We start from the raw sequence: 53,622 nt of genomic DNA on the forward strand, positions 1-53,622 counted from the left end.
CCCCCCCCCCAACGACAAAACCCGCCCTGTCTCAACGAGACCGGGCGGGTTTTGCTTTTAAAACGTGTACGCGACGCAGCACGCGCGCTCCTGCGATAACGGCAGGAATGCTGGCTTACTTGCCGAGCTTACGACGCTGCACGCGGGTACGGCGAAGCATCTTGCGGTGCTTCTTCTTCGACATGCGCTTGCGACGCTTCTTAATGACGGAACCCATCGGCTCGACCTCGCTATTCGTTGACGGAAATTTCTTTTCTTGCACAATGGCGGCGTACTCAATGCGGCCTTACAACCGCCGAGATGTCACGCCCTTTTTCCTTCCGCCTTCACAGCTAGATACTTCATGACTTGAAGACGATAGGAAACAGGGGCGCAGCACAGCACCATGTACTAATCGGATTAATCATAGCGGGGACATATGCGTTCAGGTCAAACAGCCCCGCTTAAAAGGCAGAAAAAATTAACCCGCGTTGTAGAAAGAGGAGTCCAGGTATTCCTTGACTGCGGACTCATGGACGCGGAAAGAACGGCCCACGCGCACTGCCGGCAGCTCGCCAGCGTGAACCAGGCGGTAGACGGTCATCTTGGATACGCGCATGATGTCAGCAACTTCCGCAACGGTCAGAAAGGTGCCTTTATCTGCATTCTGCATTAGTAAATATTCCCTTCAGCGCACGCGACGCGCTGCAGGCTTCCCCTCCTGCAGAAAATCGTGACACGCACGTGCTTTTCATATCCTACCGGTAGGCAAGGTGCCGGTGCGATTTTTGATAAAAAATAGGGGCATTGGCGAATGGTGTGACAGTTGTGACTAACCCATCGTCCCTGCGTATCGGATTAGCTACTGCCGCTGACCATTTCCAATGCCCCAAATATTGGGGTTACTTGTACACCCGCCTCTACTCGGCGAAATGCTTATTTACCCATCTCGTTGGCCTTGTCATAGCAAGCCTGCAGCGCACGATGCACCGCGCGACGAATGCCTTCTTCCTCGAAAACTCGGGTGGCCGCAGCGGTTGTACCGCCCGGAGAGGTGACATCGGCACGCAACGCAGTCGGGTCCGCGCCTTCCTGCATCATCATCTCGGCTGCACCAGCAGCCGTAGCCGACGCCAGACGCTTAGCCTGATCACGCTTGAGGCCCAGATTCACACCCGCGTCGGTCATCGCCTCGACGAACTGGAAGAAGTAAGCCGGACCGGAGCCCGAGACTGCAGTGACTGCAGACATCAGCGACTCATCGACAACCTCAACGCTGCCGACCTTCTTCAACAGTTCGACAACCTCGTCGGTCTGGCTCTCCGTGACAAAGCGGCCCGGCGCGACTGCACAGACCCCCTTGCCCACCAGCATCGGGGTATTCGGCATGACGCGGATCACCGGAGTACCGACAGCACAGACGCTTTCCATCTTGTCCAGCGTGATGCCAGCCGCCATCGACACCACAATGGTGTCGACCTCAGAGTCATCGAGCACGTCGGCAATCTGCTCGAGCATGTCGATAATCAAGTACGGTTTTACGCACAAGAACACCACGTCGGCACCGTCGACGGCCCCTACTGGGTCGTCGGCATCGACAATGCCGTAGGTCTCCTTCAGACCGGCCAGGCTCTCCTTGGTGCGCCCCACCACATAAATCGAGGAGGGCGAGACACCACCGTCGATGAGACCACCGACGAGTGCGCTACCAATCTTTCCGCCACCAATTACAGCAATTCTTGTCATGGACGCTAAGTGTGCCAAAACTGGCCCACACATGCGAATGCAGGGACCGGAAAACTACGCTTCCGACCCCTGCATCAGGTGATGATTATTCTGTTGACCCCACTACAACTGGAAGAGAATCCAGGGGCCAAATGTCAGCGCCAAACCGACAAGTCCTGCGAGAATCGGTGTCAGTTTGTCCTTCTCACGGCGCAGGTAGTTCGCCATTCCCGCGAAGCCACCAGCGACCACGAGAGCCATGATGACAACCACAATCTTTGGCAGCGACGACCAGGCCATGGTGAAGCCCAGGAACACCAATGCACCAGCAATCAGACCCACGAAGACCTGGATTAGCAGCAACGGCACCGAGAGGGAATTGTCCTCGGCGTAGCCATCGCGCGCGACGGCCTTGCCCTTGGAGCTCTTGGATTCTTCACGCTTAACGACGTCCCGGGGCTCCGCCTGCTTCTCGTCAGCTGCGGCCTGGGTCGGTGTGGTCTCGACCTGTGCAGCCTCAGTGGGGGCGTCCTCGGCCTGCTCGATATCGGCCTGTGCGTCTTCTGCCTGTGCAACTTCAGGAGCGACAGCGGCTGCCACTGCCGCCTTGGAAGCGGCACCGGTATCGGCGTCAGCGTCGGCAGCCTCGAAGGTAGCGGTTTCCTGAGCAGCTTCAGCCTCAGCAAATTGTTCACCGTCGACGTCATCCGATTCAGCGGATGCCTCGGACTCTTCGTCGACATTGTCCTGGACAACCGGAATGGAGGCAGTCGGACGGTCGTCGTAAGCGTTGGAACCGGTGAGTACCGCACGAGCGACTGGCCCCGGCTCCCCAAGCTGCTGCGACTCGTCTGCCATGTCACGCAGTTCGGTGAAGGTGTAGGTAATCTCCGAACGCTCGGAGTTGACCATGACCGGACGGGGTTCCATCGGAATTGCCAATGGCACCGCAGGGGCTGCTGGCTGCGCAGTTGGTGTGCTCTGCGCGGCTTGCTCCTGCTGCGGAGCTGCCGGTGCAACCGGTGCAACCGGTTCTTCAGCAACTTCGGCAACCTCGTCAGCTTCGGCCTCAGCGACCTCGGCGTCAGCTACTTCGGCGTCAGCCTCAGCTAATTCCGACTCCTCTTCTTCCTGATCAGCAGCTTCAGCCTCGGCCTCAGCTTGAACCTCATGCTCCGACGAATCCGCCCCTTCAGCAACTACCACTGGCTCAGCGACAGCCTCCGAGTGCTCCGGAGCTTCTACCTCCGGTTCGGTTGCCTGCGCTTCTTCGGCGGCGTTGGCCGCAGCTTCGTCGGCAAGCAAATCACTCGTAGTCGTCTGATCGTCGTCTGCGTTGGAAAGAGCGTGAGCACCACGTCGCGGTTCGTCGGCCTTTACACGAGGGATTGAGCCGGTGAGCTCCTGAACAGACACACCGCCTTCTTCAAGGCTGCGTCGACGGCGGCGCCGCGGTGGTTCAGAGGGGGCTCCCTCCTTCTGCCGCCGCGCCAGCAGTTCGGCAACGGTGAGCTTTTCCTCGCTCATCTCAACCCTTTCCGTATAGGTCACTGTCCAGTCGTCGGAAGATAATGCCCTCACGCAGCGCCCAAGGACAAATCTCGACCTTCTCTAATCCCAATGCTCGCATACTAGCCTCTGCAACGAGAGCACCTGCGACAATTTGGTGAGAACGATTCGCACTAACACCCTCAAGTTCAGCACGGTCAGCCGCCGTCATGCGGGAAATAAACGCAATCAACTGGCGCAAACCAGCGGCAGTCAGAGTGCGCTTAACCCGGGGACCAGCAGCGGAAGGCGCCGCACCGGTCAGGCGAGCGAGAGTGCGGAAAGTCTTCGAGGTGGCGACAGCCAAGTCCGGCTCACCAAGCGTACGCAGATGACGAGCTGGCTCAGCGAGCTCAGCATCAATGTAATCGCGCAGCAGGTCAATCTTCTTGCGCTCCGGCGGATCGGTCTCGAACCACTCGTGGGTCAACCGTCCCGCACCGAGCAGCAGCGAGTACGCGGCCTCCGGATCTTCATCAGTACCCGACGTCAGCTCAAGAGAACCGCCACCGATATCCAGGTTGATTAGACGACCAGCAGACCAGCCGTACCAGCGCCGTACTGCCAAAAAGGTCAGACGAGCCTCATCCTCACCGGAGAGAATCTGCAGCTTAATGCCAGTTTCTTTCTCAACGTGGGCGAGAACCTCGTCCGCATTCGTGGCATCGCGAACAGCTGAAGTGGCGAAGCTAATCATCTCTTCGCACTTCATCTGCTCAACCAATTCCTTGGATTCAGCGACGTAGCCCGTCAGCTTGTCAATGCCCTTCTTGGACAGGTTGTTGTCCTTATCCAGGTACTCGACCAGCTTCATCGTCGACTTGGAATCGCTCATCGGAGTCGGATGTCCGCCCCGGCGGGCGTCCACCATCACCAAGTGGACGGTATTACTACCTACATCTAATACACCTAATCTCACTCTTAGTAGGTTAGACGGTCTACGGTGTATTGGTGTGAATCAACCCCACCCCCGCCCCGGTCGTGGACCGCAACCGTCTCCCGCTGAAGTCGCCTATGACTTTCCCCGCGAGTGGTTCGAGTTCGCCCACCCGGAGGACCCAGAACATATCATCACCTGCGACCTAACCTGGTTGATGAGCTCCTATCAATGCGCTTTCGGCACCTCCGCTTGCCAGGGCATCGACTCCGCGAACGCGGATGTCGGATGCTGTGGCCATGGCGCCTTTATCACCGACGAAGAAGACCGCGAGAGGGTTATTGACGTCGTAAAGCGAATGGAAGGCGACTCCGCAGAGCCCCAGTGGTGGCAGAACCGCCCCGAACAAACTCTGAAGTGGCTTGAAACCTACGAAACCGACCCCTCCGAACCGTTGGAACCGTGGTTAGTGTGGGACGAGCTTGACGACGAAAACGGAGAGCCTGAGCCTGCTCTGAAAACGAAGGTCGTGAAGAATGCCTGCATTTTTGCCAACCGTGACGGATGGCGCAATGGTGCGGGCTGTGCCATCCACCAATGGGCGATGGCCAACGACATTGACCCCGTAAAGGTCAAGCCGGATGTGTGTTGGCAGGTGCCGCTGCGCCGACTGGAGGACTGGGAGGAACGCCCGGACGGCCAGGAGATTCTGCGCACGACCATTACCGAATACGATCGTCGTGCCTGGGGCGATGGCGGCGAGGACTTTGAATGGTTCTGCACGGGCGCGCCGGCCACACATACCGGTGGCGAGCCGGTGTGGCGCACGCACAAGTCCGAGCTAATAGAGCTCATCGGCGAAGAGTGCTACGAAATTCTGGCGGAGCACTGCCGTGCCCGAGAAATAGCGGGCGCGGCCAAGGCTTTCGGGCCGAGTGGCTACCCACTGCTGGCGATTCACCCGGCCACACGCGCAGCGGCCGAGGGGCTGGCGCCGGACGAGGTTTAAGTCGGGGTTTCTCAGACCGACGGCGGAGATTGTCGGCAGCAGTCTGCTGAGCTAGTCCTCGAACTTGTAACCCAAGCCGCGAACGGTGACCAGGAACTCCGGCGAGGAAGGATTGCGCTCGATCTTGGAGCGCAGGCGCTTGATGTGTACGTCCAGCGTCTTGGTGTCGCCGACGTAGTCGGAGCCCCAGACGCGGTCGATGAGCTGGCCACGGGTTAGCACACGACCACGGTTGCGCAGCAAGTACTCCAGCAGGTCGAATTCCTTGAGCGGCATTGCGACATCATCGCCGTCAACGGTGACTACATGGCGCTCGACGTCCAGCACGACCGGGCCGCCGCGCAAGACCTCCTCGTAGATATCCTCGACATCGTCGGAGTCGTCGTGGCGACCGCGGCGCAGCACAGCCCGGATACGGGCAATAAGTTCCCGAGAGGAATACGGCTTGGTCACATAGTCATCCGCACCAATTTCGAGGCCGACGACCTTGTCAATCTCAGTGTCACGGGCGGTCACCATAATCACTGGGACAGAGGACTTTAAGCGGATGTTTTTGCAGACCTCGGTGCCACTCATACCTGGCAGCATGAGGTCCAGCAGCACAATGTCCGGTTCTGCCTTGGAGAATTCTGCAAGTGCTTCCTGGCCGTCAGCGGCCATCCGCACCTCGAATCCTTCGCGCTGCAGCAGAAACGCAAGCGGCTCCGCCAAAGCCGTCTCGTCTTCGACAATAAGTACCTCAGTCACGGATTACTTCATTCCTTCCTTGGAATCCTTGTTCTGGGAATCCTTATCCTTGCCACGGGTTTTGCCCGTACCGCGCTGCGCGTTTTTCTTAGCCGCAATTTTACCCGCAGGCTGGGTGTGGCCGATTGGCAAACGTGCAGATACATCGCCATCATTCGACGCGGAACCGTTCTTTTCCATCAGCGGGAGCTCAATGGTGAAGGTCGATCCTGTGCCCAGCCGACTCCACAGCTTCACGGTTCCCTTGTGATTCGCTGCGACGTGCTTAACAATTGCCAAGCCCAGACCGGTACCGCCTGTCGCCCGCGAGCGTGCCTTATCCGCACGGAAGAAGCGCTCGAAGATACGCTTCTGATTCGCCTGGGAAATGCCGATACCGCGGTCAGTGACGCGGATAGCGACGGTGTCGTTATCCTCCTTGACCGCAGTCACAGATACAGGCGTGGCCTCTGGCGAGTAGTTGATCGCATTTGAAATCAGGTTGGACACCGCGGTGATCAGCAGGCTGCGTTCACCTTCAACCACCAAATCCGGCTCACAGTCAACGGTGATTTCAATACCCGCCTGCTCCGAGAGCATCTGGTTACGACGCACAGCTCCTTGGACAATCTCTTCAACCTTCACGGGAGACATGTCCGGCAGCGGCTCTGCCCCCTGCAGCTTCGACAGCGAGATGAGTTCCGTAATCATGGTCGACATCCGCTTGGACTCCTGCGTCAGGCTCTCACTAAAGTGACGCACGGCAACCGGGTCGTCGGTAGCTTCATTCAGCGCCTCGACCAAGAGGCTGATGGCCCCCACCGGAGTCTTGAGCTCGTGGGAAACGTTAGCCACAAAGTCACGTCGCGCGGCCTCCATACGGGCCTGTTCGGAGACATCCGCCGCATAAATCACCACAAAACGGTCGTCCACCAGTGACAACGGAGTTAGCTGACAGCGGACAATTGTGTCCGGCGCCCCCGCCCGGCGCGACGGCAGCACCAGCGTTAGCTCCTGGTCCTCCTGCGAGTCAAAGACCTTGAGCGCAGCTTCCCAGCCCACGTCATTGAGGCGGCGCTCATAGACCAGCCCTAACTTGTGCGCCATGGAGTTCGACAAAATCAAATCACGTGAGATGTCAACGACCACCACACCCGTCGGAGACTTCTGAATGGCCAGGTGCATGACCTGCGCCATGGTGGTTATTGAACTTTCCTCGTCGCTCTTCTGACGCCGAGCGGCGTTATAGGCACCCGAGACAACTCCACCAAGAATCAGCACAGCTGCCATAACCGCAGCACCTAATAGAGCGGCGATAATGATTTTTGACACGGGTCTTACCCTAAGCTCTTTTCACAATCCGCGCGCGCTGAAAATCAGTGCGCTAGCTAGCTCTAAATAGACCAAGGAGCACAGCCCCACTTGGCTGCGCCCCTTATCGGCCTATCAAACACCTACATTTTTACTTGTTGCCCTGAGCAGCAACAGCAGCAGCACCTGCAGCTGCAGCTTCCGGATCCAGGTAGGTGCCACCCGGGTTCAAAACCTTGCCCTCAGCATCAAAGTCGTAAACCAGCGGGATACCGGTCGGGATGTTCAGAGCGGCAATGTCCTCGTCCGAGATGTTGTCCAGGTGCTTGACCAGTGCACGCAGGGAGTTACCGTGAGCTGCCACCATGACAGTCTCACCGGCCTTCAGACGCGGCAGGATTTCCTCTTCAAAGTAAGGAATGAAACGCTTCACGACGTCCAGGAGGCACTCCGTGCGCGGAACCTCATCCAGGTTGGCGTAACGCGGGTCATTAGCCTGCGAGAACTCGCTGTCATCCGACAGCTCCGGCGGCGGAGTGTCGTAGGAGCGACGCCAGGACATGAACTGGTCCTCGCCGTACTTCTCCTTGGTCTCTGCCTTGTTCAGACCCTGCAGAGCACCGTAGTGGCGCTCGTTCAGACGCCAGTCACGGATAACCGGAATCCACAACAGGTCAGCGGTATCCAGGGCAATGTGTGCGGTGTTAATTGCGCGACGCAGCAGCGACGTGTAGAGAACCTGCGGCTTCAGGCCTGCCTCTACGAGCATCTCACCGGCACGTACTGCCTCAGCGCGGCCCTTGTCGGTCAGTGCAACGTCGACCCAGCCCGTGAACTGGTTGGATGCGTTCCACTCACTCTGGCCATGACGGACAAGAATCAGTTTTCCATTGCTCATACCCCTAATTGTGCCCCAAAACGGGAAAGCCCGCCGTTCGTTGCCCCGCTATGTGGGTTGCTACCCCCGGCTACTCAACCATGTGGCGGAACTGCTCCAGATTGGCCAGGTTTTCCCCACGGTCAACCCGCCACTCCCACTCGCGCTTAATTGCCGATGCAAAGCCGCGTTCGAGGATCTGGTTGAAGTCCCCATCGGCCGTCTCGAGCAGCTGACCGAGGAGGCGGTCGAGGTCATCGTCGGAAAGCTCAGCGGGCAGTTGACCGACCAGGTAGATGTCGCCGGCGGCGTCGATGGTGTAACCGATGCCGAACAGACGACGGTTGCGCTGTAGCAACCACTTGTAAACGGCCTCGTGGTTTTCTTCGACCGCGCGACAGACGAAGGCTTCAACACGCAGGGAGTCCGGTGCCGGGATGAGGCCGACGACAGTCTTGAGCTTCTTCTTACCAGGCAGGACCACCACGGCGGCATTGTCTGCAATACCATGCTCGACACCGAGGCGTTCCAGCTGCTCACCGAGGGATTTCAGCTGTACTTGGATGTCCGTGCTCATCGTGAATCATCTCCCTGCTTTTGTGGCTACGGCTCTGGCGGTACTGAAGCTAACGAAACCTACCGGGAGCCGCCCGCATCCCGGATAGAGCCGGGACAATTTTCCTTTTGGAGTTCGGTTCGATGATAGACATCGGCCAACCGATCCACGGTCTTTTGCCAGGAAAACTCCAGGGAGTGCTCGCGTGCCTGGGTGGCCAATTTAATGCGTAGCTCGTCGTCCTCCACCAGGCGACCGAGGGCATCGGCCCAGGCTGCGGGCTCGTGACCGTCGACAAGCAAACCGCTGACCCCATCGTCGACAGCGATGGAGAGTCCGCCGACATTCGCCGCGACAACGGGAGTACCGGTGGCCTGAGCCTCCATCGCCACCAACCCGAAAGTTTCGTTGTAACTGGGCACGGCGACAATATCTGCGGCCTGGTAGAGCTTCGCCAGGTCCTGCGGCGGGCGCGGGGGCATGAACCGGACCAGGTGGTCGATCCCCTCTTCCGCGGCGAGATTGGTGAATTCGTCGGGCGCATGCAGCCCAGAACCGGAAAGTCCACCGCAGATAATCACTCGGACATTAGTGGCGGGATGGCGACGCATGAGCTCACCGACACCCCGCAGCAATACCTGCGGGCCTTTCAGCCGCTGCAGCCTACCGACGAACAAAATGACCTTAGTGTGCAACGGGATGCCCAACTCACGACGGGACCGCTCGGTGGCACGATCACTGCCTGGCGAAAAGAGCTCCACGTCCACCCCGGGCGGCACGACATTGATGCGCCACGGGTCGGCATCGTGGAGATCCGCGAGCTGCTTAGCCTCGGCATCGGTGTTGACGATGAGCCGGCACGCATTGTCCACAATCTGCTGCTCACAGATACGCCGAGACTCCGGCTCCGGCGTATCTCCCTCCGCCAGATGGAGATTCTTCACTGCCGCCAGCGTGTGCGCCGTGTGCACAAACGGAATGTCAAGCAAATCCGACAGCAGCCACCCCACTTGGCCAGAGAGCCAGTAGTGCGAATGGATCAGGTCGTATTCAATCCCCTGTTTGCGGGCGAATTCAATGACCCCACCGGCAAAGGCCGGCATCTGCGTAGCCAGGTCTGACTTCTCTAACCCCTCATATGGACCAGCCACAATGTTGATGACGCGGAAGTTCTCACTGACCTGAATCACCGGCCCATCGCTGGAACGCGTGGCGCGGGTGAAAACATCCACCTTCACACCGCGTCGCGCCAGCTCCTCGCATGTGCGCAGCACGTAGACATTCATGCCACCAGCGTCTCCGATGCCCGGTTGCTCCAGCGGAGAGGTATGCATGGAGATCATCGCGATGCGGTTCGGCCACGCCGGGGTGTTAGAGGTGGCCGCGTCTGCGCCCGCCGTTGCCGCCGGAAATGTTTCGCTCATACTGCCCAGAGTGCCTACGCCAGGGGCAACCCCGCAAATGAGTACCTCAAATACGTGTATCGGAATTCCGGCAACGCAGTGCGACGTACGGCACAATAGAGGTCGATACCTACTACGTCGTAGGTTATTATCACCTCACGACATAGTCAGGTGCTAAACAAAAACCTAGGAGGACCCCATGGCCGATACATCCAGCTCACACGCTGCAAATGACTCCGCCCCAGCTCACGGTTCCACACCCAACGCTGCGGTTTCCAAGGCCTGGCTGAACCTGTATCCGGAGTGGACCCCACCCCACATCGACTACAACTTCGACACCCTCCTAGACGTCTACCGCCACACTCTGAGCAACCACCCGCGCCGCAAGGCACTGACCTTCTTCGGTCGCTCCACCTCCTATGCCGAGCTAGATGTCAAGGTTCGCAGCGTTGCCGCCGGCCTGCGCGCACTCGGTGTACGCAAAGGCGATCGCGTGGCACTGCTCATGCCGAACTGCCCGCAGCATGTCATCGCCTACTGGGCAGTTCTGCACCTCGGCGCTGTTGTCGTAGAGCACAACCCCCTCTACACCGCCCACGAACTGCGCCACCCGTTCAACGACCACGGCGCCCGCTTTGCCATCTGCTGGGACAAGATCGTCCCCGTACTTGAAGACCTTCGCAGCAACACCCCGCTCGAGACCATCATCGCGGTCAATATGCTGCAGGACCTGCCGTTTGTCATGCGCACCGCCCTGTCGATCCCGCTGCCGAAGCTCCGCGCCGCCCGCGCTAAGCTGCACTCCTCCGCACCGCAGGTCATGGGTTTTGACGCTTTGCTTCACGACGCCGTCGGCGGAGACGGCCACAACCTCCAGGCCGATGAATCCATCACTGCCGATGACACTGCAGTGATGATGTACACCTCTGGCACCACGGGCTCGCCAAAGGGCGCACAGTTGAGTCACCAGGGGTTGGTAGCGAACATTCTGCAGGGCAAGGCCTGGGTGCCGGGCCTTGGCAAGGAGCGGGAAATCTCCCTCGGCGTTCTGCCGATGTTCCATGCCTACGGCCTGACCATTGTCACCAACTTGTCCATGCTGATTGGCGCTGAACTGGTGCTGGTGCCGGCACCGGAGATTCCGCTGATTATGAAGGTGATGAAGAACAATCGCCCGACATGGGTGCCTGGTGTGCCGACTCTCTACGAGAAGATTGTCGAAGCCGCCGAGCGCGATAATGTCGACCTCTCCGGCGTGAAGTTCGCCTTCTGCGGTGCTGCTACCCTGCCGGTTTCCCTTGTGCAGAAGTGGGAGAAACTCACTGGCGGGCGTCTTGTCGAAGGCTACGGCCTCACCGAAACGTCACCGATTATCGTCGGCAACCCGATGGACGGCAACCGCCGCCCGGGCTACGTTGGCCTGCCATTCCCTGACACCGAGGTCGCCATCGTTGACCCCGAAGATCCCACCAAGCTCCGCGCTGACGGCGAGGAGGGCGAGGTCATCGTCCGAGGCCCACAGGTTTTCGCCGGTTATCTCAACCTCCCGGAGGCAACGGAGAAGTCCTTCACCGATGGGCCTGCTGAGCTTCCCGCTGGCGATCGTTGGTACCGCACCGGCGATGTCGGAGTCATGGAGTCGGACGGCTTCATCAAGCTGGTTGCCCGCATCAAGGAGGTCATCATCACCGGTGGCTTCAATGTCTACCCGGCCGAGGTCGAGGAAGTACTGCTCTCCCACCCAGACATCACCGATGCCACGGTCGTCGGCCTCCCGAAGAGTGACGGCTCCGAGATGGTCGTGGCCGCCATCACCCTTGCTGACTACGCCCGACTGGATTCCGACGCCTACCGCGACCACTGCTACGACAACCTGACCCGGTACAAGGTGCCGCGCGCATTCTTCCACCTGGAGGAACTTCCTCGCGACCAGATGGGCAAGGTCCGCCGCCGCGATGTCCGCGACGTGCTGCTCACGCAGCTGGAGCAGAAGGGCCAGAGCGTCGATTCGCTTTCCCACCGCAAGCACCATTAGTTCACGGTGGTTTTGTAGTTGGGATAGGGGCCTGAGTAGAGCGGGCTCCTATCCCTTTAAGGCGGACCCCGGCTCCCCCCCCCAGACTTAGTGACTAGGTTTATGACAAAAAACTGAGGGTGAATAATATTCACATGTCATAAACCTAGTCACTTTCTCTATCCCCGCCATTGGGAGAAGGCCCGGGAGCGCAAACTGAGGACTACCCGGCGGTTCTATCAGCCCCAGCGCCCCGGTCAGCCCCATCACCCCCGTTAGTCCCATCAGGCACGCTAGCCTCTCCAGTCCGCCCCCACTGGCCATCAGCCACCCGCCGCGGGCCTAGTCGATGCTCACGCCGACCCACACCGGCTCGGGCACCAGGGTCACGCTGAAGGCCTTTTCCACACCAGCGCGCACATCGCGCGCCAAAGCCACCAAGTCGGCGGCGGTCGTAGGCGTACCGTCGCCGGACTCCCCGCGGTTGGTCAGGGCAAGAGTGTGCTTAGTCGACAGTCGCGCGGGCGCACCGTCACCGGGGTAGCCCTTGGGGAACCCGGCGCGCTCGATAAGCCACGCCGCCGAGAGCTTCACGGCTCCCTCGTGGCCGGGGCCAGCGGGGAATGCGGGCATATTCGCGGCCTCATCGGCCCCACGCAGCGCGGCAACCTTTGCACGCACGGCCTCCACCGAGTTCTCCGGAATGATCGGGTTGGTAAAGAAAGAACCCGCCGACCAGGTATCGCGGTCAGCATCTTCGAGCACCATGCCCTTGCCCCGGCGCAGCTCAAGCACCTTTTCGCGCACCAGCGCAGCCGGCCTGCGAATCTCGCCAGCCGCAGCCTCGGCCTCGTCGACGCCCAGGCGCCGCGCCAGTTCGCCATAGCGAAGTGGCGCGGACATGCCATCCACACTGAGCTCGAACCGCACGGCCAGCACCACTGCCCGTGCGGTGAACTTCAGGTTCGAGTAGCGGTAGGAAAGGTCGAGAGACTCCGGTTCCACCCACTCGACCGAGCCGGTTGCGCGGTCGTAAAGCTGCACCGCGTCCAGGACCTGCGACACCTCAGCACCGTAGGCGCCCACGTTTTGCACCGGAGTGGCTCCGGCCGATCCCGGAATACCCGACAGGCATTCAAGGCCGCCAAAACCTGCGTCGACACTCATCTCCACGACCTCGTCCCAGACCGCACCGGCCTCGGCCTCCACGATTGCCGACACGGACTCCAGCCCGTGTCCGCGAGTGCTCATGGTCACGTTGTCGGCCTCGATCACCACAGCCACCAGCGGCTCGAGTTCATCGGCCACCACCAGGTTGGATCCGCCTCCCACGATGAGGAGGGGCACGTTAGCGTCGTCAAGCGTGCGTACAACATCGACCACAGCGTCCGTCGTGTTGCACCGCACGACCGCGCGTGGCACCCCGCCAAGGCGGAGCGTCGTCAAATCCGCGAAAGCGGTATGCGTGCTGAGCTCCACCCCCTCTAGCCCCGCAAGCCCATCGATGGCTTCTTCCATGTCGGAGGTCAGGTGAATTGGGTTCGGCGATTGGTCGAGATTTTCCACGCCCCTAGCGTAGTGCAAATTACGTATCATCAAGCGCATGACTACGACTAACACGCACACCGTCAACTTCGACCAGCCGATTGAGAAGGTTTACGAGGCCCTCACCGACGCCGGTTTCTGGGAGAAGGTCGCAAACCGTTTCTCGGCAGCTGACGGCAAGGTGGAAAAGTTCGAGACCACCGACGCTGGCACCACCGTCGTGATTCGCCAGACCGTCTCTGCTGACAAGATTCCGGCGCAGGCACAGAAGTTCGTCAAGTCCGGGGTCGGCATGACGCGCACGTTCGTCATCAGCCCGCTTAACGACGACGGCGCGACCTCTACTTTGACCACAGAAGCTTCGGGCGTACCGGCGTCCTTCAGTGCGTCCCAGAAGCTCACCGCCCAGGGTGAAGGTTCCGTGCTGACCACCAACTCCGAGTTCGCCATCAACGTGCCGCTGCTCGGTGGCAAGCTCGAGGAGAAGGCAGCTCCGTACCTGGAGCGCGTCCTCAACGCTGAGACCGCTGTGCTGGCGGACTACGTCACTAAGTAGGTTGCGCAGCGGGGCACACCGAGGCGGCACCGGGGGCGGACACCCGGGCGAAGAAAGGTGGTAGCGACGGAGCCGTCGTTAAGCAAGACTGGGAACCATGAGTTCTGCTAAACGCTCATCGAGCGTCAAAGTCCTGCCCACCGTCCTCGGTGTCATCATCGTGGTGGCACTCATTGCGATCGCCGGCGAAATCGGCGTCCGGATGTTCGTGAGCAAGGAGATTTCCGACGGCTACCGCACCTCCGCCGAAGAGCGTGGTGCGACGGTCACTGAAGACCCCAAGGTTTCTTTCGGCACCCGCCCGATGCTGCTCGCCTTGGCCACCAAGTCAGTGCCCTCGATGGATCTGTCCACTCCGAACACACTGGAGGTCAAGAACCCGGAGGCGCTGGGTGGCGCACCGGAGATCAACGGTGACCCGGCAGCGGAAGTGCACCTGGAAAACGTGGATCTGAGCAATCGTGCGGATCCGACGGCAGAGTCGCTGCGAGTAGACGTCACAATCCCACCTCAACTGCTGCAGGCGCTAATTAACCGGGAAAGCGGTGTACGCGCTTCCACAATCACGCCGTTGCCGGACGAAGGCCTGTTCAACATTGAATTCGCCTCCGGATTTGCGACCTCCAAGTTCCGCCCGATTGCCAACGGCGGTCATATCGAAATCAACTTGGAGGGCGGCTCAATCCTCGGCTTAAACCTCGATGGCCTGGCCGGCTGGCTGGGAGAAGCGAGCGGTACGCTGTTGAGCTACGACATCGGCCACGGTATGCAGGTGGAGGAAGCCCACGTCACTGGGGAGGGCCTGGCGTTGACGCTGACGGGCGCAAATCTGCCTTTGTCGACCGTGAGCGAACTTACCTTTAGCTAGCAGGTAAGATACCGAGAATGACTCGCTCTCTCATCACCGCAAATAGCGGTACTCCCACCGAGCGCCAGTACATCTTCTCGCTCGGCTGTCCAGACCGTACCGGTATCGTTTCCACCCTGTCGACCTTCCTGTCCGACATTGGTGCGTGGATTACCGAGGCGGACTTCTTCTCCGACCCGGAGACCGGATGGTTTTTCACTCGCCAGGCGGTCCGCGCCGACGCTCTCGACCTGACGGTAGAAGAGCTGCGCGAGAAGTTCGCTGAGCTCGTCGGTGATTGGGGCCCTGAGGTCCGCTGGAAGGTCACCGACAACGCTGTCCCGAAGCGCGCTGTCATCCTGGTGACCAAGGAAGGCCACTGCCTGCAGGATCTGCTCGGCCGCGTCGCACAGTCCGACTATCCGATGGAAATCGCTGCAGTAATTGGTAACCACCGCGATCTGGAGCCACTGGTCGCAGCGTATGACATTCCCTTCCACCACGTGCCCTTCCCCAAGGATGCCGTCGGCAAGCGTAAGGCATTCGATGAGGTCGCCGAGATCGTCGACGCCGAAAACCCGGATGCCATCGTGCTCGCACGTTTCATGCAGATTCTGCCGCCGGATCTGTGCGAAAAGTGGGAAGGCCGCGCGATCAATATCCACCACAGCTTCCTGCCGTCGTTCATGGGCGCGCGCCCGTACCTGCAGGCTTATCGACGTGGTGTGAAGCTCATCGGTGCCACCTGCCACTACGCCACTGAGGACCTCGACGACGGCCCGATTATTGAGCAGGACGTCATGCGTGTCTCCCACAAGTACACCGCTGCGGACATGCAGCGTGAGGGTCGCGATGCGGAGAAGCAGGTCCTGGCCCGCGGTTTGCGCTGGCACCTGGAGGATCGTGTGCAGGTCTACGGCAACCGCACCGTGGTGTTCCAGTAGATTACCGTGGTGTTCCAGTAGGTTTTCGGGGAGCCAGACCTATCCCTATCCGCTCCCCCAGAAAGAAAGTGTCTGGGTTTATGACAAAATAACCGGGTTTTTCACCCAGAAACTGTCATAAACCCAGACACTTTCTCAGTTGTGCGGGCTAACACCCGCCCTGGACTAACACCCGCCCGGGACTAATAACCGCCCTGTGCGTTCGACAAAATGTCCTTAATCTGTGGGCGGACATCCAACCAGTAAATACCCGTAATGACTAGCCCGGCAATCAGCGGGATGCCCAGCATTGCCCAGCCCAGCCACGGCAGGAGCAGGAAAATCGCCGAACCGACCAGCATACCGGCCCAGACGTTGCGGCTCTTGCGGTCTGCAGCGTCAAAGGCATCCGCGCGGGTGGTGATGACAAGCACCGCACCGATTAGCGCCAAGATGCCGATGACAAACGGAATGGCGAACTGAAACAGGACGTCCACATAGACGGAAATTGCCATCAGCGGCGAATCCGCAAGACTGGGCAAAGATGGTAACAGGCGCACCGGGGGAACAACTCCTTTAACAGGGATGCATTGCTTTTTACATGCTAACGCACACGGTCTGATGTGCTGGGTTGTGCTGCTAAATAGCCCCAAACACCAAGGTCGACAGGGTGTAAATAGCCAAACCGGCCAGTGATCCGACAACAGTGCCGTTAACGCGAATGAACTGCAGATCGCGACCGACCATCAGTTCAATCTTGTCGGAAGCCTCATCGGCGTCCCAACGCTCGACGGTCTCGGAAATGATCGAGGTAATCTCGCCCGCGTAGTTCTCAGCGATGAAGACGACAGCCGCTTCCAGACGGCGGTCCATTCGTTTGCGCAACTCAGGATCGGACTGAATCCGCTCGCCGTAGCGGGCGGCCGTTTCCGAGACCTTCCGACGGAGCAGGGAGTCCGGGTCGCGGACAGCGTCGACAAGCTTTGCGGATGTCGATGCCCAAATCTTCGCCGGTGCCTGTGTGACGGCGGCGGACGAAAGAATGTCAGTCTTAATCTCTTCGACCTTGGCGATGGTCTTCTCGTCGTTCTGCAAATCAACGGCGAGCTGCGTGAGGAAGCGGTGGAGCGCCAAGCGCGCGTCGTGCTTAGGGTCATGCTGCACCTGCCAGGTCCAGTCAACCAGCTCGCGATAGACCTTGTCGCCGATGAGATCGTTGACAAAGCTCGGCGCCCAGGATGGGGCACGCTCTCCGACGAGACGGTCGATAAGATTCTGCGAGCCCAGCGACTTCCGGTGCAGCCACTCAGCCATCTGCTGGACAATAGGCTCGGTGCGCCCCTCTTCGATGAGCTGCTCGAGAACCTTACCCGCTGGTGGCCCCCACTCCGGGGCTGCAACTTCGTCGATGACTGCTGACTTCAGCACTGCGGCGGCATCGTCAGGATTAATCGCCTCCAGCACATTTCCGGTGAACTTACCGACCTCTGCGGACACTTTGTCGGCGTTTCCCGGCGCTACCAGCCATTCGCCGATACGCTCAGGAATCTCGGCCTTACGCACCTTGTCCACAATCAAAGCGGGGTTCAGGAAGTTATCACCGACGAACTGCGCCAGGGACTCACCGACTTGGTCCTTCTTGCGGCGGACGATAGCGGTGTGTGGGATAGGAATGCCGAGCGGGTGGCGGAACAGGGCTACGACTGCGAACCAGTCGGCGAGGGCACCGACCATGCCGGCCTCAGAAGCAGCGCGAACGTAGCCCACCCACGCGGGCACAACTTCGCCTGCGGATAGGTGTGAAGACTCAATACCGCGGCATGTGAAATACACAGCGGTTGCGATGACCAGCAGCATCGTAGCGAAGGCCTTGGCCTTACGCAGTTGCGCACGTTTTTCCGATTCAACCTCAGGTGATGGCCCGGGAACTTCGAGACGGTCCGAGACCGAATCGACAGCTGCCGGGAGCTTAGCGGGGTTGTTATCCATGTGTATAGATTAGGCGCCGAAAACGCGAAAATGCCACCGCGCCGCAGTCCGCTGTTGGTGAGAGAAGTACTTCTCAGTACTTCCCTACCTCAGCACACTGTGCACGGTGGCATCAACTGTGGAGGTGCTAGTTCAAAAGGCTAGCGTTGCATCCGACTAGAGGCGAGCCCCTTTAAACTGGGGCAAGCCTTTAGTGGTGAGTGCCGAATTCCTTTCGGTAAGCCTTGTAGTCACGACGACCGATGGAGATGCAGGCCACACCCGCAATAACCATAACCAGTGCGACTACCAGGCCAGCCCACATGAACACGCTGCCGTCGAAGTTCCAACCACCGGTGTAGTCGGTGTAGTTGGCGGCATCCTTAGCCAGGAAACCATTGCTGTGAGAGGCAGCAGTCTGGTCGGCAAAAACGGTCGTTGCGAGACCGAAAATGAAGGTACCCCAAGCCGCCAGAGAGGCGAGCATGAGTCCCATGCCAATCCAGGTAATGCTCTTGTGAAGCGAGGAGTATTCGGCATTCATGCTCTGAGGCACGTAACCGTCGACGAAGTGCTCTTCGCCCTGGTAACGCTTGACTGCATTCGCCATAATCTATGTCCCTTCTGGAAAACTCTAATCGAGAAAGAGTTTAGTCGTCCTTACCGCGGAAGAACGAACGAGCTCGTTCCTTGGTAACGGCGGCAACCGCAGTCAGCGGGATACCGGCCGGGCAGACGTCAGCACATTCACCATAGAGGGAGCACGGACCGAAGGTGCCTTCGACCTCGTCAACCATCTTGCGGGCACGCTTGCCACGCTCTTCCTTACCCAGCGGGACCAGGGAGAGGTGAACCAGCTTTGCGCCGGTGAACAGATGTGCAGCACCGTTCGGGCAAGCTGCGACACAAGCACCACAGCCGATGCAGGCTGCGTGGTCAAGTGCGAACTCAGCGGTCTCGTGGTTCAGGTGCAGAGTATCTGCATCCGGAGCGGTACCAGCGTTGATGGAGACGTAGCCACCCTGCTCGAGGACACGGTCCAGAGCGGAGCGGTCAACGACCATGTCCTTGATGACCGGGTATGCGGCGGAGCGCATCGGCTCGATCTTCAGGGTGTCACCATCGCTGAACTGGTGCAGACGCTGCTGACAGGTCGGGGTGTTCTGGCCCGGGCCGTGCGGACGACCGTTGACGTTCAGACCACAGGTACCACAGATACCCTCACGGCAGTCAGATGCGAACGCGAACGGCTCCTTGCCGGACTCGACGTACTTGGAGTTGACGTGGTCAAGCAGCTCCAGGATCGACATCTCTGCGACGGCGTCGTCAACGTCAACGGATTCAAAGTGTCCCTCGACGTTCGGACCTGCTTGGCGCCAGATTTCAAGGTGCAGTTTCATTACTTGTAGTTCCTTGTCATGAGCGGGACGGCTTCGAAGGTGAGCGGCTCGGCGTGGCGAATGAATTCGTGACCGGACAGATCCCATGCAGGACCATTGTTGCCTCGCTCCCATGCGGAAACGAAGCACCAGTTAGCGTCATCGCGCTCTGCCTCGCCATCTTCGGAGATGTGGTCATCGCGGTAGTGAGCACCGCAGGACTCATCGCGGTCGAGGGCGTCGACACACATGAGCTCACCGAGGTCGATGTAGTCAGCAACACGGTTAGCGTACTCGAGCTGCTGGTTCATCTCATTCGGCTCACCCGGGATAAACAGGTCAGACCAGAATGCCTTACGCAGTTCGCGGATCTCCTCGATACCGCGAGCCAGGTCTTCCTTGTTACGGGCCACACCACAGTCGCGGTAGAGAATCTCACCGAGCTGGCGGTGGAAGTACTCAGCACCGTGCTTACCCTGGATGCTCATCAGCTTGTCCAGGCGAGCCTGAGCGCGGTCCAGTGCTTCCTTGGCCTCCGGGGCATCCTCAGCCAGGCGGTCGGTACCGAGCAGCGGGCCAAGGTAGTTCGGAATGGTGAACGGCAGGGTGAACCAACCGTCGACCGAACCGGACAGCAGGGAGTTTGCACCCAGGCGGTTTGCACCGTGGTAGGTCCAGGATGCCTCGCCACCGGTGAACAGACCCGGGATGGAGGTCATCTGGTTGAAGTCAGACCACAGACCACCCATGGTGAAGTGGCAGGTCGGAGCAATGCGCATCGGAACCTTGTACGGGTCCTCACCGATTGCCTCTTCGTACATCTGAATCAGGTTCGAGTAGCGTTCCTTGATGACCGGCTGGCCCAGGCGCTCAATTGCGTCACGCAGATCCAGGTAGACGGAGTTCTTCAGCGGACCAACACCGTAGCCGGCGTTAATCTGCTGAGAGTTGGCACGGGAAGCGACGTCACGCGGGACGAGGTTACCGAATGCCGGGTAGCGACGCTCCAGGAAGTAGTCGCGCTCGTCCTCCGGGATGTCGTTGGCCGGGCGCTCGTCGCCCTTCTTCTTCGGGGTCCAAATACGTGCGTCGTTACGCAGCGACTCGGACATCAGAATGGTCTTCGACTGCCAGTGCGCGTTGACCGGAAGACCGGTCGGGTGGAACTGGATGAAGGACGGGGATGCGAAGTAAGCACCCTGGTCGTATGCACGCATGATGGCCGAAGCGTTGGAGTTCTTGGCCAGCGTGGACATGTGGTAGACGTTGCCGTAACCGCCGGTAGCCAGAATAACTGCGTGAGCAGTGTGAACGGTCAGCTCACCATTGATGAGGTTACGCATGATGGCACCCTGGCAACGGCCGTCGGCGACGATGATGTCAACCAGCTCGTTGTGGGTGAAGATCTCGACGTTGCCGAGACCAATCTGGCGCTGCAGAGCCGAGGTAGTCGACAGCTGCAGCTGCTGACCCGTCTGACCACGGGTGTAGTACGTACGGGAGACCTGCACACCACCGAAGGAACGGGTTGCCAGGGTACCGCCGTACTCGCGAGCGAACGGAGCACCAATTGCATTCAGGTGGTCGATGACGCGGACGGACTCTACAGCCAGACGCCAGCAGTCGTTCTCGCGGCAGCGGTAGTCGCCGCCCTTAACGGTGTCCTTGACGTGGCGGTAAGCGCCGTCGTTGTCGACCTTCTTACCGCGAGCGGAGTTGACACCACCCTGTGCAGCAATGGAGTGCGCACGGCGCGGAGCGTCGTGGTAGGTGAAAACCTGCACGTCGTAACCGAGCTCGCCGAGGGCAGCAGCGGCAGCGCCACCAGCCAGGCCGGTACCGACGACCATGACGCGGAACTTACGACGGTTCAGCGGCGAAACCAGGTTGGCGTGATCCTTCTGGTACTGCCAGTGGTCCTTCATGGAGACCTTGTCACCCGGGGAGTTATCGGACAGAACCTTGCCGATCTTGACCCCGTCGACAACGCTTTCCGGCGCGCGGAAGTCCGCAGCGGCGGTTGCTTCAGTGTTAGTCATAGTAAATTTCCTCCTCGACCTACGAGACCAGACCGGTCAGGACGGCGACTGGGATGAAGATGTTGCCGACAACAACCAGCAGCGGCAGCAGGCCGGACAGGAACAGCAGAACCTTGCGCCAGCGCTTACCGGTGATACCGAGGTCGGAAGTAGCAGTCCACAGACCGTGGGACAGGTGCAGCAGCAGAGCGAGCTGCGCAATGATGTACCAAACAACAACACCCGGACGCGAGAAGGACGCAACCACGTTCTGGTACGCCTCACCGTGCTCGAAAGAAGACGGAGCAACGCCAGCACCGATGGTCAGGTCCAGCAGGTGGAAGATGATGAAAGCCAGCAGTACGATGCCGGTGATCACCATCGAACGTGCAGTAAAGGTGTTCCAGCTGGACACCATGCCCTGACGGCGGAACTTGCCGCGGGACTGCTTAGCACGTGCAGCCAGGGTGAGGCCACCGAAAATGTGCAGGACAATAGCTACCAGCAGGACAATGCGGAAAACCCACAAAATGCCCTCGTTCGGAACTGCCGGAGCACCGACAGTGCGCAGGAAGGTCGCGTATGCGTTGAAGTCTTCCGCGCCAGCGAAAATTTTCAGGTTACCCAGCATGTGGACAATAACGAAGAGGCCAAACAGCACGCCAGTGACGGCCATGGTCAGCTTCAGAGCCCATGAGGGGTATTTAGGCTGCTCGCGCAGCGGTTCTACATTAATTTTGCCGTGCGCGATTGCGTCACGGTTTGAACTTTTAACAGTCATGGCACCTCCAGTGTCATATTCACTCTAAAGTCACACAGCGCCTGGTAAACATTTTTCCCCCTTTTGGGTGGGGATTTTCACAGGTTACCTAGGTCTTTTCTCCGCCTTTTCTCAGGTTATCGCATTTTAGCCACTTCTGATGTCGTCGCTGTATAAATCCTCTTCCCCACCATAAAAACGCCCCTACCCCGACTTTTGCCGATTTTTTACCTGCCCAAACCAGCTAATAACGCAACATAAATAGCACGAAAATAAAAAACCGCCCACTTTTCTCAGGTGGACGGTTTTAATACTCAATAATTATGTTGCGAAATTCTTTATTTTTACCCCTGCCGAATTCCCCAAAGAACCCAAACAGCCACCCCCAACAGGCAATCCCCCCCCCATTGGCACCGTGTACAGCCGAAGCCGTCCGACTAATCCTCGCTCTGATCCGAGTTCGCCATCACCACGGTCAACGGCTCCGGACCAACGATCACCTCATGGCCCGCGACCATAATCGGTCCAACCTGGTGGTCGCCCTCCTCCAGGACGACTTCCACCGTGCGGCCACGCACCGTCACCCGGATACGACAACCATGAATAGTGACTCGGTACGTCAGACCACTCCAGTCTTCCGGCAGACGCGGATCGATACTGTAGCGGCCATCGTGGTCGCGGAAACCACCGAAGCCATAGACCAGGGACTGCCACACTCCACCGGCAGATGCGACGTGGACACCATCGGCAGCGTTGCCATGCAAGTTCGCCAGGTCCACATAGAGTCCGCGGAGGAAAAAGTCCATTGCCTGCTCCTGCAAGCCCAACTCGGCCGCAACAATGGACTGCACAACGGCGGACAGCGAGGAATCACCAGTGGTGAGCGGATCGTAATACATGTAGTCTGCGCGCTTTTGTTCCGTCGTAAAGCGATTGCCCATGAGGAACAGTGCGAGGACGACGTCCGCCTGCTTAATGACCTGGTGACGGTAAATCGTCAGCGGGTGGTAATGCAGCAGCAGCGGGCGCAGCGGGCCAACTTCGGGATCGTCGAGATTCCAGCGCTTACGCAGCAGGAACTGGTCATCCTGAGGGTGAATGCCGAGCTTCTCATCGAACGGGATGTACATCGCCTCAGCAGCCTGCTCCCATTCTTCAACCTCTCGCTCGGTGAGGTCGAAGCGGTTGGTCAGTTCGCGATAGGCAGCAGGGCGATCACGCTTCATCTGCTTGACGACGTCCGCAGCAACCCGCAGGTTATACTGCGCCATCACGTTGGTGTACAGGTTGTTGTTCACCACGGTGTTGTACTCATCCGGACCGGTGACGCTGTGAATTTGGAACTCTCGCTGTTCGGCATCGAAGAAGCCCAGCGACATCCAAAACCTGGCCGTGCCGAGCAGCAGATCCGTGCCCTCCTTGAGCAGGAACTCCTCATCGCCGGAGGCATAGACGTACTTCATCATCGCGTACACGATGTCCGCATCGATGTGGTACTGCGCCGTGCCGGCCTCAAAGTAGGCCGAGGACTCCTGACCATTGATAGTGCGCCACGGGAAGAGGGCACCGTCGTGCGCCAGTTCGTCGGCACGCGCCCACGCGGCTTCGAGCATGTCCCAGCGGAAACGCATGGCATTGCGCGAGAATTGCGGCGACGTATAGGTAAGGAATGGGGTCACGTAGATTTCCGTGTCCCAGAAGTAGTGGCCGCCGTAGCCGGTGCCGGTCATTCCCTTGGCCGGGACGCCTTGGAATTCGGCGCGGGCGGCGGCCTGGATAATCTGCCAAATGTTCCAGCGCACTGCCTGCTGAATCTCCGGCTGATTGTAAATGACCACGTCAGAGCGCTCCCAGAAGCGTTCGAGCCACTCCTCCTGGTTCTCCATCAGCCCCAGCATGCCGATGCGACCGACGCGGTTCAGGGTGCGTTCACAGCGGAATGCCAGCTCTTCAGCACGCACCTTACGGGAGGAGTGGTACGCGACCAGCTTCTCCAGGCGTATGACAGTGCCGACTGGCGCATCCAGGTTGAACAGGGAGCTGGCCACATCCGGCTCGGTCGACTGCGAAATCTCTACGAACGGCTCCGTACCGTCGGGAGTGCGGACAGTAAAGGTGTGGTCCATGGAGGTAGCCACGGTCATACCGGAGTTCGCGCAGCGGTAGCCCAGCGTCGAGCGCTGCCCGTGCGCCGATTCCGACTGAAATGCCGGAATGAGAACGCGGTCTTCCAGCGCCTCGGCGCGACGGGGATCCAGTTCAGTGCCCTGCGCCTTGGCGGCATCGTGGTATTCGTCCTCGCCGTCCTGGCGGTTGAGGATCTGCGAGTTAATCATCACCGCAGCATCCGCATCCAGCAGCTCGACTTCCAGACTCATCGCGGCGACATGCTTTTCCTGGAAAGACACCATGCGCTCAGAGGTGACGCGAACGCGCTTGCCACCCGGGGTGCGCCAAATGAACCGACGACGCAGCACACCCTCGCGGAAATCCAGGCTACGTTCGTAGTCGCTGACCTCAGCATTGCCGAGACGCAGGGGCTCATCGTCAATGTAGAGACGCATTGCCTTGGCGTCCGGAGCATTGGCAATCGTCTGCCCCTGACGGGCTAGGCCGTAGGCGTCCTCGGCGTGCCTAATCGGCCAGGTCTCATGCAGACCGTTGATATAAGTGCCGTGCTCACTGGAGTCACGGCCCTCCGGCGGGTTGCCACGCATGCCGATGTACCCGTTCGACAGCGCAAACAGCGTCTCGCCCAAACCGAGCGGGAGGCCGTTCGGCTTCGTCTCAATCAGACGCCACTCATCGACCGGAGTGATGTCTCGGTCCATGAGTCCCTCGGCATTTACAAGGTGGTGGTGCTTATCCGCACGATCCGCCGGGAAGTTACGACGCTGCTTACGACGAACTGGGGACACCGTCTCCTCCTGTTTTTCAGCCTCTGCGGTCTCCGCGTCGTGACCCTGCCCCTGCGGAATCACACGCTCGGTCTCGTCGACTGCTGCCGTGGTCGAATCGTTGGCCATGATGCCTTCCGGTTTTGTCTCAGCCATTTGTCACGAGCCAGCCTAGACGAGTGCCGCCAAGTCACTGACCACAACGTCGGCGCCCGCTCGGCGCAGCGCTTCCGCACCAGCACCGCGGTCAACACCAATGACCAGACCAAATGCGCCGGCTGCACCCGCTTGCACACCACTGATGGCATCCTCGACCACCACAGCATCGCGCGGCGCCACCCCCAGATTCTTCGCCGCGTACACGAAAGTATCGGCGGCTGGCTTACCCGGCAGGTTGTTCTCATGCGCCACCACGCCGTCAACAATCTCCACGAACCGCTCACGCAGCCCAGCGGCCGTCAGCACCGGCACCGCGTTCTTCGACGAGCTAACCACCGCCAACTGCGGTTTTTCGCTTGCCGACGAGTCCCTCGCGCCCTGTAACTCGTCGAGCAGCGCAACCGACCCCGGGTAGGCCTCAATTCCCCTCTCGACTCGCGCCAAGAAGTCATCATTTTTGCGCTTCCCGAGTCCCACAATCGTCTCGTCTTTCGCTGTGTCCTCATCGCTACCGTGTGGCAGCGAAATGCCGCGAGATTCCAGGATTGCTGCGATGCCCTCATCGCGGCGGCGGCCATCGAGGTAGGTGAAGTAGTCCTCCTCTGTGTAGGCCGAGACACCCTTGTGCTCGAAGTAGTCGCTAAACATGTCCGCCCACGCCTGCTCGTGCACATCGGCGGTAGGGGTAATCACTCCGTCGAGGTCAAAGAGGATTGCGCCCGCGCTATGGAGGAATTCTTTGGCCTTGGCGAGGTTGGTAGCACTGTCAGTCGTGGAATTAGTCATGGGGGGTCGCAGCTCCTTGGACGTTGCAGACTGCATTTTCTCAATTAACTTCCCAATCAACGCTAGCAACGTTGCCCCTGCCCCGCTTGCGAACCCGGGTATCTCGAATCTGAGAATCATGGTGCGCTTCCCCCAAAAACAAAACTGCCGGCGCGCATGCGGAATTGGCATCAGAGGTTAGCCAATACCACCTACACACCGGCAGTATGGATATCTATTTTGTTATTTCAGGCTCGGCAGCCGCAGCCCGACCAAGAATTAATCCTGGTCGATGCCCTCGCGCTTCTTGAACTCCAGGCGACGGCGGTGCAGGATCGGCTCGGTGTAACCGGACGGCTGGTTCACACCATCGAGGATGAGCTCCTTGGCGGCCTGGAAACCAATGGACTTGTCGAAGTCCGGAGCCATCGGCAGGTATGCCTCATCGCCCTCGTTCTGGCGGTCAACGACCTCGGCCATGCGCTCCAGCGAATCGATGATCTGTTCCTCGGTGACAACACCGTGCAGCAGCCAGTTAGCCAGAGTCTGGGAGGAAATACGCAGGGTAGCGCGGTCCTCCATCAGGTCAACATCGTTGATGTCCGGCACCTTGGAGCAGCCAACACCCTGCTCAACCCAGCGGATAACGTAGCCCAGGATGGACTGGCAGTTGTTGTCCAGCTCGTTGGCCTTGTCCTCATCGGACCAGTCAGCGCCCGGCTCGCCAGCCTTAGCTGCCGCTACCGGGATGGTGAGCAGGTCACCGAAGGTGTCACGGCGACCGTCGGTAAGCAGCTTGTCCTGAACACCGAAGACGTCAACCTCGTGGTAGTGGGTAGCGTGCAGCACACCACCGGTCGGGGACGGAACCCACGCGGTGGACGCACCCTGCTTCGGCTGACCAATCTTCTGCTCCAGCAGCTCGGCCATCTGCTCGGTCATGGCCCACATGCCCTTACCAATCTGAGCCTTGCCCTGCAGGCCGTGTGCCAGACCGGAGTCGACGTTGTTGTCCTCGTAAGCCAGCATCCACGGAGCGGTCTTCTGAACAGCCTTGCGGAACATCGGACCAGCCTGGATGGAGGTGTGGATCTCATCACCAGTGCGGTCCATGAAGCCGGTGTTAATGAAGACGACACGCTCGGAAACAGCCTTGATGGCGGCGTCCAGGTTGACGGAGGTACGACGCTCCTCGTCCATCAGGCCGACCTTCAGGGTGTTGTGCGGCAGACCCAGCAGCTTCTCAACGTCTGCGAACAGCTCGTTGGTGAAAGCAGCCTCATCCGGGCCGTGCTGCTTCGGCTTCACGATGTAGATGGAGCCGGTACGGGAGTTCTTACGTGCGTTGTCCTGATCCAGGCCCGGGATTGCACACACAGCGGTGACGACGGCATCCATGATGCCCTCGAAAATCTCCTCGCCGTCGCGGTCGAGGATGGCCGGGTTCTGCATCAGGTGGCCGACGTTACGGACCAGGTTCAGGGAACGACCGTGCAGGGTGACCTCGGAACCGTCAAGAGCGGTGTAGGTGCGGTCGTCGTTGATGGTACGGGACAGCTTCTTGCCGCCACGGGTGAACTCGACTGCGAGGTCACCGACGTTCAGGCCCAGCCAGTTGGTGTAACCCAGGGTCTTGTCTGCAGCGTCGACTGCGGCGACAGAGTCCTCGAGGTCCATGATGTTGGTGACAGCGGCTTCCAGGATGATGTCCTTGACGCCAGCCTTGTCGGTCTTGCCAACCGGGGACTCCGGGTCAATCAGCAGCTGGATGTGCAGACCGTTGTGCTTGAAGTAAATGGACTCCGGCGCGTCCTTGTCACCGGTGTAGCCGACCAGGGTCTCCGGCTCGCGCAGACCGGAGGTAGCGCCGCCTTCCAGGGTTGCCTGCAGGTGACCGTCGACGATGTCGTAAGAGGTGACGTCCGCGTGGGAACCGTCGACCAGCGGCAGAGCCTTGTCCAGGAAGTTACGACCCCATGCGATAACGCGGTCACCGCGGACCTTGTTGTAGCCCGGGGTGTCCTTCTCCGCACCGCCATCTTCAGGAATAGCGTTGGTGCCGTACAGCGCGTCGTAAAGCGAGCCCCAGCGTGCGTTCGCAGCGTTGATGGCGAAACGGGCGTTGAGGACCGGCACAACCAGCTGCGGGCCAGCGGTGGAAGTGATCTCGGTGTCGACGTTAGCGGTAGTGACCTGGAAGTCACCCGGGTTGTCAACGAGGTAGCCAATTTCCTTCAGGAATGCGACGTACTCATCCTGATTCTGCTCGCCCGGGTGTTCCTTGTACCAAGCGTCGAGCTTTTCCTGCAGCTCATCGCGCTTGGCCAGCAGCTCGCGGTTGCGCGGAGTGTACTTAGCGACAATGTCACCGAAGCCGTTCCAGAACGCGTCCTTGTCCTCAATGCCGGCGGCGGGGAGTGCGGTGTCATTAACGAAGTCGTAAAGAACCTTCGCGACCTGCATTCCACCTGCCGAAATACGCTGTGCCATTGCTCTCCTCAAAACTATTGATTGCAATTTGCCCATCCAGCCACGGCCACGTCAGCGGCTCACACTGGATGCGTTGTTCCCCTACTGTATGTGATTCGGCGCACTTATGAACCGTCTTTTTCCATAACCGCCAACCGCCAGCCCGGTATAGCGCCGCTCACATTTGCCATTTCATTCGCTTTACGACGAGCACCCTGCGAACAGACCCCACCCCTCCCCAATGACCATTCGGGCATTCAGTCCTGACGCCACAACCAGCCCTCCCCCACCCGCATTGACTGCAGCATCCCCGGCACTCTTTCCTCCAGCCACAGAACACCACACACAATGGGAAAGTGTCGCGCCTCACAGACATTTACTATTGCGACCTGCATATCAACGGCCAGCGACCAATCACGTCGCTACAGCCTCCGCCTTCAAACCAGACCATAAAAGCGAGATGACAACCGAGACCCTGGCCACTACCCAGGGATGCTCCGGCGGGGTACTGACGGTGTAACGGCAGTGTATTTAGAAGCCCGTTTCCACCTTTACGGCCGTAATTTCGGGGGTAGCGAAACACCCCCTAAACCCCAAACACTGTTAACGGCCAGCTTTGATAAATACCAAAATATAAATCACCCCAAAGCGGGGGGAACATTATTCGCGAGTCCGCCATAGGGAAATAACAGTACAAATGTACCGGCCGGTCACAGGCGAAAATTGTTAAAGCCAAGCTACACATCACAATGTTTGCAATCTTCACAAGTGTTATCCGTATTACATACTTGAATTCACATCGGAAGCTGCTTGACGAACGTAGCGCTATGCCCCAAAATGTGAGACATGGCACGCGGAAGCGGACATTGTTTTTGTTCGCGTGTTTGTGTGCAGGGGTACAGCACTTTGCTAGCGCCCCCTGCATTCACGTGACACCGCGGTCACTATCGGGTCAGCCTGTAGATCGGTTCTGTCGGAATTGTTCTTAAGTCAGCACCCGGAGTTCAAAAAGCAAGCAAAAGGAAGTGACTCCGTTTATGTCTAACGTTGGTAAGGCACGTACCGCCGCCGAAATCCAGAAGGATTGGGACGAGAACCCGCGCTGGGAAGGTATCACCCGCGACTACACCGCTGAGCAGGTTGCTGAGCTCCAGGGCTCCGTCGTCGAGGAGAACACCCTCGCTCGCCGCGGCGCTGAGATCCTGTGGGAAGGCGTCAACGTTAAGGACGACTCCTACATCAACGCTCTGGGCGCGCTGACCGGTAACATGGCCGTTCAGCAGGCTCGCGCTGGCCTGAAGGCTGTCTACCTCTCCGGTTGGCAGGTTGCTGGTGACGCTAACCTCTCCGGCCACACCTACCCGGACCAGTCTCTGTACCCGGCCAACTCCGTGCCGAACGTCGTTCGTCGCATCAACAACGCTCTGCTCCGCGCAGACGAGATCGCTCGCATCGAGGGCGACGACTCCGTCGACAACTGGCTGCTCCCGATCGTCGCTGACGGTGAGGCTGGCTTCGGTGGCGCTCTGAACGTCTACGAGCTGCAGAAGGCTATGATCAACGCTGGTGCCGCTGGTACCCACTGGGAGGACCAGCTCGCTTCTGAGAAGAAGTGTGGCCACCTGGGCGGCAAGGTCCTGATCCCGACCCAGCAGCACATCCGCACCCTGACCTCTGCTCGCCTGGCTGCTGACGTCTCCAACACCCCGACCGTCATCATCGCCCGCACCGACGCTGAGGCCGCTACCCTCATCACCTCCGATGTTGATGAGCGCGACCAGAAGTTCATCACCGGTGACCGCACCTCCGAGGGCTTCTACCACGTCCAGAACGGCCTGGAGCCGTGCATCGAGCGTGCAAAGTCCTACGCTCCGTACGCTGACATGATCTGGATGGAGACCGGTACTCCGGACCTCGAGCTGGCTAAGAAGTTCGCTGAGGGCGTCAAGGCTGAGTACCCGGACCAGCTCCTGGCTTACAACTGCTCCCCGTCCTTCAACTGGTCCGCTCACCTCGAGAAGGACGAGATCGCCAAGTTCCAGAACGAGCTGGGCAAGATGGGCTTCAAGTTCCAGTTCATCACCCTGGCTGGCTTCCACGCCCTGAACTACGGCATGTTCGACCTGGCTTACGGCTACGCTCGCGAGCAGATGTCCGCATTCGTCGACCTGCAGAACCGCGAGTTCGAGGCTGCCGAGAAGCGCGGCTTCACCGCTGTCAAGCACCAGCGCGAGGTTGGCGCTGGCTACTTCGACCGCATCGCCACCACCGTCGACCCGAACTCCTCCACCACCGCCCTGAAGGGCTCCACCGAGGAGGGTCAGTTCTAAGTCACTCGGCTTAGGGCTTAGGTCAAGGACCTAACTTCAACACCCAGCGAGGGTTGCACTTGCAGCCCTCGCTGGGTGTTTTTGTGTGTTCATCGACATGTCGACTCCGGGCCGTCGTGAAGCGTGCCTGAGAACCTCAGCACCTACACACGTAAGCAAAGGTTGCAACGGTTTTCTACACAAGTTCAGCAAAGCCCGCGATATGCTGGGCAGTATGTCGAAAACCTATGTCGGATCCCGCCTCCGCCAGCTACGCCGCGAGCGCGACCTCAGCCAGGCTGCGCTCGCACAGGCGTTGGGCCTCTCGGCTAGTTACGTCAACCAGATTGAGCACGACGTCCGCCCGCTGACTGTGCCCGTGCTGCTCCGCATCACGGACACATTCGGCGTTGACGCGACTTTCTTCTCCCGCGATGACGATTCTCGCCTCCTCGCTGAGGTTCAGGACGTGGTGATGGACAAGGAGATCGCTAAGTCCCCCATGGACCTGCAGGAGATCTCGGAAATGGTTCGCGACCACCCTGATATCGCCCGCATCATGGTGGATATCCACCGCCGCTACCGCAACGTCACAGACAAACTCTCTCTGGCCACCGAGGAGCGCAACTTCGGCAACAGCACCGACACCGCCTCCGGCTCACAGGCGCTGACCATGCCACATGAGGAGGTCCGCGACTACTTCTATGCCCGCCAGAACTACATCGCTTCGGTCGACACCGCCGCCGAGGAGCTGGCTCGCGAGCTGCGCATCACCGACGAGACCACCGATGTGGTCTCTGTGCTGGCCGACAGGCTGTCCAACGACCATGGGATTCGGATTGCGCTGGAATCGTCGTTAGGCGATGTGCAGCACAGCCTTGATCGGCGGACGAAGACGCTCTACCTCGCGCGGCACCTCTCGCCGGGGCAGCGGGCCTTCCGCATGGCCACGGAGCTGGGGTTTTTGGAGCAGGGCGAGACCATTTCCGAGGCTGTCGCGTCCGGGCATTTCATGTCGGAGGAGTCGCGGAAGCTGGCGCAGCGCGGAGTCGCGACGTACTACGCGGCGGCGCTTATTCTGCCGTATGAGTCGTTCCATGCGATGGCTGAGTCGAAACGCTACGACATCGAGCTGTTGTCGCGCACTTACGGCGTGGGCTACGAGACCATCTGCCACCGACTGTCCACGATGCAACGCCCCAGCTTGCGCGGTATCCCGTGGACATTCGTGCGCGTCGACCGCGCGGGCAACATGTCCAAACGTCAATCCGCCACGGGCTTCCACTTCACGCATTCGGGCGGTACCTGCCCGTTGTGGAACGTCTACGAGACTTTCTCCTATCCCGGCAAAGTCATGCGGCAGGTCGCGCTCATGCCGGATGGTCGGCCGTACATGTGGATCTCGCGGACCGTGGAGCATCACGCGGCACGTTTCGGCAAGCCAGGTAAGGTTTTTGCCATCGGTTTGGGCTGCGAGGCCCGTCACGCTGAGCGCACCGTGTACGCCGATGGTCTCGATCTCGCGGACCTCGACGCCGCCACTCCGATCGGTGCTGGCTGCAGGGTCTGCTCCCGCGAGGCCTGTCCGCAGCGCGCGTTCCCGCCGATCCATCGCGATATCGACATCAACATGCACCGCTCCACCGTCTCGCCGTACTAGTTCGCTTTACGACGGGTGCAGGGCCGGCCTGTTTGCGGGGGGGGCTTGGTTCGCGCAGGATGCCCCAAAAAAGGAAGACCCCAAAAAGAAAGTGCTTAAGTTTATGACACTTTCGCACCGATTTTCACGGTCAAACTGTCATAAACTTAAGCACTAACTCGTATCTGCCTGAGCCAGGACCAGCGAAGGCTGGCCCTAGGCCAAAGCCACAACCTCTTACAGGTTAATCATCTTGCCCATAACGCCCTCGGCTGCTTCCTTCATAGCCTCGGACATGGTCGGGTGAATGTGAACGGCGCGGCCGATTTCCTCAGTGGTCAGCTCGTACTTCTCAGCCAGAACCAGCTGCGGCATGAGCTCGGAAACGTTGGCGCCCACCATGTGACCACCCAGCAGCTCGCCGTACTCAGCATCTGCAATGAGCTTCACGAAACCAGCCGGCTCCGCCAGACCCTGGGCCTTACCGTTTGCAGAGAACGGGAAGGTGGAGACCTTAATCTCGCGGCCGTTCTCCTCTGCCCACTTCTTGGCCTGCGCCTCGGTCTTACCGAAGGAACCAACCTGCGGGTTACAGAAGGTTGCGCGCGGCATCATGTTGTAGTCCGGGATGGTCTCGGTCTCGTGTCCCGCCATGTGCTCAGCTGCGATAACGCCCTGTGCCTCAGCGACGTGTGCCAGCTGCAGCTTCATGGTGACGTCACCGATGGCGTAGATGTTGTCGACGTTGGTGCGCATGTACTCGTCGATGACAATCTCGCCGCGCTCGCCCAGCTCAACACCGGCCTCGTCCAGGCCGATGCCCTCGGTGCGCGGTGCGAAGCCGATGGAGACCATAACGCGGTCGACGGTCAGAGTCTGCTCGTCGCCGCCATCCTTGGCCTCGACCTTGACCTCAACCGAGTCACCATTGTCCACGATGGAGGTGGTCTTGTGCCCGGTCATGAGCTTGACGCCCAGCTTCTTGTATTCCTTGGCAATAACCTTGGAGACGTCTGCGTCCTCGTTCGGCAGAACGTTGTCCATGAACTCGACGATGGTGACGTCCACGCCGTAGTTAGCCAAGACGTATGCGAACTCCATACCGATGGCGCCAGCGCCGACGATAACCATGGAGTCCGGCAGCTCGTCGGAGAGAATCTGCTCTTCGTAGGAAACGATGTTGCCGCCGACCTCAACGCCCGGCAGAGAACGGACGACAGAGCCGGTTGCAATAATCGCCTTGTCGAAGGTAATTTCCTTGCCCTTGTCATCGCCATCAGTGATGGCCATGGAGGTCGGGCCAGTGAATTCACCGAAACCGTTGATTTCGGTGATCTTGTTCTTCTTCATCAGGAAATGAACACCCTTGACGATGCCCGCGGACACCTTGCGCGAACGCGCGTGTGCGGCACCGAAGTCAAAGGAGACATCGCCGGAGATACCGAAGGTCTTAGCCTCATGGTTGAAAATGTGCGCCACCTCGGCGTTCTTCAACAGAGACTTGGATGGAATACAGCCAACGTTGAGGCAGACACCGCCCCAGTATTGCTTCTCCACCACAGCGGTCTTCAGCCCCAGCTGGGATGCACGGATTGCTGCGACGTATCCGCCAGGACCGCCGCCGAGTACTACAAGATCAAAATGTTCAGCCACGTGCACAAGTCTACGCACGACTTGCCTTTACTTCACGCGCGAGTCCCGGTTTTACCTACTGCTGTCGGCTACGGTGGTGGGCATGGGCACCGACACGGACACCGACTTGGGCAACAATTTCTCCTTCCTCTCCACTGACCTTGTCCCCGATTGGCTGGACGATATCGACGGCTCCCAGGCGCTGACGTGGGCTCGCGCGCAGTCGGAGGCCACCGTCGCAGGCGTCGATTCGCTTGCCGACGACACCAGCGACCGCACCAACCTGGAACAACGCATCCTGACTGCGCTCAACACCGATGCCCGGATCGCATACCCGGCGCGGCGCGGCGAGTACCTCTATAACTTCTGGCGGGATGCCGAGCATCCGCGGGGTCTGTGGCGGCGCACCTCGTTGCAGAGCTATCTGGCTGGCCAGGAAGATCCGCAGGCGACCGAGTGGGAAGTGCTGGTTGACCTCGATGAGCTGGCGAAAGCCGAGGGAGAAAACTGGGTCTGGAAGGGCACGGTGTGCCGTTATCCGGATTACGACCGCGCGTTAATTCTGCTCTCTCGCGGCGGCGCCGATGCCACCGTGGTGCGGGAGTTTGACCTCGTCAACTGCACTTTTGTCGAGGATGAGCCGTTCTACCTCCCGGAGGCGAAGTCCGATGTCTGTTGGTTGGACCGTGACGAGATTCTCGTTGGCAGTGATTTTGGTCCGGGGTCACTGACGGATTCGGGCTACCCTCGGCAGGTACGTAGGTGGCGGCGCGGCACGCCGTCGTCAAGCGCGGATGTGATTTTCTCGGGCCACAGTGATGATGTGGCCGTGGGCGGCTGGTTCGACGCGACGGAGGGTTTCGAGCGGCTGTTTGTCGAGCGTGCGCATGATTTTTATAATTCGCAGCGGTTCGTGGCAGCGGAGCGTTCGGGCAAGTTGGCGGCGCAGCAGAATGGGGACTTTTCGCTGCAGATTCTGGAGGTGCCGCAGGACTGCCGGACGAGTGTCCATAGGCAGTGGCTGGTGCTGATGCCGCGCACGGACTTCAACGGCATTCCGGCTGGTGGCGTGGCTGTTGTGGAGCTAGAAAAGTGGCTGGCAGGCTCGCGTGAGGTGGAGGTGATTTTCACCCCGGATGCGCACACGTCGTTCCAGCAGCTCGCATGGACGAAGAACTTCCTGGTGCTGACGCTGTTGGAGGATGTCGCGACGAAGTTGGTTGTCTTGCGCGAGGCCTCATGGGAGCCGGTGGAGGCCTTCGGCGAGTTACCTGCGCAGGCCACTGTGAGCGTGATTGATACGACCTCTGAACGCGATGATGAGATCTGGTTGGTGTCGACCTCGGCAACGCAGCCGGCAACCCTCTGGTACGGGCAAGTCGGCAGCCCGCTCACGGAAGTGCGGCGTGCTCCGGCGCTCTTCGACAGTGAGGGGTTGGAGACACGCCAGCACTGGGCGACCTCGGCCGATGGCACGCGCATTCCGTATCGCATCACCGGCCGCTTCGGCGCGGAGGCGGGCGCTGATACAGGTGATGGCACAGGCGCGGAGACAACCACAGACGCACCCACTCCGAACCCAGCCCCTACCCTCGTGCACGCCTACGGCGGTTTCGAGGTCTCACTGGTCCCGCAGTACTCGGCGATTCGTGGCCTGACCTGGCTCGAGCGGGGCGGGTACTTCGTGGAGGCCAACCTGCGTGGCGGTGGCGAATTCGGCCCGACCTGGCACTCCTCGGTGGTCAAGACTGAGCGGATGAGGGTCTATGAGGATCATCAGGCCGTGCTGCGCGACCTGGTTGAACGCGGCTACTGCACGCGCGAGCAGCTGGGCGTGCGCGGTGGTTCCAACGGCGGGCTGCTGACCGCTGTCTGCCTAACCTCCTACCCGGAGTTGGTGGGCGCAGTGGTGTCCCAGGTGCCACTGGCGGACATGATGCGCTATCACAAGCTGTCCGCGGGAGCCTCCTGGATGGCCGAATATGGAAACCCGGACGACCCCACCGAGCGGGCTGCGATTGCGCAGTATTCGCCGGTCCAGCGCGTCGTCAAGCGAGAGCAGCGCGCCTACCCACCAGCGTTGATTACGACGTCTACCAGGGATGACCGTGTCCACCCGGCACATGCGAGGAGCCTGGCGTGGCTGCTGGAGGAAGCGGGACAGCCGGTGGATTATCACGAAAATACCGAAGGAGGCCACGCCGGTGCGGCGGATAATTCGCAGGTCGCGTTCGTCGAGGCACTCATATCTACGTGGCTGTGGAACAAGCTCAAGTAAGGTAACAGCCGTGAGTAGCGCTGATTTCAATAATCCTTATACCGGTATTGCGTTCAACCTGGGTTTCCGGGTGAACAAATACGAGCTGGACCTCGATTATCGGGTCGGGCCGAATCGTCTGAAGGCGACGGCGACTCTGCATATCGAAATCAATGCTTGGACCTCACACATCACGCTCGACTTTGCGGATGCGCTGGGGGCCGATTCGGTGGATGCGATTTCCGATTCGCAGGCACACTCAATCGATGTAAAGCGCTGGCGCCATTCGGGACGCAAGCTGCGCGTCACCTTTGACCGCGAGTTGGCTCCCGACGAAACGCTGCGGCTGATTGTCACTTACTCGGGCACGCCACGTCCGGTGCGCTCGAAGTGGGGCGAAATTGGCTGGGAGGAACTGGAAAACGGCGCACTCGTGGCATCGCAGCCGGTGGGCGCGGCGTCGTGGTACCCCTGCGATGACGATCCCGAGGTCAAGGCGTTCTACGAGTTCACGATGGTCACCGACGCTCCCTACGAGGTCGTCGCACCAGGGCTTGCCGACGCTCCGGTGAACGTGGGCGGATCGCGCCGCCGCTGGCGGTTTGTCACCGAGGAGCCCATGGCCTCCTACTTGGCCACCATCAATGTCGGCCAGTTTAAGAAGGTGGAGCTGCCGTGCCAGACCTCGACCGTAGTGGCCTGGGTGCCCTCTGAGTTGGTGGCAAATGCCCGCCACGACTTCCGCGACCAGGGACGCATGCTCGATGAATTCGCCAAGCTCTTTGGCCCTTACCCCTTCCGTGCCTACCAGGTGGTCATTTGTGAAGACGACCTGGAGATCCCCATCGAGGCACAGGGTCTGTCCATCTTCGGAGCCAACCACGCCGACGGCAAGGACACGTGGAATCGACTGATTGCCCACGAGTTGTCGCACCAGTGGTTCGGCAACAGTGTCGGCATTTCGCAGTGGCGCGATATCTGGCTCAACGAGGGTTTTGCCTGCTATTCCGAGTGGGTGTGGTCCGAGGTCAGCGGCGGTGCCAGCGCGGATGTGCACGCCCGCAAGCACTACCTGGACCTGCTTGAAGATGATCAGGACATCGTCATCGCCAACCCAGGGCCCAAGCTGATGTTCGACGACCGTCTGTACAAGCGCGGCGCGCTGACTGTGCACGCTCTGCGTCTGCTGCTGGGAGACAAGGTGTTCTTCGACCTGGTGCGCAAGTGGACCACCACCAACCGCCACAGTGTGGTCGATGCAGTGGACTTCCGCGCACTGGCCAACCGCGTATGCCGTGAGCGTGGCATCACCACCTCGCACCTGGATGTCATCTTTGACTCCTGGCTGTCACGCAGCTCCTTGCCGGACTTCCCCACCGACCCAACGCGTTCCCCTGCTGACCAGGGCATCGACGATAATGGTGCTCCAATCGTGGACGAGGAACTGGCCGCTCAGTTTGAAAAGCTCGGCTACTCGAAGGCCAAGGACTAGAGAGCTAGAGGCACGTCAATGTCCGGTTTCAAATGGTTGTCGCTGGCCACGATTGTCGCGGCGCTAGGCAGCTTCGCGGTGCTGATTATCTCGGCCCGCGCACTCCCCAATGCGGTAAACCTGCAGTTCGTGGCGTTCTGGGGGCTTTTCTTCGCGCTCACGGGTGTTCTCGGCGGGCTGATGCAGGAGACCACGCGCGCAATCGGCGCTGCGGAATCGCGAGGGCGGGATCGGGATCGAGAGCAGGGGCAGAGCCAGGAGCAGGAAGCCTCGGAAGCGGGTCAAACTCTCGGTGCTCGTCCCATCACAGTGTCCCTGGGCGTCGCCGCAGTTACTTTCGTCACCATGGCAGTGACGGGTCCGCTGTGGGCCCCACTGGTCGTGCAGGATGACGCCGGCACTGCAATTCTGCTCATGGCTTTTGGTCTGGCGCTGTACTCTATGCAGGCCACCACCTCGGGTCTGCTCAGCGGCCGCCAACTGTGGGGCCCTTACGCCGCGCTAATCATGATTGACATTCTCGTGCGCGTGGCTCTGGCACTCATCGCCTGGTACTTCGGCTGGGGCCTGCTGGCGTGGCTGATTATCACGGTCTTCGGCACTGTCAGTTGGCTTATTCTCGCGCTGTTTTCCCCGGCAACCCGCTCGGTCATGTTCGCGCGTGCCGACGTCCCGGTGCGCCGCTTCATCACTCTCATGGTCACGGCCATGGGCGCATCCGGCGCATCTGCTGTGCTGGTCACAGGCTTTCCGACAATCGTCAAGATTGCCGGCGAAGCGGTCACCACTGGCGCAGGGATAGCCGAGTCGCTGACCCCGCCGCATGCCAACAACTTCACCGCAGCGGTGACCATTGCGGGTATCGCCTACGCCGTAACGCTGACGCGCGCTCCGCTGCTCATGCCCTTGGAGAAGTTCCAAAACGCCATCATTGTGAGCTTTGTCCGGCACCGCTCCGAGGGCGTGCTGGCAGCGCTGGCCAAGCCGTTGGGAGCGCTGGCTGCTTTCGGCACCTTCGGGGCAGGCTTGGCATGGCTCATCGGCCCGTGGATCATGACTCTCATCCTGGACGATAGCTATCACGTGTCCGGGCCGGTGCTCGCAGCGCTGACGCTCGGCGCGACCTTGACCGCCATGTTGATGATTACCGGCTCGGTCACATTGGCAGTGGAAAAGCACCATATGTATCTGATCGGTTGGTTGGCTGCGACCACGATCGCCGTTGCTATTCTTTTCCTTCCTGGGCACCTGTCGGTACGCACGGTCGCGGCTATCGCCGTAGGCTCTGCAGTAGGTGTTGTCATTCACCTGCTTGCGCTGCGCAAACTTTCCCCACGTGCTGCCAGGTCAGCCGTATCGGAGGCTTTTGCGGTGGAATAACACCACCCACATCCAATGCCGTCCCCCCCCCCAAAAAAAAACCGTCCACATCCCCCTGCAACTCCCAAGGTTCGAGACTCACATGTCCACCATCACTAACCTCACGGTTCTCATGACCGTCTACCACCGCGTCGTCCCCGACCAGCTCGATGCTGCGCTGCAGTCGCTGTGGAACCAGACGCGTCCGGCCGCGCACGTCATTGTGGTCATCGATGGCCCGATCGAGCAGGAACTCGACCGGGTCGTCGTCAAGCATGAGCAGGCGCATTCGGAGATGACCGTGCTGCGGTGTGCGGAAAATGGCGGCTCGGGAGTGGCTTCGCAGGCGGGTCTTCAGTTGGTGGAAACGCCATGGGTGGCGCGGCTGGATGCGGACGATATTGCGCGTGCGGACCGCTTTGAAAAGCAGTGGGACGTGCTGACCGCTAATCCGGAGTTGGATGTGCTGGGCAGTGCAATGGCGGAGTTCGAGGGCACGCCGGACAATGTGGTGCGTGTGCGGACCCTGCCGCAGACGCACGCCGAGATTGCGCGTTATATCAAGATCAATTCGCCCGTGAATAACCCCTCCTCGATGCTGCGAACGGCGAAGGTGCGTGAGGTCGGTGGGTATCGCGACATCCGTCTGATGGAGGACTACGACCTCTGGGTGCGCCTCATGGCCGCCGGCGCGAAGTTTGAGAATCTGCCCGAGCCGCTGGTGTACTTCCGCGCCGACGGCATGTTCGAGCGGCGAACCTCGCGCGGCATCATCCGCGGTGAACGTCAGCTCCAGCGCACGCTGGTAGCTGAGGGGCTGATTTCCAGGCCGCGGGCGGTGTTTAACTTGGCGGTGCGGACACTTTTCCGACTTTTGCCAACTCAGCTCATGTCACGCGCGTATCGACGATTGTTTGTGCGGTAGGCTTCGGAGCGATGACTGACAACATGGATTTCTCGGACACCTGGCTGATTGTGCCGTGCTACAACGAGGGCCAGGTTATTCGTGAGGTTCTCGAGCACGCTCGCGAGACCTTCCCCAACATTGTCGCGGTCAACGACGGCTCTTCGGATAACTCCAGCCTGGAGATCCACAGGGCTGGCGCTCACCTGGTCAACCACCCTGTCAATTTGGGTCAAGGGGCGGCTATCCAGACCGGCGTGGAATACGCTCGCGCGCAGGCTGGCTCGAAGTACTTTGTCACCTTCGACGCCGATGGCCAGCACCAGGTCAAGGACGTAGTCGCCATGGTGCAGCGACTGCGCAGCGAACCAATCGACATCATTGTGGGGACCCGTTTCGGCCGCCCTCGCGCCGAAGATGACCAGGTGCCGCTGATTAAGCGAATTGTCCTCAAGACGGTGGTCATGTTGTCACCACGCACGCGCCGGCTCGGTCTTACCGACGCCCACAACGGCCTGCGCGCCTTCAACCGCACGGTGGCAGAGCAACTGAACCTGCGCATGAACGGTATGAGCCATGCCTCCGAATTTGTCGAGGTCATGGACAACAGAGGCTGGCGTACCGCTGAGCAGCCGGTGGACATCCTCTACACGGAATACTCCATGTCCAAAGGGCAATCCTTGTTCAACGGTGTCAATATCCTTGCCGACTCCCTGATTTCGAAGAGGCTGCCATGACCGCATCCATCGTTCAAATTATTTTGCTGCTGGCGATGGTGGGCCTGGTGGCTTACTTCGTCGCTAACCGTCGTAAAGCACGCGCCAAGGCGGGCGTGAAACTGGGATTCGTCGTTTTCGTCATCGCGTGCCTGTGGGCAATCGTGCGTCCCGACGATCTGACCGTGGTGGCCAACTGGATTGGTGTGACCCGGGGCACCGATTTGCTGCTCTACGTACTGGTGTTGGCGTTCGTGTTTACCACGGTGTCGTCCTACATTCGCTTCCGCGAACAGGAGCTACGCTACGCGCGACTGGCTCGTGCAGTGGCCTTGAAGACCGCTGTGCGTCCGGAAGAAGAAATTGTGATTTCGGGCAGCCAGAACAGCAGCCAAAAAGACAGCGCGACGAACGCCGAGAACAACGCTCCGTCCGACTAATCGGCACGCTAAGCGCATGTGAATCTGAGGCTGTGGTTCCATAGAAGCCATGAGCGAAGAAAATAAGGACAACATCGCCGCTGACAACAGCAGCGATTCGCAGCAGCCCTCGGCAGACGCAGCGCCGCAGGGGACACAGCAGGAACCCCAGCAGGCTTCTCAGCCGGTACCCACTGAACAGGACTTGGAGTCCTGGTCTGCCGACAGTGATGGAAAAACCAAGTCGTGGTACTCGATTCCGAACGCCGCATGGGCGCTAGCTGTCGTCGCATTGATCGTTGTCGGCGCAGCGGGCTTCTTCGCTGGCTCGCGTTCGGCTAGCTTCAACGGCGTGAGCACCGTCAACATGGCGGGCGTTGCACCAGGCAAGGGGGAAATTGCGCCTGTACCTGGCCCGAATGGCTCTTTCGACGCCAGCATCTACGGCCCAAAGGCGGGAGCGCAGCTGAAGTCCCCGGAGGATATGGACAATGTCCACCGCCGCAATGAAAATGATCCTTTTGCTCTCGGTGCAGTGGATGCGCCGGTCGTAATCTCAATCTACTCGGACTTCGAATGCCCGTTCTGCGCGAAGTTCGCAAACGAAACCGAGTCTGCCCTCGTGGAAAAGTACGTCAATGAGGGACTGGTCCGCCTGGAGTGGAACGATATGGCCATCAATGGTGAGAAGGCCATCAAGGACGCTGAGGCCGGCCGTGCCGCGGCAGCTCAGGGCAAGTTCTGGGAGTTCTCCCGTGCGCTGTTTAAGAAGGCCGGCGAAAAGGGCCAGGGCCACCCGGAGTTCACTGAAAAGGAACTGATTGCCGTCGCTCGTGAGGCCGGTGTGCCGGACATGAAGCGCTTTGAAAAGGAGCTTAAGGACGGCAAGTGGACCGAGGCGGTCGAGAATGCCACCCAGTTCGGTTCCATGCTGGGCATTTCCGGTACTCCGGGCTTCCTCGTTGGTACTCAGTTCGTCTCGGGCGCACAGCCTCTCGACGTGTTCGAGGACAATATCGAGCTGGCTCTCATCCACGCCAAGCGCGCGGAGGAAGCTGGCAAGTAACCTGGCTGACTCACGGCTAACCTACGCGGACGACTGCGCGAAGCCGCCCGCGTAAGCTGCGCTAGCCCTGATTCCGGAAGTACTCCACAGTACGAGCAACACCTTCCTGAATACTCATAGCTGGCTCCCAGCCGAGTACCTCACGCGCCCGCGTGGGATCCAACGCCGACCGCGCCACATCACCAGTGCGCGGCGGTGCAAACTCTGGATTATCCTCGGCATCCGCAGCCTGCGCCACCAACGAGTGCAGCTGCCGATCCGAGGTTTCTACGCCGGTGCCAATATTAAAGCGCATTCCACCACCGACCTCGCCGGATGCGCGGTAGAAAGCATCCACCACATCGTCGACATAGACATAGTCGCGGGTATTTCCTCCGTCACCGAATACCTTGGTTGGCTCTCCCGCCAGCAGTCGCTGGGCGAAAATAGCAACCACACCGGCCTCGCCGTGCGGATCCTGCCGCGGGCCGTACACATTCGCCGGCGCGATGTGCGAGCATTCGAGCCCGTAAAGATTGCGGAACATATTCAAGTACAGTTCGCCCGTTGCCTTTGAGGCGGCATAGGGGCTCATCGGATTGACCGGCACGTTTTCCGTCACCGGAAGCTCCTCCGGCGTGCCGTAGATGGAACCGCCCGAAGATGTAAACACAACCTTGCGGACACCGTGCTTTCGGGCCGCATCGGCAAGTTTGATTGTGCCAATGATGTTCAGCGTCGCATCTCGCACCGGGTCGGCCACGGAAATCCGAACATCAATCTGCGCTGCGAGGTGGAAAATAACCTCCGGGCCGCTTTGCTCGAGCAGCTCGTCCCAGTCCACCTCCAGCACATCGGCGGTTATGAACTCAAAGTCGTCGTTAAGCGATGCCTGCTGGAGGTTTTCCAGCTTTCCGTGGGAGAGATCGTCCAGCGCCGTGACCGCGTACCCTTCAGCCAGTAGCCGGTCAACCAGCGTCGAACCGATAAATCCCGCACCACCCGTCACCAGCGCGCGCGGTTTCGCGCTTGCCGACGATTCTGTCATCGCGGTGGCCGGTGATTCGTTCTTGTGCTTCTCCATAGGAAGAACTATAGGCGCTTAGTAAGGAAAACCGCTTATACGTGTGCCAACCTCACATTGACGGGGTTGATTAGTCTTCCGAGGAATGCGAGATTACTCAGCGCGCTGTGGCAGGTTGACAGTGGAATTGAAGAAAATAACCAAGCCCATCAAGATGGCGATGACCATACCGCCACCGAGCATGACCGGGTAGGTCATCCAGGAGATGGACTCGGAGAGCTTGGTCAGAATTGCCGGGAATGCGAAGCCGACGTAGGTCAGGCAGTAGAAGATACCGGTCAGACCAGCCATATCGCGTGGGCCAGCGATGCGCTGTACCTCGTTGAGGCCGGTAAACATGGACAGACCGTAGCCGGCGCCCAACACCAGCGCTGCAATGAACGCCGTCACTGCGGTGGGGTTGGCGGACATCCATGCGGCCATTCCCATGCCGATAACCACAATGCCAATTGCGATCAGCGAACCGTGGGCGTTGTGTTCGGTCACAAAGCGTGGACCAATCTGCTGAATACCAAAACCACAGAGCAGCGCAAACAGTGTGACCATCGCGGAGTAGAACACTGGCTGGGAGACGTGGTCCTGAAGCAGAGAAGGAATGATTGCATAGGCAACACCGGCTGCACCGAAGACCCACGGCGCTCCCATCGCGGCGACGAGCAGGAAGCGACGGTTAGTTACCGAAGGGGTGTGTAGAGACTCCCAGACGCTTTCATGCGGAGCGTTGCTGCCGCCCAGGTGCGGCGACTGGCGGGTCTCCGGCACAGCCACAAGACCGAAGATTGTCGGGATAGAAATCAGGATGTGGATGATATAAGCCAACTGCCCCGGCAGCGGTGCGAACTGCGCCAACGTGCCGGCAATACCCGCACCCAGGCCAAAGCCCAAGGTCAACGCCATGGACTGACGCTTCGCGCCCGAGGTGGAAGTGGCCTTGGGGTCAAAGCGTGGATCGGAAAGCTCCTTTACCCACGAGCCGCCCACGGCCATGACAATGCCGACTGCCAAGCCCGAGATAAAACGACCAGTGAGGATGAGCGGGGCGATGGTCTCGCCCAGCGCGATGAGAGTCGAGCCCAGAATCGAGAGCACCGGCGCGGCGAGCATCACCGGCTTACGGCCGATACGGTCCGAGATTGGGCCAGAAATCAGCAGTGCCGGCGCGATGCCGAGAGCGTAGACCAGCAATAGAAGGTCAATGAACACCGGCGCCAGGTCAGCGTTTTCGCGGTACATCACCATCAGCGGTGTGAATTCATTGCCACCCCACGCGACGGCGAAAACTGCAATTGCGGCGAGCAGCCACAACGGCGTGCCTTTATTGGATTTGGCCCTGCCGTGAGGTACCTCATTTTCATTGCCGTTAGTTCCTGCGTGAGAAGACATGTCGTTTACTTTACGACGGTCCCCAGCGCCTTACGCACAATGGTGCAGATTTTAAGCCACCGGAGCTAACCACAAGAGGTGTGCCGAGATAGTTGAGCAGGCGGGGCGGGGCAACTGAGTCGGTTAGTGCTGTGGCGACTAGTGGAGTGGTGGCTAATGCGGTGGCGTGCCCAGTTTGGTCACCTCGGGTTGGTCTCGGCACAAATGCCCCTGAAACCTGGGGCTCACACCCCCGTCTCGGGGTGGCATGTTGCCGACCTTGCATCCCTGCCCCATCCGGGGGCAATGACCTTTTCGACACTACATCGTTATTGTTCCGTTACTTCTTTCGTATCTTGCGCCACTTTCGCCGCACTATTCACACAACTTCTGATTATATAATTACAAATTAGTTCAATGTGGGGGTAGCCGAACAGCCATAAAACGCAGATTTCCCCTATTTAAGACAGCCTCACGCACAAACGGCCATCAGCTCGCGCACATCAGGCCGGAAACGGCCCGTCGTTAAGCAGCATCCATTCCACACCCTTTACATACCCCCGATTCCACCCTTCCCAGACATTCAGGAAATGAATTCGGTCACAAACAAAGGAAATCTACCGTCATTCACCAACCCCCATTACCCCCGTTGCCCACTTTTTGTTGTCGCTCGCTGAAGTTCAAACACTGGTCGCTACAGGCCTGGCTGTGTAAGAATTCGACACCGTCAAACAATCTGTCGATTCCCCAAACGCTGGCTGAGAAAAACCTGGGGCGATTTCTGCACGACCGCTGAGATCACCAAGGTCCTCGATGGCCGTGCGGACGGGTATGTAAAGAAAGTCTTGTTGTTTTATGACTACTTCGATCATCGCGAATGATCCCAAGCAGCGCCGCAAGGTGCTCACGGGAACTCTCGTGGGTACGACCATCGAGTTTTATGACTTCCTGATTTACGCTCAGGCCGCAGCTATCGTGCTCGCTCCGCACTTCATCGAGCCGGCGGCACAGTCGAACCCACAGGTCGCTCAGGTGCTCGCCTGGGCAACCCTGGGTATTTCCTTCCTCTTCCGCCCGCTTGGCGCTATCGTCGCCGGCCATATCGGTGACCGCTACGGCCGCAAGATGATTCTGGTCTTCACCCTCATCGGCATGGGTGCAGCTACTTTCTGTATCGGTCTGCTGCCGACCTATGAGTCAATCGGCATCGCCGCACCTATCCTGCTGGTTCTGCTCCGTATCTTCCAGGGCCTTTCCGCAGGTGGCGAATGGGGCGGTGCAGCCCTGATGTCCGTGGAGTACGCACCGAAGGAAAAGCGCGGTATCTACGGCGCATTCCCGCAGGCCGGTGTTCCGCTGGGTCTGACCCTGGCTACCGGCACCATGCTGATTGTTATGGCAATCATCGGCGAGGAAGCCTACATGGACTGGGGTTGGCGTGTGCCATTCCTGCTGTCCTTCATCCTGGTTCTGATTGGTTACATGATTCGTCGCACCGTCGATGAGTCCCCGGTCTTCCAGGCTATGCAGGCTGAGTCTGCTGAGCGCTCCGCTCCGCTGCCGGAGCTCTTCCGCAACCACTGGGGCAAGGTTATCCAGGGCGCCCTGATCTTCGCTGCTCAGCAGGCCACCGGTTACCTCGTGATCGCATTCTTCGGCGCTTACGCACAGAAGACACTGGGCTACCCGGCAACCGTCGCTTGGACAGGCACTCTCGTCGCCGGTATCTGCTGGACCATCTTCATGTTCATGGCTGGCGCTTGGTCCGACCGTATCGGCCGCGCAAAGACCTTCATCATCGGCTACGTCCTGATCATGATTTGGGAAGCCGTCATGTGGAACATCCTGGATAAGGGCCCGTTCCTCTACGTCATGACCGTCGCAGTCCTCACCCTGCCGCTGGCACTGACCTTCGGCCCGCAGCCGGCCATGTACTCCGAGATGTTCCCGGCTGAGGTTCGCTACTCCGGCGCTTCCATCGCTTACGCCATCGGCGCTGTCCTGGGTGGTGCATTCGCACCGATGATTGCCCAGATGATCATGGACGCCACCGGTAACCCGTTCTACATCTCCATCTACCTGATGGCCATGGCTATCCCGGCACTGATTGCCCTGTTCCTGCTGCCGAAGGGGCTTGAAGACCGAGACCTCATCGAGCACCCGGAAACTAACCTCGACGAAGTTAAGTCGCGCGTCTAGTTCCCACAGCTAGGGGTTCTGCCCCACCGAGGGTCTGATTACGCGAGCCGTCGTCAAGCACTGCACAACGCAGTATTTGCTTGACGACGGCTTTTGCGTTTCCACCTTCGTTCTATCCCGGTAGCTTGTTTCCGACCCGTGGCCCCGATTTCCTCATGAGTTTCTCAGTCGAAAGCGGCTGACAAGCCCCAGATATCCCATTAACGTTGGGTTATGGCACAGACTTCTTCCAGCTCCACGCGAATCCCCCGCCGTCGCTCGACCGATGGTCCGAAGACGCTCCCCTCCCGTCCTGAACCGGAAGTGGCAGGTGCACTGCAAAAGGCCCTGGACGGCTATTTCCCCGAGGCGCGCGCTGATGTCCGCGTCCTTCTAGAAGACCCCTCCCTGCGGCCCACCTCTGGGCTGACCGTGGAGGAGGCCAGGCAGCACACCACCGAGTCACTGTCCAAGGTGCTTAAGACCGGCATGCCCTATGGGGCTTTCCGCACTGACCAGGGCGGCACAGGAGATACCGGTGGCACTCTCACCGGGATTGAAATGCTTGGCCACACCGACTTGTCGTTGATGGTGAAGTCCGGAGTGCAGTGGGGCCTTTTCGGCGGCGCTGTCAGCAACTTGGGAACTGAGCGTCACGGCGAGTTGGTGCGTGACCTCATTGAGCTGCGGGCTCTCGGCTGCTTTGCGATGACCGAGCGTGGCCACGGCTCGGACGTGCAATCACTCGAAACCACGGCGCACTACGACCCCGAGACGGAAGAATTCATCCTCAATTCCCCTACGGCTTCCTCTGAGAAGTGGTTTTTGGGCAATGCCGCGCGCGATGGGCGCTGGGCTGCGGTCTTTTGCCAGCTCTACACACCAGGGCAGGAAGAATCCCATGGTGTGCACTGCATTGTCGCTCGAATCCGCAATGATGATGGTTCGCCTGTCGACGGAGTTGCTATCGGCGACCACGGCACCAAGGGCGGCCTCTTGGGCGTGGACAACGGCACTCTCATGTTCGATCATTACCGCGTGCCGCGGGAGAACCTGCTTAACCGTTTTGCAGATGTCTCGGCCACTGGCGAGTACAGCAGCGATATTGACAGCCCCAATGCACGGTTTTTCACAATGCTCGGTGCCCTCGTGCGCGGCCGCGTGACAGTCGGTGCAGCCGCTGGTGCGGCAACCCGCACCGCATTGACCATCGGCACCAAGTACGCACACTTGCGGCGCCAATTTGCTCCCGACGATTCACTGCCGGAAAAGAAGCTCATTGAGCACCGCCAACACCGAATCCGACTACTCCCCCGCATTGCGCGTTCGTACGGTCTGCAATTTGCCACCAACCTGCTAATCAAGCGGATTCACGACCTCGAAGCGGAGGGGCTGGACCGTGCGAATCTAACCCCGGAGCAGGCTCGCGATTTGCGTGAAGTGGAGGCGCATGCCGCCGCATTGAAGGTCGCCAACACCGCACATGCCACCGACGCCATCCAGGAGATGCGTGAGGCCACCGGTGGAGCCGGTTACATGGCAGAGAACCTGTTGACCATTCTCAAAGAAGACTCTGACGTATTCACCACTTTTGAGGGCGACAACGTGGTGATGTTGCAGCTGGTCACCAAGGAACTCTTGGGCGGTTTTGCCCGGGAGGTGCAGAGTTTTTCCAACCTGGAGATGGTGCGCTTCGGCCTCGACAATTTCAGTGGCATATTGCGCCGTCGCACCGGTGCAGATGCCGTCGTCCAGAACCTCTTGGATGCGCTGACTGACGCTGATGAGTCCTCGCTCTTTGACCCCGCCAGCCAGATGCAGCTACTTATCGAGCGCGAGAACCGACTTCTCAAGTCCCTTGCTCGCAGGCTGCGCCCGGCGCGGAAACTGCCTGTTGAAAAGGCCGCGAAGCTGGTGGACAAGGTCCAGGACCACATGATTTCCTGCGCGTGGGCGCATATCGATCGCATGATCCTGGAAGCGTTCTTCGAAGCCGAATCCACGATCACAGACGAGCGCTCTCAAGAAGTGCTCGAGCAGGTTCGTGATGTGTTCTTCCTGTCGGTTGTCTGCGATAACGCCGGCTGGTTCTTGGAGCAGTCACTGCTCACCGGTACTCGCACCAAGGGCGCGCGAGCGGGCTTGGCCGATCTGGTTGATTCCCTTGGCCCCTGGTCTGAGGTACTTGTCGATGCCTTTGGTGTCCCCAGCACCATGCTGGATATCCCCATGATGGAGCCTTACGAAGCGATGACGCCGAAGGCTAAGGCCAACCCGGCTAGTTAGCAGGTTGGCTACTGCGCCAGGAAACCTTCCAGCCCAGCCACAGTGGCCTCTGCCAAGCGCTGACGGCCTTCGCTGGAAGTCAAGAGGGCAATGTCGCTGCTATCGCGCATGTTGCCGTATTCGACCAGTGCCTTTGGCTTCGCCGATAGGTTGAGTCCGGTGAGGTCTGCGCGCGGATTCAGCCCCTCGCTGCCGAGATAGTTAGACGGCGCAAAACCTGCGGCAACAAAGGCATCGCGCAGGGCGGTTGCCAGCGCGGTAGAGCCCTGCTCGTCATTATTAGCGAGCGGCTGAGAAATCGCCGACACATGGAATCCGCGGTTGCCCTCTCCAGCACCGTCAGCGTGGAGGCTCACCACGGCATCGGCGTTGGAGGCATTTTCCTTCTCTGCACGGGCATCGATGCAATCTGCACGACCTGCGTCATCCTCGCGGCTGAGTAGCACCTGAGCACCGCGCTGTTCGAGCAGCTGCTTGATTTCCTGCGCCATCAGCCAATTGAACTCGTGCTCCGGGAAGCCGTCGTTGGAAGCGGTGCCGGAGGTATTACACGGCTTTTGGCCACCACGACCGTCAGTGACCATCAAGTCAGCAGGTGGTGGGGTGCCGGCGTGCCCCGGGTCGAGGTAGATGACCTTGCCGGCTACAGCGCTGGAGCCGTCGGCACGCGAAGTAGCGCGATTAGCTTGCTGTTGTGGCGCGTCGCCCGGAGCAACTGCGTCGGGGTTAGCAGAATCAGGCATTGCAAACTCCTCATTCGGCGGCGTGGGGTTCGGCATCTGCATGGCCTCTTCTTCAGCTGCCAAGGACGTTTGAGTTTCTGCCGAGGCAGCTTGCTGAGCGCTTCCTGCTCTGGAAGCCTCCGTGTCGATGGTGCAGGCCACAAGACCGGCAGGCATGATTGCCGCGGCCGCCAAAACCACAGCTAGTCGTCCCGCTGATCGCTGCACTGCTCGTCGCTGGTGTCCGGGCTGCCGCATAGTGCGTTCTCCTAGTTTCCGCGTACCTGCCATGTGCTGAGTAACAGTAGCAAACACTCGATTGAGAGTCCCCGGCTCCGAGATTTCCGCCCCCATTCGTTTCGGAGAATCACCCCGCGTCGGAACGTGTGCAGGATTTTTCAGGACTTATCACCGAGGGGTTTAGTGATTCCCCTTCGCCTGTGCTGCCAAACCCGTAAGCATTAAGTCCACAAGCTTTTCTTGCACACCGGAAAAGTACTGCTCTACCGCTGCCGAGTTAGGAAGGGGACGCGAGACCACAGCGAGCCCAAGGTGGAAATCAAGCGGTGCAACGCCCTCCGGGCATAGCCCAGCTGCTTTGGCCTTTTCCAACAACGGTGTATAGTTCCGCCGCAACTCTGCCATTCGCTTTTCGATAATGCTGTCGATCTCTTTCGCTTCATCGCCAGTATCGGCAGTGAGGTCACTAAATAAAGCTTGGCCCAGATCCGCGGCCTTCAATTCCGCGATTGCGTGAACTGCTTCGTGCCAAGCACCGTCCGGATCGTCGTCAAACTGAGATACGGCTGCCTCAACAATCCTGTCGATATCAGCTGCAGCGCGCGCACCGACTGCATCGAGAAGCTCAATCCTGCGGGGAAAATGCCTGCTTGCCGTAGCTACACCGACACCGGCCTCCCTGGCAATCGCACGCATGGATACACCGGCCCCTTGCTCTATCAAGAGTTTTCGCGCTGCTTCCACGATGGCATCACTGTTCATCACTGCATCTTGTCTCACACTTGCATCCTAACAAACGGAACACTATGCTCCACTTTGCAAGTGAAACACTCTGCTCCAGTTAGGAGATAGGCCATGTCAACAGCTACGACTGAGACAAAAGAAGCCTCACCCGCCCGCAAAGCGGTCGCCGTCATCTCCGGCATTCCGCTCGTCATCGGGCTCATGCTCTTCGCGTTCTTGGCACCGACATTTGCCTCCGGCCCGAAGGATGTCCCCATTGCCCTGTCTGCCCCCGCCCCAATGTCCGAACAAATCACCCAAGCCATCGAGCACAAAGCCGGCGACGATGCTCCCGACATCCAGGTGATGGACACCCCTGAAGCCGTACGCGAGTCAATCCTCAATCGCGAAAACGTTGGCGGCATCGTCATCTCCCCGACAGGCGCTACCGCCTACACCGCTTCAGGCAACGGCGCACCCTACTCGCAGCTTATCGACGGCATTGCGACGACCCTCGAGTCTCAAAACATCCCTGTAGAGCGGGAAGATTTGGCTCCAACCACACAGGATGACCCACAAGCTTCCGGTGTCGCGCTCCTCGGCTTGCCGCTGGCTTTCGGCGGTATCATCTCGGCAGTTATAGCCACCTTCCTCTTCCGGGGTAAGAAGTGGACGAAATTGGGTGTCCTCGCTGGCATCGCAGTCTTCGGAGCCCTCGTGGCAACGTGGATGCTCCACTCTGTCTACGGCACGCTTTCAGGCAGCTTCGGCATGGAATGGCTGGCTATTTCTCTGGGAATCCTGGCTACCTCAATGCTCACCGCTGGGCTCGCAGCCATTATTGGCACTCCCGGTGTGGGAATCGGCGCCATTTTGACGATTTTCTTGGCGAACCCGCTCTCTGGACTATCCACTGGCCCCTGGCTGCTTCCGGCCGGTTGGTCCACTCTTGGCCAGTGGATGCCCATTGGGGCTACTGGCTACCTAGTCAGGTCACTGTCATTCTTCGATGGCAACGGTGCTGGGGCAGCGTGGTGGGTTCTCATCCTCTGGATTGCTGTTGGATTCGCTCTCCTCATGTTTGACCGATCCAAGAAATAAAAAATGGGATCCTTTTAAAGGATCCCATTTAAACCTGAGCCGCCTGCGAGAATCGAACTCGCGACCTTCTCATTACGAGTGAGACGCTCTACCGACTGAGCTAAGGCGGCACGATGCAGTGTGTATATGCACCGCGTGAGAGTTGGGCCTAGGCCGGGGCTGAGAAAGAAATCGGCCTGCTTGATGTAGGGCACGCACAGCACATGCTGCAGGTTAGCGCGCACCGCAGGCCAGGCGCAGGTGGGGCCCACCATGCCATCGAAAGCCCGTTACCTTGTGAGTGTCCCCGATAATGGGGATAGTCGCTGGTCCGGTATGGCTTACCTGCCCTGTAGTTTCCATAATCCGGGGGGKGTTGCCGCCGGGTGCCAGGACTTTCGATGACAGCTGATAGGGACACGGCCAGTTTTAAACTAGGTCTCTTTGTAACGTGGGTGCTTGCAACGAAGGTCATGACACCAGCGACTGGAACAACGCCATACCCATCTCGTTTTCTAGGAGCTCATCATGTCTCCGGAGCATTCCATCGACATATTCCTTGGGTTAGACGTCGGCAAATCTGAACACCACGCCTGCGCCTTAGACCGTGATGGCAACAAGGTCTTCGACAAACCGTTGCCTCAACTCGAATCCGAACTAGCAGGCGTTTTTCACCAGCTTCAGAAGCTTGGCACCGTGCTCGTGATCGTCGACCAACCCAACACCATCGGCGCACTACCGATTGCTGTAGCCCGGGACTGCGGTTGCGAAGTCGGATACCTGCCAGGTCTTGCGATGCGCAAAGCTGCAGATCTCTATCCGGGACGTGCAAAAACAGACAAACGCGACGCATTCATCATCGCCGACACCGCCCGCACAATGCCCCACACGCTACGTGCCGTCGACCGCAATGATGAGGTACTCTCCGCCCTAAAGATGCTGTCCGGCTTCGATGATGACATCGCCCGCGATTGCACTCGCACTGTCAATCGGCTTCGCAGTGTCCTCACCCAGATCTACCCCAGCCTGGAACGAGTTTTTGCTGGTAGCACCCTGACTCGCACGCCGATCCTGGAATTATTGATCCATTACAAGGGACCGCAGGGGCTAAAAAGAGCCGGATACCAACGAGTGTTGAACTGGATGATCAAGCGCACACGTAAAGACCCCACCCCGCTGGTAGACGACATTTTTACAGCGCTGAAAGCTCAAACAGTCACCGTGCCTGGAAGCGATGCCGCCGAGTTAGTAATTCCTCAACTGGCTGCAAACATCCAGGCCCTCAAAGAGCAACGAAACACCATTGCTGAGCAGGTTGAAGAGATGCTCGCTGATTTCCCTCTTTGTGAGGTCTTGATGAGTATGCCCGGAGTCGGCATCAAGACCGCAGCGCAGATCCTTCTTGCGATCGGTGATGGCTCCGACTTCGCTAGTGCTGGCCACTTAGCTGCTTATGCTGGAATAGCACCCGTGACTAGACGATCCGGTTCGTCGATCAGAGGTGAATTCCCGGCACGGTCAGGCAATAAACGACTGAAAAACGCCTTGTTCTACTCCGCATTCGCAGTTATCCGCAGCCACGAACCGTCACGGCGGTATTACGAACGCAAACGCGCTGAAGGAAAACGCCACAACGCAGCAGTCATCTGCCTGGCACGACGCCGATGCAATGTCATCTACGCGATGCTGAAAAACAAGGAGTTCTTCCGCGAAATCCCGCCACGCCCCGTCGCCGCATAAAGCCCCAAAGACGAAGCCGACCAGCACACGCTGGCCGGCTCCTAGGCACGCCTAAGAAACTACTCCCAAGACTGTGCTCGTCAACATCGGTCTGGCACTTGACAAAAACATAGGGACACCCCCC

Annotated in this window: 43 protein-coding genes and 1 tRNA gene; 18 read left to right on the forward strand and 26 right to left on the reverse strand. The window is 59.5% G+C overall.

Annotation, left to right across the window (positions count from 1 at the left end; all coding sequences use genetic code 11):
* Nucleotides 1–115: 115 nt before the first annotated feature.
* From ADB08_RS11400 to ADB08_RS08305, 5 genes are all read right to left on the reverse strand, one after another.
* On the reverse strand, nt 116–217 hold the full coding sequence (locus ADB08_RS11400; RefSeq protein WP_003855542.1) for a 30S ribosomal protein bS22: 102 nt from the start codon (nt 215–217) through the stop codon (nt 116–118).
* A 243-nt stretch (nt 218–460) separates the two neighbouring features.
* Nucleotides 461–652 (reverse strand): helix-turn-helix domain-containing protein, encoded by a 192-nt coding sequence (locus tag ADB08_RS08290; protein WP_005509751.1) that lies wholly within the window; start codon nt 650–652, stop codon nt 461–463.
* Between the two features lie 263 nt (nt 653–915).
* On the reverse strand, nt 916–1,725 hold the full coding sequence (gene proC, locus ADB08_RS08295; RefSeq protein ID WP_016421983.1) for a pyrroline-5-carboxylate reductase: 810 nt from the start codon (nt 1,723–1,725) through the stop codon (nt 916–918).
* A 102-nt stretch (nt 1,726–1,827) separates the two neighbouring features.
* Complete coding sequence (locus tag ADB08_RS08300) at nt 1,828–3,231, reverse strand: hypothetical protein (RefSeq protein ID WP_016421982.1); 1,404 nt, start codon at nt 3,229–3,231, stop codon at nt 1,828–1,830.
* Between the two features lies 1 nt (nt 3,232).
* Nucleotides 3,233–4,171 (reverse strand): Ppx/GppA phosphatase family protein, encoded by a 939-nt coding sequence (locus tag ADB08_RS08305; RefSeq protein WP_161798518.1) that lies wholly within the window; start codon nt 4,169–4,171, stop codon nt 3,233–3,235.
* Between the two features lie 34 nt (nt 4,172–4,205).
* Here ADB08_RS08305 and ADB08_RS08310 point away from each other — a divergent pair, with 34 nt between their 5' ends.
* Complete coding sequence (locus tag ADB08_RS08310; RefSeq protein WP_016421980.1) at nt 4,206–5,138, forward strand: hypothetical protein; 933 nt, start codon at nt 4,206–4,208, stop codon at nt 5,136–5,138.
* A 51-nt stretch (nt 5,139–5,189) separates the two neighbouring features.
* Here the strand turns inward: ADB08_RS08310 and ADB08_RS08315 are convergent, their stop codons facing one another.
* From ADB08_RS08315 to mshA, 5 genes are all read right to left on the reverse strand, one after another.
* Entirely contained in the window at nt 5,190–5,885 is a 696-nt protein-coding gene (locus ADB08_RS08315) for a response regulator transcription factor (protein WP_016421979.1), read from the reverse strand.
* 3 nt (nt 5,886–5,888) lie between these two features.
* Nucleotides 5,889–7,196, reverse strand: a complete 1,308-nt coding sequence (locus ADB08_RS08320) for a sensor histidine kinase (protein WP_016421978.1) — start codon at nt 7,194–7,196, stop codon at nt 5,889–5,891.
* A 130-nt stretch (nt 7,197–7,326) separates the two neighbouring features.
* Entirely contained in the window at nt 7,327–8,073 is a 747-nt protein-coding gene (locus ADB08_RS08325; protein ID WP_016421977.1) for a phosphoglyceromutase, read from the reverse strand.
* Nucleotides 8,074–8,143: 70 nt separating this feature from the next.
* A complete protein-coding gene (locus tag ADB08_RS08330) occupies nt 8,144–8,629 on the reverse strand; it encodes a YbjN domain-containing protein (protein WP_049172367.1) in 486 nt (161 codons plus the stop codon).
* Between the two features lie 59 nt (nt 8,630–8,688).
* The gene (gene mshA / locus ADB08_RS08335; RefSeq protein WP_172620248.1) at nt 8,689–9,951 is read right to left on the reverse strand and encodes a D-inositol-3-phosphate glycosyltransferase; all 1,263 of its coding nucleotides are present in this window, start codon (nt 9,949–9,951) and stop codon (nt 8,689–8,691) included.
* 259 nt (nt 9,952–10,210) lie between these two features.
* Here mshA and ADB08_RS08340 point away from each other — a divergent pair, with 259 nt between their 5' ends.
* Entirely contained in the window at nt 10,211–12,046 is a 1,836-nt protein-coding gene (locus ADB08_RS08340) for a long-chain-fatty-acid--CoA ligase (RefSeq protein WP_080971504.1), read from the forward strand.
* Nucleotides 12,047–12,367: 321 nt separating this feature from the next.
* Here the strand turns inward: ADB08_RS08340 and ADB08_RS08345 are convergent, their stop codons facing one another.
* Entirely contained in the window at nt 12,368–13,543 is a 1,176-nt protein-coding gene (locus ADB08_RS08345; protein WP_049172410.1) for a UDP-N-acetylmuramate dehydrogenase, read from the reverse strand.
* Between the two features lie 85 nt (nt 13,544–13,628).
* On the opposite strand from ADB08_RS08345, the gene ADB08_RS08350 reads away from it, so the two are divergent.
* From ADB08_RS08350 to purU, 3 genes are all read left to right on the forward strand, one after another.
* On the forward strand, nt 13,629–14,126 hold the full coding sequence (locus ADB08_RS08350) for a DUF2505 domain-containing protein (protein ID WP_049172369.1): 498 nt from the start codon (nt 13,629–13,631) through the stop codon (nt 14,124–14,126).
* Nucleotides 14,127–14,223: 97 nt separating this feature from the next.
* A complete protein-coding gene (locus tag ADB08_RS08355; RefSeq protein ID WP_016421971.1) occupies nt 14,224–14,994 on the forward strand; it encodes an LmeA family phospholipid-binding protein in 771 nt (256 codons plus the stop codon).
* A gap of 17 nt (nt 14,995–15,011) precedes the next feature.
* The gene (gene purU / locus ADB08_RS08360) at nt 15,012–15,917 is read left to right on the forward strand and encodes a formyltetrahydrofolate deformylase (RefSeq protein WP_016421970.1); all 906 of its coding nucleotides are present in this window, start codon (nt 15,012–15,014) and stop codon (nt 15,915–15,917) included.
* A 182-nt stretch (nt 15,918–16,099) separates the two neighbouring features.
* On the opposite strand, the gene ADB08_RS08365 is transcribed toward purU, so the two are convergent.
* The 9 genes from ADB08_RS08365 to ADB08_RS08405 form a co-directional block, all read right to left on the reverse strand.
* Nucleotides 16,100–16,456, reverse strand: a complete 357-nt coding sequence (locus ADB08_RS08365) for a DUF2516 family protein (protein WP_016421969.1) — start codon at nt 16,454–16,456, stop codon at nt 16,100–16,102.
* 79 nt (nt 16,457–16,535) lie between these two features.
* The gene (locus ADB08_RS08370) at nt 16,536–17,885 is read right to left on the reverse strand and encodes a DUF445 domain-containing protein (protein ID WP_049172371.1); all 1,350 of its coding nucleotides are present in this window, start codon (nt 17,883–17,885) and stop codon (nt 16,536–16,538) included.
* A 190-nt stretch (nt 17,886–18,075) separates the two neighbouring features.
* Entirely contained in the window at nt 18,076–18,474 is a 399-nt protein-coding gene (locus ADB08_RS08375) for a hypothetical protein (protein WP_049172374.1), read from the reverse strand.
* A gap of 40 nt (nt 18,475–18,514) precedes the next feature.
* A complete protein-coding gene (locus ADB08_RS08380; protein WP_016421966.1) occupies nt 18,515–19,264 on the reverse strand; it encodes a succinate dehydrogenase/fumarate reductase iron-sulfur subunit in 750 nt (249 codons plus the stop codon).
* On the reverse strand, nt 19,264–21,282 hold the full coding sequence (locus ADB08_RS08385; protein WP_049172376.1) for a fumarate reductase/succinate dehydrogenase flavoprotein subunit: 2,019 nt from the start codon (nt 21,280–21,282) through the stop codon (nt 19,264–19,266). The genes ADB08_RS08380 and ADB08_RS08385 overlap by 1 nt, the downstream gene beginning before the upstream one ends.
* Before the next feature lie 19 nt (nt 21,283–21,301).
* The gene (locus ADB08_RS08390) at nt 21,302–22,042 is read right to left on the reverse strand and encodes a succinate dehydrogenase cytochrome b subunit (protein WP_049172378.1); all 741 of its coding nucleotides are present in this window, start codon (nt 22,040–22,042) and stop codon (nt 21,302–21,304) included.
* A gap of 416 nt (nt 22,043–22,458) precedes the next feature.
* Complete coding sequence (locus ADB08_RS08395) at nt 22,459–25,074, reverse strand: glycoside hydrolase family 65 protein (RefSeq protein ID WP_049172380.1); 2,616 nt, start codon at nt 25,072–25,074, stop codon at nt 22,459–22,461.
* Between the two features lie 15 nt (nt 25,075–25,089).
* Nucleotides 25,090–25,863 (reverse strand): HAD family hydrolase, encoded by a 774-nt coding sequence (locus ADB08_RS08400; RefSeq protein ID WP_172620228.1) that lies wholly within the window; start codon nt 25,861–25,863, stop codon nt 25,090–25,092.
* 258 nt (nt 25,864–26,121) lie between these two features.
* Entirely contained in the window at nt 26,122–28,332 is a 2,211-nt protein-coding gene (locus ADB08_RS08405; protein WP_048732321.1) for a malate synthase G, read from the reverse strand.
* Between the two features lie 1,016 nt (nt 28,333–29,348).
* Here ADB08_RS08405 and aceA point away from each other — a divergent pair.
* A complete protein-coding gene (gene aceA, locus ADB08_RS08410) occupies nt 29,349–30,641 on the forward strand; it encodes an isocitrate lyase (protein ID WP_016421960.1) in 1,293 nt (430 codons plus the stop codon).
* A 214-nt stretch (nt 30,642–30,855) separates the two neighbouring features.
* On the forward strand, nt 30,856–32,280 hold the full coding sequence (gene ramB / locus ADB08_RS08415; protein ID WP_038629316.1) for an acetate metabolism transcriptional regulator RamB: 1,425 nt from the start codon (nt 30,856–30,858) through the stop codon (nt 32,278–32,280).
* Nucleotides 32,281–32,496: 216 nt separating this feature from the next.
* On the opposite strand, the gene lpdA is transcribed toward ramB, so the two are convergent.
* On the reverse strand, nt 32,497–33,912 hold the full coding sequence (gene lpdA / locus ADB08_RS08420; RefSeq protein WP_049172413.1) for a dihydrolipoyl dehydrogenase: 1,416 nt from the start codon (nt 33,910–33,912) through the stop codon (nt 32,497–32,499).
* An 82-nt stretch (nt 33,913–33,994) separates the two neighbouring features.
* Here lpdA and ADB08_RS08425 point away from each other — a divergent pair, with 82 nt between their 5' ends.
* The 7 genes from ADB08_RS08425 to ADB08_RS08455 all read left to right on the forward strand — a co-directional run bounded on the left by ADB08_RS08425 (nt 33,995) and on the right by ADB08_RS08455 (nt 42,104).
* A complete protein-coding gene (locus tag ADB08_RS08425) occupies nt 33,995–36,169 on the forward strand; it encodes a prolyl oligopeptidase family serine peptidase (protein WP_080971505.1) in 2,175 nt (724 codons plus the stop codon).
* Nucleotides 36,170–36,179: 10 nt separating this feature from the next.
* Nucleotides 36,180–37,640 carry a M1 family metallopeptidase gene (locus ADB08_RS08430; protein ID WP_049172382.1) on the forward strand — a complete coding sequence of 487 codons (1,461 nt, stop codon included), beginning with the start codon at nt 36,180–36,182 and terminating at the stop codon, nt 37,638–37,640.
* A gap of 18 nt (nt 37,641–37,658) precedes the next feature.
* Complete coding sequence (locus ADB08_RS08435; protein WP_049172385.1) at nt 37,659–39,020, forward strand: lipopolysaccharide biosynthesis protein; 1,362 nt, start codon at nt 37,659–37,661, stop codon at nt 39,018–39,020.
* 82 nt (nt 39,021–39,102) lie between these two features.
* On the forward strand, nt 39,103–39,924 hold the full coding sequence (locus tag ADB08_RS08440; protein ID WP_049172388.1) for a glycosyltransferase: 822 nt from the start codon (nt 39,103–39,105) through the stop codon (nt 39,922–39,924).
* 23 nt (nt 39,925–39,947) lie between these two features.
* Nucleotides 39,948–40,640 (forward strand): glycosyltransferase family 2 protein, encoded by a 693-nt coding sequence (locus ADB08_RS08445; RefSeq protein ID WP_016421953.1) that lies wholly within the window; start codon nt 39,948–39,950, stop codon nt 40,638–40,640.
* On the forward strand, nt 40,637–41,059 hold the full coding sequence (locus tag ADB08_RS08450) for a DUF2304 domain-containing protein (RefSeq protein WP_049172389.1): 423 nt from the start codon (nt 40,637–40,639) through the stop codon (nt 41,057–41,059). The genes ADB08_RS08445 and ADB08_RS08450 overlap by 4 nt, the downstream gene beginning before the upstream one ends.
* 49 nt (nt 41,060–41,108) lie before the next feature.
* Nucleotides 41,109–42,104 (forward strand): DsbA family protein, encoded by a 996-nt coding sequence (locus tag ADB08_RS08455; RefSeq protein ID WP_049172390.1) that lies wholly within the window; start codon nt 41,109–41,111, stop codon nt 42,102–42,104.
* A gap of 61 nt (nt 42,105–42,165) precedes the next feature.
* Here the strand turns inward: ADB08_RS08455 and ADB08_RS08460 are convergent, their stop codons facing one another.
* Together ADB08_RS08460 and ADB08_RS08465 are read right to left on the reverse strand one after the other, a co-directional pair.
* On the reverse strand, nt 42,166–43,131 hold the full coding sequence (locus ADB08_RS08460) for a GDP-mannose 4,6-dehydratase (RefSeq protein ID WP_038629306.1): 966 nt from the start codon (nt 43,129–43,131) through the stop codon (nt 42,166–42,168).
* A 129-nt stretch (nt 43,132–43,260) separates the two neighbouring features.
* Nucleotides 43,261–44,550 carry an MFS transporter gene (locus tag ADB08_RS08465; protein ID WP_049172391.1) on the reverse strand — a complete coding sequence of 430 codons (1,290 nt, stop codon included), beginning with the start codon at nt 44,548–44,550 and terminating at the stop codon, nt 43,261–43,263.
* 834 nt (nt 44,551–45,384) lie between these two features.
* On the opposite strand from ADB08_RS08465, the gene ADB08_RS08470 reads away from it, so the two are divergent.
* Both ADB08_RS08470 and ADB08_RS08475 read left to right on the forward strand, forming a co-directional pair.
* A complete protein-coding gene (locus ADB08_RS08470; RefSeq protein ID WP_049172393.1) occupies nt 45,385–46,728 on the forward strand; it encodes an MFS transporter in 1,344 nt (447 codons plus the stop codon).
* 213 nt (nt 46,729–46,941) lie between these two features.
* Nucleotides 46,942–48,993, forward strand: coding sequence for an acyl-CoA dehydrogenase family protein (locus tag ADB08_RS08475; RefSeq protein WP_049172394.1), 2,052 nt, complete (start codon nt 46,942–46,944; stop codon nt 48,991–48,993).
* An 8-nt stretch (nt 48,994–49,001) separates the two neighbouring features.
* On the opposite strand, the gene ADB08_RS08480 is transcribed toward ADB08_RS08475, so the two are convergent.
* Together ADB08_RS08480 and ADB08_RS08485 are read right to left on the reverse strand one after the other, a co-directional pair.
* Nucleotides 49,002–49,973: an N-acetylmuramoyl-L-alanine amidase gene (locus ADB08_RS08480; RefSeq protein WP_049172396.1), complete on the reverse strand. Its 972-nt coding sequence runs from the start codon at nt 49,971–49,973 to the stop codon at nt 49,002–49,004.
* 162 nt (nt 49,974–50,135) lie between these two features.
* On the reverse strand, nt 50,136–50,735 hold the full coding sequence (locus ADB08_RS08485; protein WP_193394159.1) for a TetR/AcrR family transcriptional regulator: 600 nt from the start codon (nt 50,733–50,735) through the stop codon (nt 50,136–50,138).
* Nucleotides 50,736–50,810: 75 nt separating this feature from the next.
* On the opposite strand from ADB08_RS08485, the gene ADB08_RS08490 reads away from it, so the two are divergent.
* Complete coding sequence (locus ADB08_RS08490; protein ID WP_049172397.1) at nt 50,811–51,779, forward strand: membrane protein; 969 nt, start codon at nt 50,811–50,813, stop codon at nt 51,777–51,779.
* A gap of 37 nt (nt 51,780–51,816) precedes the next feature.
* On the opposite strand, the gene ADB08_RS08495 is transcribed toward ADB08_RS08490, so the two are convergent.
* Nucleotides 51,817–51,889 (reverse strand) — tRNA-Thr (locus ADB08_RS08495).
* Between the two features lie 397 nt (nt 51,890–52,286).
* Between ADB08_RS08495 and ADB08_RS08500 the strand changes: the two genes are divergently transcribed.
* Complete coding sequence (locus ADB08_RS08500) at nt 52,287–53,498, forward strand: IS110 family transposase (protein ID WP_011273191.1); 1,212 nt, start codon at nt 52,287–52,289, stop codon at nt 53,496–53,498.
* Nucleotides 53,499–53,622 lie beyond the last annotated feature (124 nt).

The organism is Corynebacterium sp. 239_CJEI, assembly GCF_001055995.1.
GTDB lineage: Bacteria > Actinomycetota > Actinomycetes > Mycobacteriales > Mycobacteriaceae > Corynebacterium > Corynebacterium jeikeium_D.

Coding starts and splice junctions, on each gene's coding strand:
- ADB08_RS08475 (WP_049172394.1), top strand. CDS start 46,942: ATGGCACAGACTTCTTCCAGCTCCACGCGAATCCCCCGCCGTCGCTCG.
- ADB08_RS08435 (WP_049172385.1), top strand. CDS start 37,659: ATGTCCGGTTTCAAATGGTTGTCGCTGGCCACGATTGTCGCGGCGCTA.
- ADB08_RS08490 (WP_049172397.1), top strand. CDS start 50,811: ATGTCAACAGCTACGACTGAGACAAAAGAAGCCTCACCCGCCCGCAAA.
- ADB08_RS08460 (WP_038629306.1), bottom strand. CDS start 43,131: ATGACAGAATCGTCGGCAAGCGCGAAACCGCGCGCGCTGGTGACGGGT.
- ADB08_RS08290 (WP_005509751.1), bottom strand. CDS start 652: ATGCAGAATGCAGATAAAGGCACCTTTCTGACCGTTGCGGAAGTTGCT.
- ADB08_RS08375 (WP_049172374.1), bottom strand. CDS start 18,474: ATGGCGAATGCAGTCAAGCGTTACCAGGGCGAAGAGCACTTCGTCGAC.
- ADB08_RS08370 (WP_049172371.1), bottom strand. CDS start 17,885: ATGGATAACAACCCCGCTAAGCTCCCGGCAGCTGTCGATTCGGTCTCG.
- ADB08_RS08345 (WP_049172410.1), bottom strand. CDS start 13,543: ATGGAAGAAGCCATCGATGGGCTTGCGGGGCTAGAGGGGGTGGAGCTC.
- ADB08_RS08470 (WP_049172393.1), top strand. CDS start 45,385: ATGACTACTTCGATCATCGCGAATGATCCCAAGCAGCGCCGCAAGGTG.
- ADB08_RS08405 (WP_048732321.1), bottom strand. CDS start 28,332: ATGGCACAGCGTATTTCGGCAGGTGGAATGCAGGTCGCGAAGGTTCTT.
- ADB08_RS08325 (WP_016421977.1), bottom strand. CDS start 8,073: ATGAGCAATGGAAAACTGATTCTTGTCCGTCATGGCCAGAGTGAGTGG.
- aceA (WP_016421960.1), top strand. CDS start 29,349: ATGTCTAACGTTGGTAAGGCACGTACCGCCGCCGAAATCCAGAAGGAT.
- ADB08_RS08330 (WP_049172367.1), bottom strand. CDS start 8,629: ATGAGCACGGACATCCAAGTACAGCTGAAATCCCTCGGTGAGCAGCTG.
- ADB08_RS08300 (WP_016421982.1), bottom strand. CDS start 3,231: ATGAGCGAGGAAAAGCTCACCGTTGCCGAACTGCTGGCGCGGCGGCAG.
- ADB08_RS08395 (WP_049172380.1), bottom strand. CDS start 25,074: ATGGCTGAGACAAAACCGGAAGGCATCATGGCCAACGATTCGACCACG.
- ADB08_RS08380 (WP_016421966.1), bottom strand. CDS start 19,264: ATGAAACTGCACCTTGAAATCTGGCGCCAAGCAGGTCCGAACGTCGAG.
- ADB08_RS08500 (WP_011273191.1), top strand. CDS start 52,287: ATGTCTCCGGAGCATTCCATCGACATATTCCTTGGGTTAGACGTCGGC.
- ADB08_RS08450 (WP_049172389.1), top strand. CDS start 40,637: ATGACCGCATCCATCGTTCAAATTATTTTGCTGCTGGCGATGGTGGGC.
- ramB (WP_038629316.1), top strand. CDS start 30,856: ATGTCGAAAACCTATGTCGGATCCCGCCTCCGCCAGCTACGCCGCGAG.
- ADB08_RS08480 (WP_049172396.1), bottom strand. CDS start 49,973: ATGCGGCAGCCCGGACACCAGCGACGAGCAGTGCAGCGATCAGCGGGA.
- ADB08_RS08400 (WP_172620228.1), bottom strand. CDS start 25,863: ATGACTAATTCCACGACTGACAGTGCTACCAACCTCGCCAAGGCCAAA.
- ADB08_RS08350 (WP_049172369.1), top strand. CDS start 13,629: ATGACTACGACTAACACGCACACCGTCAACTTCGACCAGCCGATTGAG.
- ADB08_RS08465 (WP_049172391.1), bottom strand. CDS start 44,550: ATGTCTTCTCACGCAGGAACTAACGGCAATGAAAATGAGGTACCTCAC.
- ADB08_RS08455 (WP_049172390.1), top strand. CDS start 41,109: ATGAGCGAAGAAAATAAGGACAACATCGCCGCTGACAACAGCAGCGAT.
- ADB08_RS08440 (WP_049172388.1), top strand. CDS start 39,103: ATGTCCACCATCACTAACCTCACGGTTCTCATGACCGTCTACCACCGC.
- mshA (WP_172620248.1), bottom strand. CDS start 9,951: ATGATCTCCATGCATACCTCTCCGCTGGAGCAACCGGGCATCGGAGAC.
- proC (WP_016421983.1), bottom strand. CDS start 1,725: ATGACAAGAATTGCTGTAATTGGTGGCGGAAAGATTGGTAGCGCACTC.
- ADB08_RS08445 (WP_016421953.1), top strand. CDS start 39,948: ATGGATTTCTCGGACACCTGGCTGATTGTGCCGTGCTACAACGAGGGC.
- ADB08_RS08340 (WP_080971504.1), top strand. CDS start 10,211: ATGGCCGATACATCCAGCTCACACGCTGCAAATGACTCCGCCCCAGCT.
- ADB08_RS08385 (WP_049172376.1), bottom strand. CDS start 21,282: ATGACTAACACTGAAGCAACCGCCGCTGCGGACTTCCGCGCGCCGGAA.
- ADB08_RS11400 (WP_003855542.1), bottom strand. CDS start 217: ATGGGTTCCGTCATTAAGAAGCGTCGCAAGCGCATGTCGAAGAAGAAG.
- ADB08_RS08425 (WP_080971505.1), top strand. CDS start 33,995: ATGGGCACCGACACGGACACCGACTTGGGCAACAATTTCTCCTTCCTC.
- ADB08_RS08355 (WP_016421971.1), top strand. CDS start 14,224: ATGAGTTCTGCTAAACGCTCATCGAGCGTCAAAGTCCTGCCCACCGTC.
- purU (WP_016421970.1), top strand. CDS start 15,012: ATGACTCGCTCTCTCATCACCGCAAATAGCGGTACTCCCACCGAGCGC.
- ADB08_RS08390 (WP_049172378.1), bottom strand. CDS start 22,042: ATGACTGTTAAAAGTTCAAACCGTGACGCAATCGCGCACGGCAAAATT.